A 57,671-nucleotide genomic window follows, 5' to 3' on the forward strand; every position below is an offset into this window, starting at 1 on the left:
GGCGTTCCCCGGTTGATCACGGCATAGATCAGCGCCGGAACGACCATGCCTCCCACCGCCGCGGCCACGGGCAGGGCAGCCTGCCGCACGCTGGCCAGCTGCCCGGCGATGATCTCCCGTTTGATCTCCAGTCCCACCACGAAGAAGAAGACCGCCATCAGTCCGTCGTTGATCCACTCCTCCACCGTGTGCGAAAGGGCGAAGCCGTCGAACCCCACGGTCAGCCTCGACGACAGCACGTGGTGGTAGGCCTCCCTCGTGGCATCGAGATTGGCCAGCACCAGCGCCACCGCGGCAAAGATCACCAACACCACGCCGCCGGCCCAGAGACTGCTCATGAAATAGTCCCTGCGTCTGTTCCACAGATAAAAAGCGCGCCTGCGGCGGAAACTCACCTCTCTTGCCATATCACACGTTATTTCGGATTGCTCTTCAGCGTAAAGTTACAGAGTTTGTACAGGACGCGGGCCCCCACGTTGGCATCCCATTCGTTCTCGTGGTCGGCGGCGGGAGCCACCTCGCACAGATCGAACCCGACGATCCGGCGTCCGGAAGCGACCACGGCATCCAGCAGGAAGACCGCCTCGTGGAACGACAGCCCCCCGGCCACGGGCGTCCCCGTGTGCGGACAGAGTTCGGGCGAAAGGCCGTCTATGTCGAAACTGACATAGACCTTCGCCGGCAGGCTCTCCGCGATCCGGGCGCACTGTTCCCGCCAGGTCATCCCGCCGAAACGGTTCCGGGCCAGCAGGTAGTCGTCGAACGACACCACGCGGGAATCGCTCCCGGCCAGCGCCTCTTCCCCGTCGCAGAAGTCCCGCACGGCCACCTGCACCAGCCGCTCCACTCCGGGCACCTCTTTCAGCACGTTGTACATGATCGAGGCATGGGAATAGTCGAACCCTTCGTACCCGGCCCGCAGGTCGCGGTGCGCATCCACGTGCAGAACGCCCAGCGCCCCCTCCCGTTCGGCCAGCGCCCGCACGAAGCCCAGCGGCGTACTGTGGTCTCCTCCCACGAGCCCGACCAGGCGGCCCCGGTCGAGCCACGAGGAGGCTTCTCCGTAGACCCGGTCGTTCAGCCAGCGCGACCCCTCGTTGATCCGGGCGATCTTCCGTTTCACATATTCATCGCCCGTCGAACCGCCCGATTCCAGATGCGACATCACCTTCTGGGCGTCGCCGCGCAGGAAAATGCTCCGCTCCTGGATCGAGTAGTCGATCCCCACGGTCCCGATCCCCTCCCTCCATCCGCCGGGATGGAAGCCGTCGTAGAGATCGAGCTGCGAGGAGGCGCCGATGATCGCATCGGGCCCGAAAGCCGCCCCGCCCCCGTAGGATGCCGTCACGTCCCACGGCACGGAGAGCAGCACCAGCCGCGACTCCTCCGCCGTGCAGGGCAGACCGAAGTAGTTTCCATTGTCGAGTCCCGTTCCGTCGGGATCAAAATCTTTCATCTCCATAAAAGAGCTCTGCATAAAATATACCTCTTCGCCCGCAAAAGTAATAAAAATACGATTCCGACGCAGCCCGTATCCGATACGGCGTTCCGGAACCGCCCACTCTGAAACCGTTCATTTAACTTCACCGAATACCTGGAAGGCCCCACGCCACAATACGGATCGGAAAAAATTTACGACAATAAAGATTCACAATACCGTTTTTTTTCGTAATATTGTCTTATTCCGTAGCGCCAACGACGTCCAAACACACCGATTTACAATCCATACCAAACCCCAATAGCGATCACCGCGATAAACCGACCTGAAACACATGAAAGGAAATCTTATCGGCCTGGATATAGGAGGCACGAAATGCGCTGTCATATACGGCCAGTTCAACGGTCAGGATATGAAATTAGTGGACAAAACGATCTTTGCCACGACCCATGTCAACGAAACCATCGAAAACCTGATGCGAGAGACCGAAGCGCTGATGCAAAGACACGACCTGGATAAAACGAACGTCCGGGCAATCGGAATCAGTTGCGGAGGACCTCTGGACAGTAAAAACGGAGTGGTAATGTCTCCCCCCAACCTGCCCGGCTGGGACAACATTCCCATTACCCGGTTAGTGGAGGAACGCCTCGGTATCCCCTGTGCGATTCAGAACGACGCCAACGCCTGTGCCCTGGCCGAATGGAAATTCGGCGCAGGTCATAACTGCCGCAACATGATTTTCCTCACCTACGGTACCGGATTGGGGGCAGGACTTATCATAGACGGGAAACTATACACCGGGACCAACGACAATGCGGGTGAGGCGGGACACATCAGACTGGCTGAATTCGGCCCGGTCGGATACGGAAAGTCTGGATCGTTCGAAGGTTTTTGCAGCGGAGGAGGCATCGCGCAATTGGCCCGCGACTACGTATCGGAAAGATATCAGATGGGGCAAAAAGTCCCATGGTGTCCGTCGGACGACATTCCTCGTCTGACAGCGAAAAAGGTAGCGGAAGCAGCGGCGGAAGGCCACGAACTGGCACTGAAAATTTACAGGACTTCTGCCCGTTTCATGGGAAAAGGGCTCTCCATTCTGATCGACTTGTTAAATCCCGAAATCATCGTACTGGGAAGCATATACAGCCGGAATGAAACGATGCTCAAACCGTTTATCGAAGAAGTCATCCGGGAAGAGGCGCTGCCGTTAGCCGCAAATGTCTGTTCGATCAAAGCCGCCGAACTGGGAGAGAACGTAGGCGACTATGCGGCGCTTTCGGTCGCTTTCAATTCTCTGCACAATTAAACCTCCGGCAACAACCAGGACAGTTTCAGACAATTATAAATAAAAACTATAATTCCAGAAAAAACTATAAGAAATATCACAATACAACGCCTTCCGGAAACGTTTTATAGGCGAATCTTTAATATAGTTGCGACAACATAGGTTAAAGATTTTTTAGTTTTTTTCATAATCAATACATTAAGTTGGGTGCTTCCGCCGCGGGTTTTCCGCGGCGGAAGTTTTTTTGTGGTACGGAATCTGTTTTTAATCGCTATCTTTGAGCGTATGAAAATCGTAGCGGATCGGGACATACCCTTCCTGAGGGGGATTCTGGAACCTTATGCGGATGTGGTCTACCTGCCGGGAGCGGCCATCTCCGCCCGGGATGCAGCCGATGCCGACGCGCTGATCGTCCGGACACGGACACGGTGCGACCGGACGCTGCTGGAGGGTTCGCGGGTGCGCTTCATCGGCACGGCCACCATCGGGTTCGACCACATCGACCGGACCTACTGCGACGCGCACGGCATCGCCGTGGAAACGGCCGCCGGATGCAATGCCCGCGGCGTACTCCAGTGGGTCGCCGCCGTCCTGGCCTTCGCCGCCCGGCGGGAGGGCTGGTCCCCGGAGGAGAAGACGCTGGGCGTCGTGGGAGTCGGCCATGTCGGATCGCTCGTGGCCGGATACGCCCGCAGATGGGGGTTCCGCGTATTGTGCTGCGATCCGCCCCGGCAGCGGGAAGCATCCTCCGGAGACACCGGATACGCCCCGGGCGATCCGCTCTCCCCGGCCGGTTTCGTCCCGGCGGAACGGATCGCGGAGGAAGCCGACATCGTCACGTTCCACGTCCCGCTGACCCGCACGGGAGCGGACACCACGTTCCACATGGCCGACAGCGGATTTCTCGCCCGGATGAAGAGCGGGGCCCTGCTCCTCAACTCCTCGCGGGGCGAGGTCGTGGACGGGGAAGCCCTGCGGGAGGCCCTGATCCGGGACGAGGGACTCCCGGCCGAGGAACGGCTCCGCTGCGCGATCGACACCTGGGAACACGAACCGGCCATCGACCGCGCCCTGCTCCGCCGGGCCCTGCTGGCCACGCCCCACATCGCCGGTTACTCGCGGCAGGGGAAGGCCAACGCCGCCTCGATGATCGTCCGCGCCCTCGCCCGCCGCTACGGATTTCCGCTCTCCGACTGGTATCCTTCGGCCGAAGTCACGCCCTGCGCCGCCCGTCCCATCGGCTGGGAGGAGCTACTCGGCACGATCGGGGACCGTTTCGACATCGGGGCCCAGAGCCGGGCCCTGAAAAGCGCCCCGCAGGAGTTCGAGGCGATGCGCGACCACTATCGCTACCGCGAAGAATATTTTTAGGGAATAACTCCTATCTTTGCGGCAGTCAACACTCAAGATTCCGATATGTACCGACACATTCTACGACCGATTCTTTTTCTGATCTCCCCGGAACGCATCCACCGCATCATCGTGGCGATGCTGAGACTGTGCCACTACCTTCCCGGCAGCCGGGCCCTGCTGCGGGCCTGCTTCGCCTGCCGCCACCCGTCGCTGGAGCGGGAAGTGTTCGGCATGAGGTTTCCCAACCCCGTGGGGCTGGCTGCCGGATTCGACAAGAACGGCGAAGTCTACCGCGAAATCTCAGCGCTGGGTTTCGGATTCGTGGAGGTGGGCACCGTCACCCCCAAGCCCCAGCCGGGCAATCCGCGGCCCCGCCTCTTCCGTCTGCCGGAAGACCGGGCGCTCATCAACCGCATGGGTTTCAACAACCACGGCATGGAGAACATGGTGCGCAACCTGCGCAACCGAAGGCCCGGCCTCATCATCGGCGGCAACCTGGGAAAAAATACGCTGACCCCCAATGAGGAGGCCGCCGCCGACTATCTGAAGCTCTTCCGCAGCCTCTATCAGTACGTGGACTACTTCGTAGTAAACGTCAGCTGCCCGAACATCGCCAAACTGGGTTCGCTGCAGGACAAGGAACACCTGCGGGAGATACTCGACGGACTGCTGGAGTTCCGGCGGGGCCAGAACCAGTACCGGCCGATCCTGCTCAAGATTTCGCCCGACCTGACCACCCCGCAGCTCGACGATGCGATCGGCGTGCTGGTCGAAACGGGCCTCGACGGCATCGTGGCGACCAATACCACCACCTCGCGCGAGGGGCTCTCGACCGATCTCAAAACCGTGGCCGCAATCGGCAACGGAGGACTGAGCGGAGCACCGCTCACCGAACGGGCGCTGGAGATGGTGCGCTACATCCACACCAGGACCGAAGGCCGCTACCCGATCATCGGCGTGGGCGGCATCATGACGCCCGAGGACGCCCGACGCATGCTGGAGGCGGGAGCGAGCCTCGTGGAGGTCTACACGGGATTCATCTACAACGGCCCCGGTTTCGTGAAAAAAATATGCAAACACCTGAAAGCCTCTTCCGGAACGCAGGGAAACCGTAATGTAAAGTAAACACGGCAGGATATGAAAGCGGAAATCATCACCATCGGCGACGAAATCCTGATCGGACAGATCGTCGACACCAATTCGGCCTGGATCTCCGGGCGGCTCAACGAGGCGGGCATCACGGTCGGCAGCAAGATTTCGATCGCGGACGACCGTGGGCAGATCACCGCCACGATCGACGAAGCGCTCCGGAACAACGACCTGGTGATCGTGACGGGCGGTCTCGGCCCCACCAAGGACGACATCACGAAAAAGACGCTGGCCGACTACTTCGGCAGCCGGCTGGTGCGGCACGAACCCACCTACGAATTCATCCGTGCCCTGATGGCCAAACGGGGCATCGGGTTCAACGAACTGAACCGGGCCCAGGCGATGGTCCCCGAGTGTTGCACCGTGCTGATGAACCGCAACGGCACGGCTCCCGGCATGTGGTTCGAACGGGAGGGCAGGATACTGGTCTCCCTGCCGGGCGTACCGTTCGAGATGATGCCCCTGATCGACGACGAAGTGCTGCCCCGCATCCGGAAACACTTCGCGCTGAAATCGGTCGTCCACAAGACGGCCATCACGTTCGGACTGGCCGAATCGGCCCTGGCGTTGAAAATCGCCCCGTGGGAAGATTCGCTCCCCACGTTCCTGAAACTGGCCTATCTGCCCAACCCCTCGCAGATCAGACTGAGGCTCTCGGCCTACGACGTGGACCGCGACATGGCCCGCGAGGAGATCGACCGCCAGTTCGCCCGGCTCGAGAAACTGATTCCGGCCTATGTGATCGGTTACGGCGATGCCACCGTAGCCTCGGCCACGGCCGGGCTGCTCGTCCGCCGGGGCGTGACGCTCGCCGTCGCCGAATCGTGCACGGGCGGAGCACTGAGCGGCGCGTTCACGGCCATGCCCGGTGCATCGTCCTATTTCGCGGGAAGCGTGGTGGCGTACAGCAACTCCGTCAAGGAACGGGTGCTGGGCGTAGACCCGGCCGACCTGGAGCGCTACGGAGCCGTCAGCCGGCAGGTGGCCGAACAGATGGCCGCCGGCGTACGCCGGATCACGGGGGCCGACTACGCCGTCTCCACCACGGGGATCGCAGGTCCCACGGGGGGCAGCGAGGAGAAACCGGTCGGCACGGTCTGGATCGGCATCGCCACGCCGCAAGGCGTTTCGGCCCGGAAGATGGTCTTCGGGCATCTGCGCCAACAGAACATCGAACGGGCCGCGGCCAACGCAATCAACCTGCTGCGGCTCACGCTCACGGGCGACGAAAACACACCGGTACAACAAGGTCTGCTGTAATCCCGGAAAGGGGCTCCGGCAACTCTGCGAACGGGGATAGCACACCTCCGCCGCCTCCTGCAGCCGGAGCGTGTCCGCTCCAGGCACAATAACAGGAACAAATCGCCGAACCTGCCTATTTTCCGGAAAACGGAATCCGAAAACCATATAATATGGGACGCGGACTTGCCGTTTGCCAAAAAAGATGTATATTTGCACTCCCTTAGGGAATAAATAACTAAGAACAGACACAATGAGAATTTGCGAAATCACTGGAAAAACGGCTGTCGTGGGCAATAACGTGGCCCACTCGAACACCCGTACCAAGCGTCGCTTCAATCCCAATTTGAAGACCAAACGCTTCTGGCTGGAGGAGGAAGGCAGATGGATCACCCTCAAGGTATCGGCTGCCGGAATCAAAACCATCAACAAAAAAGGGCTGAGCGCCGCTCTGAAAGACGCTGCCGCCGCCCGGAAACTTTATTAAACCACAGGAGGTAAACAATGGCAAAAAAAGGAAACCGCGTTCAGGTGATTCTTGAGTGCACCGAACAACGCGAGAGTGGTCTGCCCGGCATGTCGCGGTACATCACCACCAAAAACAAGAAGAACACTCCCGACCGCATGGAGCGCCGGAAGTACAATCCCATCCTCAAGAAAGTAACCCTACACCGGGAAATTAAATAGTAAGTGAACCATGGCAAAGAAAGTAGTAGCAACGCTGAAAACGGGTTCGGGCAAGAACTTTACCAAGTGCATTAAGATGGTTAAATCCGACAAGACCGGCGCTTACGCCTTCAAGACGGAAGTCGTACCCAACGACCAGATCAAAGAGTTCTTTGAGAAGAAATAAGGGTAACCACTCTTAATACAAAGGGCGCTCCGGAAAACGGGAGCGCCCTTTGTGTTTCCGCACCTTTCCGCGACGGGAACGGCCCGCCCTTCCGGACAGCGGAGGAAGAGGCTCCGCCCGGAAAGGCGAATGTGTGAAAAAGCAAAATTATTTATTACTTTTGCGAGAACCGAATCAAGCGAGAGACATGGGACTGTTCGATATTTTCAAAAAGAAGAAGGAAGAAGAGCGGCAGTCGGCGCCGGAAGCCGCCTCCGCCCGGAACAACGACCTCACCGCAGGGCTGGAAAAGACCAAGGAGGGCCTGTTCGGCAAACTGGCCCGCGCCGTGGCGGGCAAATCGAAGGTGGACGACGAGGTGCTCGACCAGCTGGAGGAGGTGCTCATCACCTCCGACGTGGGTGTGGAGACTACCGTGAAGATCATCCGCCGGATCGAGGAGCGCGTGGCACGTGACAAGTACATGAACTCTTCCGAGTTGCAATCCATCCTGCGCGAGGAGATCACCGCCCTGTTGCAGGAACGGGACGGCGAAGCGGAAGATTTCGGACTGGAGGTGCGCGAAGGCACGCCTTTTGTCGTGATGGTCGTCGGGGTGAACGGAGCCGGCAAGACCACCACCATCGGCAAGCTGGCCGCCCAGCTGAAGAAGGCCGGGAAGAAGGTGTGGATCGGGGCGGCCGACACGTTCCGGGCCGCCGCCATCGACCAGCTCCAGGTGTGGGCCGACCGCGCCGGAGCGACCATGATCCGGCAGGAGATGGGTTCCGATCCGGCCTCGGTGGCGTTCGACACGCTCAAATCGGCCGTAGCCAACCACGCCGACGTGGTGCTGATCGACACGGCCGGACGGCTCCACAACAAAATCGGACTGATGAACGAACTGACCAAGATACGCAACGTCATGGCCAAAGTGATTCCCGACGCACCCCACGAAGTGCTACTGGTATTGGACGGAAGCACAGGGCAGAACGCCTTCGAGCAGGCCCGGCAGTTTACGCAGGCCACGCAGGTCACCTCGCTGGCCATCACGAAACTCGACGGAACGGCCAAGGGGGGCGTCGTGATCGGAATCAGCGACCAGTTCCGGATTCCGGTACGCTATATCGGCGTAGGCGAGGGGATCGACCAGTTGCAGCTGTTCGACCGCCGTTCGTTCGTCGATGCGCTGTTCGGTTAGACGTTATTCCGGCAGACCCTGCCGACCCGGAAGAGAAAAGACTCCCGACGACATTACACCAATTCGACATAGAAGCATGAAACGGATCATCCCGGCCCTCCTTTTCGTCGGCCTCCTTACCGGCTGCGGTTCCGGCAACAGGACATCGCAGACCGCGGCAGAAACCGCAGACACCACATTCACGGTCGGCAGCGACCGGGACAGGCACGGCTGCATCGGTTCGGCCGGATACACATGGTCGGAAGTGCGCCAGGAGTGTATCCGGCCGTTCGAGGCCGGCGTGCGCATGCTTTCGGCCACCGATCCGGAAGCCACGCTCTGCGCCTACCTCGTCTTCAGCGCCGACTCCGCGCAGGCCGAACTTTTCCTGCCCGACAGGGAAACGACCGAAGTGCTCGACCGCAGGAACCTGCCTGCAGGAGGACACGCCTGGAACGTCGAGGACGACGACACGTTCAACGTCCGCCGGACCGCAGACCGCTGGATCATCGAACGGCGCGGAACGACACTCTACCGGCAGGAGTAAGCCGGGGCGCCGCCGGCTGTTCCCGTCTGCACGCCCGCACTCTGTCCGGCCGCAGGAAGAACCGGGAAACGGAACAGCCCGCCGTCGTGCGAAAAACGCCGGCAGGGACCGATCTTCAATGAAATTACCCCGCCGCAGACATCTGCGACGGGGTAATTTCCGTATACGGAAGCCGACATGCGGTCTCCGTCCCGCGACCGTACGGTCCTATTTGCCGGCCAGCGGCGAGGGGGTCGTGTAAACCCGGGCGGCCAGGTCCTTGTCGATCATGTAGAGACCCATCTTGCTGTCGCCGACCATCTTCAGCTGGTCGATGATGTCCTGGGCATTCTCCTCCTCTTCCACCTGCTCGTCGATGAACCATACGAGCATGTTCGACGTAGCCAGGTCCTTCTCGGCCTCGGCCACACGGCAGAGATTCTCGATCATGGCCGTCACCTTGCGCTCGTGAGCCAGCGTGTCCTCGAAAGAGGCCAGCGGCGAAGCCCACTCGGTATCGACGGCAGCGATCGGAGCCAGCTCCACGCGTCCGCCGCGCGAAAGCACGTAGTTCATGAAAATACGGGCATGGTCCTGCTCCTCCTGGAACTGGATATAGTACCAGTTGGCCACGCCCTTGTAACCTTTGGCCGAAGCGTCCATCGACATCGAAAGATAGAGATAGGCCGACCAGAGCTCGGCATTGATCTGCGCATTCAGCGCCTTTTCCACATTAGGATTCAACATAACAACAGACATTTAAAATTCGACATTTTTTCTGCAACACAAAGGTATGAAATATTTCGGTCGTTTATCATCTTTATTTTTCATACTTTTGCCCGGAAAGAGAATTTTCACGTTCGGCATGAAAAAGAAAAAGATCAATATCGTCACGCTCGGCTGTTCGAAAAACCTGGTCGACTCCGAACAGATCATGACCCGGATGGCCGCCGCCGGCTACGAACCGGTCTTCGACTCCGACTCCACGGATGCCCGCACGGTGGTCGTCAACACCTGCGGCTTCATCGGCGACGCAAAAGAGGAGTCGATCGAAACGATCCTGCGGTTCGCACAGGCCAGGAGCGAAGGGCTCATCGACAGGCTCTACGTGATCGGATGCCTGAGCGAACGCTACCGCGACGAACTGCGGACCGAGATTCCCGAAGTGGACGAATACTTCGGCGCCCGCGACCTGGCCGAAATCGTCCGGGGACTGGGCGCCCAGTGGCGCGACGAGATGCCCGGCGGACGGATCATCTCCACTCCGTCCCATTATGCCTACCTGAAAATAGCCGAAGGGTGCAACTGGGGCTGCGGATACTGCGCCATTCCCCTGATCCGGGGGCGCCACGTCTCCGTTCCGATGGAACGACTGCTCGACGAGGCCCGCAAGCTGGCCGAGGGGGGCGTTCGCGAACTGATGGTCATCGCCCAGGACACCACCTATTACGGGCTCGACCTCTACGGCCGCCGACGGCTGGGCGAACTGCTCCGCGCCCTCTGCCGCATCGACGACATCGAATGGATTCGGCTCCACTACGCCTATCCAGCCCATTTCCCCGAAGAGGTCATCGAGGCAATGGCCGAAGAGCCGAAAATCTGCAAGTACCTCGACATCCCCCTGCAACACATATCCGACAGCCAGCTCCGCGCCATGCGGCGCGGAATCACCCGGGAGGAGACCCTCGCGCTCGTCCGGCACCTGCGTGAAGCGGTTCCCGGCATCGCCCTGCGCACGACCCTGCTGGTGGGATACCCCGGAGAGAGCGAGGCCGATTTCGCCGAACTGGAGGAGTTCGTGCGCCGCACGCGGTTCGAACGGCTGGGCGTTTTCCCCTACTCCGAGGAGGAGGGGACCTACTCCGCCACACAGCTCTCCGACAACGTGCCCGAAGAGGTGAAACGGATGCGGGCGGAACGGATCATGGAGATTCAGAACAACATTTCGAGGGAGGAGAACGTTAAAAGGGTGGGACAGCGCCTCCGTGTGATCGTCGACCGCAGGGAAGGCGAATGGTGGGTGGCCCGCAGCCAGTACGACTCGCCGGAAGTGGACGAGGAGATACTGATTCCGGCCGACCGGGAACTCGAGACGGGCAGGTTCTACGAGGTTCGCGTCACAGGTGCGGAGGATTACGATCTCTATGCGGAATTATTTTGAAATTTCGCGGATTTTGATTATTTTTGAAGTGTTAACGTGAACCGCGTGCATAATGGCTGAGTCACCTGTTATTATCGAGACGATCCGGGAGAAGATCGAACGCATCATCGCCGAGAACCGGCGGCTGCGCGAAGAGTCCCGGAATCTCGTCCGGCAGAGGGACAAGCTCAAGGCCGGAAACCGGGAACTCACCGCACGGATCGCCGAACTCGAACGGCGCATTTCCGTGCTGGAGTTGAGCAAAGGCATGGCAGGCGGCAGCGACGACGCGAAGCTGGCCAAGGCGAGGGTCAACCGTCTGATGCGGGAGGTGGACCGTTGCATTGCCCTGCTGAACCGGGAGTGAGCGAAGTATGGAACAGAAGTTGAACATAAAACTGACGATCGCAGGCAAAAGCTATCCGCTGAAGATCGACCGCGAGAAAGAGGCAGTGTACCGCCGGGCGGAAAAAGAGGTCAACGCACTGGTTTCCATGTATAAAACGAGTTTCCGGGCCGAACCCGAGGACTATCTGGCCATGGCGGCGCTGGGTCTGGCGGTGAACAACGTGGAGATGGAGCTCAGCCGCAGTCTGGGAGAGGATATCGACAGACTGGTGGAGTTGGACAAGGAGTTGGATCAATATATAAACAACGAACTGTAACAGACGTTCTTTACATACGAACAGGAATATGCCCGCATAGATTCCTTTTAGCTTTGCGAAACTCAACACTTTAAAAATTGGGGTTCGACTCGGTCGGTCAAAAGCAGGCCTTAACCCTTCGGGGTGCACCCTCTTCACAATGGTGCCGTTGGACGTTTGCGACCGGATGCCGGAGGCCCCACAAATGACGATCGGGAGATTCGTCAAACAAGAAAAGGAAACTTTATGCGGGCTTTTTTCATATAACCCCGATAACACTATTAATCCAAATATTAATCACTTCAGTTCTTTAATTTATTAATAACACTCAAATGGGTACGATAACAATAGTCATAGTGGCCGTTATCACCTGTGCGATCACCGGAGTGGCATCCTATCTCATCATACGCAAGACGACCGATCAACGCAGACGGACGATCCTGAAGGAAGCCGAAGCCGACGCAGAGATGATCAAGAAGGAAAAAATCCTTCAGGCCAAGGAGAAGTTCATCCAGCTCAAAGCCGAACACGACCGGGCTGTGAACGAACGAAATACGAAGCTCAACCAGCGTGAGCAGGGGATCAAGCAGATGGAGAGCAACCTCCAGCAGCAGCAGTCCGAGCTCGAACGCAAGAACAAGGAGGCCGCCCAGGTGCGCGAGCAGATGGAGTCGCACATCCAGGCACTCGACCGCCGCAAGGAAGAGCTCGACAAGCTGATCCGCGAACAGAACTCCCGCCTGGAACAGATCGGGGGCATGAGCAGCGAGGAGGCCAAGAACATTCTGATCGAGAACATGAAGGCGGAGGCCAAGGCCGATGCCGCCACCTACATCAACGAGACGATCGAAGAGGCCAAGATGAGCGCCAACAAGGAGGCCAAGCGCATCGTGGTGCAGACCATCCAGCGGGTTGCCACCGAAACCGCCATCGAGAACTCCGTCACGGTGTTCAATATCGAAAGCGACGAAGTGAAGGGACGCATCATCGGGCGCGAGGGACGCAACATCCGGGCACTGGAGGCGGCCACGGGAATCGAGATCATCGTGGACGACACGCCGGAGGCGATCATCCTCTCGGGCTTCGACCCCGTCCGCCGCGAAATCGCCCGTCTCGCCCTGCACCAGTTGGTCACCGACGGACGCATCCACCCGGCCCGCATCGAAGAGGTGGTCGCCAAAGTGCAGAAACAGATCGAGGAGGAGATCGTGGAAGTGGGTAAACGCACCACGATCGACCTGGGCATCCACGGACTGCATCCCGAGCTGATCCGTCTGATCGGAAAGATGAAATACCGTTCGTCCTACGGGCAGAACCTGTTGCAGCACTCCCGCGAGACGGCCAACCTCTGCGGCATCATGGCCGCAGAACTGGGCCTGAATCCCAAGACGGCTCGCCGGGCCGGACTGTTGCACGACATCGGCAAGGTGCCCGACGATGAACCGGAACTCCCGCACGCTATCATCGGCATGAAGCTCGCCGAGAAATACAAGGAAAAAGCGGAGGTCTGCAACGCCATCGGCGCCCACCACGACGAAATGGAAATGACCTCGCTGATCGCCCCGATCGTCCAGGTATGCGACGCCATTTCCGGCGCCCGTCCCGGTGCGCGGCGCGAAGTGGTCGAATCCTATATCAAACGGCTCAAGGAGATGGAAGACATCGCCATGTCCTATCCCGGCGTGATGAAGACCTATGCCATCCAGGCCGGCCGCGAACTGCGCGTGATCGTCGGCAGCGAAAAGATATCCGATCAGGATGCCGACCAGCTCTCGCACGACATCGCCAAGAAGATCCAGGACGAAATGACCTATCCCGGACAGGTAAAGATCACCGTCATCCGGGAGACCCGTTCGGTAAGCTACGCGAAATAGCTTCGGCACGGCTATTTCACCCACAACCATGGGATACCCTACTTCCCGGGTGATCTCGACACAAAACAGGGTGTCTGCAAGTTGAGCAGACACCCTGTTTTGTGTCGAGCGCCGTACCGTAGGAAAAAATTCGGCAGGTATTCTAACCCCTCCAAATACAATTAGACCTTTATCTAAAATAATACAATACCCATTTATAACATAATGTAAGCCGACGTTTTATACGCTTCGTCAAGGTCGCTCCGCCAACCACTCCGCTAACAGAAGACTCCATCGTTCCGTTCAGACTTCCCTGTTCCGCAACAGGCGGGAAGGTCCAATATAAACGGAACAACCCGTCATTTTGTAATCGGTTCAAAAATATATCGAAAGAAGTGTCGCACTTATGCACTGAAACGAAGTTCAGAATCGTCCGAGCCGCTGCCTGATTGATCACATAGGCTCCCGTACATTGGACATAATCCGCCGTATAAGTAACAACGCCCGGTTTTCTCCTACTTCTGGGTATGAGCCGCAGACAGGAAGCCTCTAATCCGACATAAAACGGCTCTTTATCTGTCGCCCTCTCCCGAAGCACTCCGGCCATTACCTCCCCGAATCGCTTGGTAAAGGAGATATCATCTTCCAACACCAAGGCCATATCGATATTTTCCTCAACGATTTTCCGATAAATCAACAGATGTTTCAAGGCACAGGAGGTCGCAGGAATAGGGGCATATAAATCTTTTGAAAAATAATGATCCAATATCCGACCATCAATATCCTCCACATCGCCGTCCAACATCAGTTCATATTCGATGTTCAACCCGACAAGCATACGATGGACGCGGGTCAGTCTATCTTCATAGCCTCTTTTTACATGGAGAACAAACGTTTTTACCATTTCGACAACCTCGACCATCCGACCCCCGATGGCGATTAATCAGAAAAAGAAAGTGTGGAGTCGTAGTCTATCTGAACGGAGGCTCTGGTAAGCCCAAACACAAATAAACAATACCCCACACTTAACTGTATATATCAAAATGACATACACACATCAAGTGATAAGTGAGATTGTTATCCTTGTGTTTTTGAAATTTACCAGATTTATGAAGTAAAGGTGTGGAATGAAACAAGAGCCAAACAAGTGCAAATAAATACACTAATTTACAGTGTATTATATGGAGTTTGATGTTTTCTGTTGTTTTCATTCTTTTCAGTTGATTGGTTCTTTTTCGGTACATTTTTGTTTCTTGTTTGTTTCTTGATTCGCGGGATTCTTTCTAACTTTACGGCAGAATAACAGGAATAAAGGAGGAACCATGCCGCGTATAAAGAAACCTTCGAAAGTCAAGGAGCCGATTCGACTTCGGATGAAGGAACTGGCTAACGGAAACAAGAGCCTGTATCTGGACATTTACCGCAACGGTAAACGATCGTATGAGTATTTGAAGCTCTATATTATCCCTGAAATCGACCATAATGCCCGTAGACAGAATCAAGCGACAATGGCTGCCGCCAATGCCATCAAATCGAAGCGTATCATCCAACTTACCAATGGCGAGGCCGGAATCGAACACAGGGAAAAGGTTCCTCTTTTAGACTGGATGGAGGCCTACAAAGAGAATCAGGCGAAGCGTGGTAAAAAGGACGGGAACCAAATCATGGTAACTATCCGCATACTGAAAGATTTTGCGGGTGAAAGCATGACAATGGATCAGGTCGACAAGGCATTCTGCCAAGAGTATATCGACTATCTGCTGACGGAGTATCGTCCCAAAGGAAAACGGGTGTCTAACTTTACGCTTCACACTTATTACCGTATTCTGAACGGAGCTTTGAATGCCGCCGTTCGTGCGGACATTATCAAGTCCAACCCATTTACAAAGATCAACAACTCGGATAAGATACGCTTGCCGGAGAGCAAACGCTCGTATATGACCATCGAGGAGGTTCGGGCATTGATTGCTACTCCGATGAAGAATGAGGCCGTAAAACAGGCTTATTTGTTCTCCTGCTTCTGTGGATTGCGAATAAGCGATATTATCAGCCTGAAGTGGAAAGATGTATTCGTCGATAGGGGACAGTATCGTTTGGCAGTCTCCATGCAGAAAACCAAAGAGCCGATTTATCTGCCGCTTTCGCCAGAAGCGATAAAGTGGATGCCGGAACGAGGAGACAAGACCTCGGAAGATCACGTCTTCGACTTGCCGAGCCCAACGACGATAAACCTGCTGCTCAAACCTTGGGCAAGAGCGGCAGGCATAGACAAGCGTTTTTCATTCCACACGGCCCGGCACACGTTTGCGACGATGATGCTGACGCTTGGCGCCGACCTATATACAACCTCGAAACTGCTTGGTCATGCCGACGTGAAGATGACACAGGTGTACGCCAAAATCATCAATCAGAAAAAGGACGATGCGGTCAATCTGGTAAACGGATTGTTCGACTGAATCACGAGCGGTTCTTTACACCGGCGCGGGCATATATATTTTAGTTTACTTTAATATCTATATATAGGGGAGAAAAACTAAAGTAAACCGTTTTCGTGCAAACAACTGAAAGAAAATCGGCGGTGAAAATTTGAGCCAAATACGGGCTTTTGCCGCCTTGTATAAAAGGGAACAAGTGGTTGCCCTCCGGCCAATGAAAAATATCTCTGAATAAGCTGTGGGAAAATGTTGCCTGACTCGGATATAATGGGTTCAGTTTCTTCTTTCTTTTCCCCTTTTATTGCTTAACAGATGTGCGTGTCGCCGGAGAAACTCCGATGGCAATTCTGTGTCTAATTATACCAACCTGTTTGCCACTAATAATCAGTCCTGCATTGGACAACGAGACTGCCTCTGCTTGCAGATTGTGTGGCAGCCCTCCAGCCGCTCGGCGGCTGGAGGGGTATTAGGCTACCCCGAAAGAAATCTTGTAGCACACGGGCAAGCCTGGAGACAATCTGCTTTGGCAGAAGTATGGTTCAAAAAAGAGTGCGGGCATTTGTCATAAATCCACTGAATCTATTCACAAATATCGTGAGAGAAGATCATTGCAAATGTTAAAATACTTTCTTCGAATTACATTGATTGAATAATTTTCAATATCTTTGTTTGCAATCCCAGTTTGTAACAGGAATGAAAGAGATTAACCGATTGAGAATTATTCTTGCGGAAAAGAATAAAACAGGGAAATGGCTGGCGGAACAGTTGGGCAAAGACCCTTCGACCATATCGAAGTGGTGTTCCAACTCGTCGCAACCGCAACTGGATACGGTGATTCGTATTGCAGAGTTGCTGGAAGTGGATATTAAGGAATTGATAAACAGATAATATATGGCAAGAGAACAGGAGCGTGCGGAACTTCACCGCACAATCTGGCAGATAGCTAACGACTTGCGGGGAAGTGTCGATGGGTGGGATTTCAAAAATTATGTCTTGGGAATGTTGTTTTACCGCTTCATCTCCGAGAATATTACCGCTTTTATCAATGCGGAAGAGCACCGGGCCGGGAACGAGGACTTTGATTATGCCGAATGTTCGGACGAGCAGGCCGAGTTCGGACGTGAAGTGACCGTGCAGGAGCGGGGTTTCTACATCCTTCCGTCGCAGCTCTTCGGCAATGTGCGCAAACGTGCCGCGGCAGACCCCAATCTGAACGAAACGCTGAATAATATTTTCCATGCCATCGAAAATTCGGCCAAGGGTGCAGCGAGCGAGGATGACATGAAGGGCCTGTTTGCTGACATCGATGTAAACAGCAACAAACTCGGAGCGACAGTGCAGAAACGCAATGAGACGTTGGTGAAGATTCTCGATAAGATCGGCGATATGAAACTCGGCAATCTGGCCGATAACCAAATCGACACCTTCGGCGACGCCTACGAGTTTCTGATGACGATGTATGCCAGCAATGCGGGAAAATCGGGCGGCGAGTTCTTCACGCCGCAGGAGGTCTCCGAGCTTCTTGCCCGTATTACGCTCGTCGGGAAAAAACAGGTGAACAAAGTGTACGATCCGGCCTGCGGCAGCGGTTCGCTGTTGTTAAAATTCGCCAAAGTGCTCGGCAAGGAGAATGTGCGTCAGGGATTCTATGGGCAGGAGATCAATATTACCACCTACAATCTTTGCCGCATCAACATGTTCCTGCACGATATCAACTACGAAAAGTTCGATATTGCACTGGGCGATACGCTGCTTGCCCCGAAACATTGGGACGATGAACCGTTCGAGTGCATCGTCTCCAATCCTCCTTACTCGATCAAATGGGTCGGGGATGAAAATCCGTTGCTGATTAACGACCCGCGGTTCTCGCCTGCGGGTATTCTGGCTCCCAAGAGCAAAGCCGACCTTGCTTTTACGATGCACATGCTTTCGTGGCTGGCTACCAACGGCACGGCGGCCATCGTCGAGTTCCCCGGTGTACTCTACCGAGGCGGAGCTGAACAGAAAATCCGCAAATACCTGATCGACAACAACTACATCGACACCGTCATTCAGTTGCCGGCCAATCTTTTCTTTGGCGTCGGCATTGCTACCTGCATCATCGTGCTGAAGAAGAGCAAAAAGGACAATGCAACGCTATTTATAGATGCCTCGGGCGAGTTTATCCACGAAGGTAACAAAAACAAACTTTCCGACGCCAATATCGCACGGATTCTCGAAGCATTCGTCGCACGCAAGGATGATGCGCATTTTGCCCGTCTGGTCGGAAACGAGAAGATCTCCGGGAATGATTACAACATCTCGGTTTCGTCATACGTCGAACAGCCCGATACGCGCGAAGAGGTGGATATAGAGGCGCTGAACCTGCGTATTGCAGAGATTGTCGCACGTCAAAACGTGCTGCGCACGGCTATCGACGCGATTGTGTCCACATTGTAAAACGGAATGAATATGAGCAATAAAGAGATAACGATTCGCAGTTCGGCCGCCGAATACCTGACCTTCGTAGCGGCTACGGGTGAAAATCCCTCCCGCGTGGAACTCCGGTATGAGGATGAAAACATTTGGCTGACCCAACGAATGATGGCGGAGCTGTATGGGGTGGATGTACGCACCATCAACGAGCATATCCGGAAAATTTACGACGACAACGAATTGTCCGAGCCGGCAACTGTCCGGAATTTCCGGATAGTTCAAACCGAAGGCAGTCGTGAGGTCTGCCGCGAAGTGAAACATTATAGTCTCCAGATGATTATCTCCGTGGGCTTCAAGGTCAATAACGAGCGTGCCGTACAGTTCCGCAAGTGGGCAAATGCGGTTGTCAAGGACTACACCATACAGGGATGGGTGATGGACGACGAGCGGCTGAAACGGGGCGGTACGGTGCTTACGAAAGACTATTTCGAGAAGCAGTTGGAGCGCATCCGAGAGATTCGTCTGTCGGAACGTCGTTTTTACCAGAAGATTACGGACATTTACGCTACGGCCATCGATTACGATCCGACGGCAAAGGCCACCCAGCGCTTTTTCGCTGCGGTGCAGAACAAGATGCATTACAGCGTGCATGGGCACACGGCGGCGGAGTTGATCTATCAGCGTGCCGATGCCGACAAGGAGCACATGGGACTGACGACATGGGAGGGTGCGCCGACGGGCAAAATTCACAAATACGACGTGACGGTTGCCAAAAACTACCTTACGGAGGAGGAGTTGCAAACGCTTGGCCGCATTGTTTCTGCCTACCTCGATCTGGCGGAGATACAGGCCATGCGCCATATCCCCATGACGATGGAGGACTGGGAGAAACGGTTGAACGGCTTTTTGTCGCTGATGGATCGGGAGGTGCTTGCCAATGCCGGCCGCATCTCGGCGGAACTGGCCAAAGCCCATGCCGAGAGTGAATGGGAGAAATATCGCATTGTTCAGGATCGTCTCTATACGAGCGATTTCGACCGCTTCGTGCAACTGGAGGAGCGTGCAGCCGACAAGGAGAAAGGAGGTGAGCAATGAACCGTATCGAGGAGATGATTCGGGAGTTGTGCCCCAATGGGGTAGAATATAAAGCATTGGGAGAGATAGGATACTTCTATGGAGGACTAACTGGAAAGGGGAAAGACGATTTTAAAAATGGTAATGCTAAATTCATTACTTACATGAATGTGTACTCCAATCCTGCGCTGGACATGAATATTACTGATTTTGTCCGAATCATAGATGATGAAAAACAGAATAAAGTTCGATATTGTGATATTCTTTTTACCGGCTCTTCTGAAACGCCAGATGAGTGTGGTATGTCTTCCGTAGTTACAGAACATATCGAAGAAAATTTATATCTAAATAGTTTTTGTTTTGGATATAGATTAAATCAGCCGTCTTTGTTTAATCCTCATTTTTTGAAACATTTATTTAGAAGTTATGAACTTCGCCGACAGATTGCTTTGACTGCAAGTGGAGTTACCAGATTTAATGTGTCGAAAAAGAGATTTGCTAAAATATTGATCCCTGTACCTCCTCTTGCGATTCAGAATGAAATCGTAAATATCCTTGATAAGTTTACGGAACTGGAGGCGGAACTGGAGGCGGAACTGGAGGCACGACGGAAGCAGTATGAATACTATCGCAATAAGTTGTTGAATTTCAATGGATTTACCCTCCCCCAGAAAATTGAGGTGAAATGGCTGACAATGAGTGAAGTATTTGAAATTAAAAATGGATATACACCTTCCAAGGCAAAGCCAGAATATTGGACAAATGGTACGATTCCCTGGTTTCGCATGGAAGATATACGTACAAATGGACGAATATTGGAAGATTCGATACAACATATCACACCCGAAGCTGTAAAGGGCGGTCGATTGTTCCCTGCTAACTCGATTATTTTAGCGACGACGGCGACAATCGGTGAACACGCTTTGATAATTGCTGATTCGCTGGCAAATCAGCGATTTACGAATTTGTCAATTCGTAAATCGCTTGCCGATGAATTGGATATGAAGTTTTTCTTTTATTATATGTTCATTGTCGATGAATGGTGTAAAAACAATACGAATACATCCGGGTTTGAATCGGTCGATATGGTTAAATTCAAAAAGCTACAGATTCCCATTCCTCCAATGAAAGAACAGCAACGTATCGTTGCCATTCTCGATAAATTCGAGACATTGGTAAACGATATTTCGGAAGGACTGCCCGCCGAAATTGCCGCCCGCCGGCAGCAATATGAGTATTATAGAGACAGACTACTGACTTTTCCAAAACATATAAACTATGATGAATAATGAGAAAATAAAGGGGGTAATTTATATTTTAACCAATCCTTCATTTCCTGATTTTGTTAAGATAGGTTATGCACATAATATCGAAAAGCGACTTAAGCAGCTGAATCGAAGTGAAACAATCCCTTTTGCATTCAGGGTGTATGCCGTATACCACGTGAATGGTGAACTAACTGATAAGGAACTGCATAAACTTATCGACAAACTCAATCCAGATCTTCGCACTATCGAGAACTTTGATGGAAAAGAAAGAGTGAAAGAGTTTTATGCAATGTCCGTCGAGGATGCCTATAGCTTATTGGAATCGATTGCTAAAATTAGCGGAACGTTGGATCGGCTACAGCGGCTAACGCCTGAAGGTCATGAAATTCTGGATGAACAAATAGCAAATGAAGTGCGGGAAACCGCAAAGCGTGGCCCATTCCGTTTCAGCGCTTTTGATATTCCGGTAGGGAGTGAACTTTCATTTATCGAAAATCCTCAAATAAAAGCAATAGTTGTGGATGATCGTCATATTGAATACAATGGAGAAACTACCTCACTTTCTGCTTTGGCCCGCAAACTCAAACAATTTGATCACCCAGTGCAGGGGCCATTGTGGTTCAGCTATAAAGGAGAAAAACTCGCTGATTTAAGAGACAGAATAGAATGCCATCATAAGTCCAAGTAGGTTTAATAAGTAAAATTATTATGAACAAGTACAACCTTGTTGCTGAAAATCCCGAAAGTACAGTCGTCAGTGACTACCGGGCAGAATACCGCACGGAAAAAGAGTACCAGTCGGAGGCCGATCTCGAACGGGCATTTATCAAGCTGCTGACCGAACAGGCATACGATTACCTGCCGATTCATACCGAAACGGAGTTGATTGCCAACCTGCGCCGTCAGTTGGAGAAACTCAATCACTATACGTTTACGGATGCCGAGTGGTCGCGTTTCTTTACGGGTTGTCTTGCCAACAAGAACAGTGGAATTGTAGAGAAGACCGCCATCATTCAGGAAGACCATGTGCAGTTGCTGACGCGCGACGACGGAACAGTCAAGAATATCTACCTGCTCGACAAGGTCAATATCCACAACAATTCGCTCCAGGTCATCAACCAATACGAAGTCGATGGCGGGATACGCTCCAACCGTTACGATGTTACCGTATTGGTGAACGGCCTGCCGTTGGTGCACATCGAACTGAAACGCCGCGGCGTCGACATCAAGGAGGCTTTCAACCAGATCGACCGCTACCAGCGGGAGAGTTTCTGGGCCGGCAGCGGATTGTTCGAGTATGTCCAGATATTCGTCATATCGAACGGAACCTATACCAAGTATTACAGCAATACCACGCGCCAAAGCCATATCAAGGAGGCCGCCTCCGGCGGAATCCGCTCCAAAAGTCGGCAAACGAGCAACAGCTTTGAGTTCACCTCGTGGTGGGCAGATGCCAACAACCGGCCGATTACCGACCTGATGGGTTTCGGCCGCACATTCTTTGCCAAGCATACGTTGCTCAATCTGCTGACCCGGTACTGCGTATTTACCTCCGACCGGATGCTGCTCGTCATGCGTCCCTATCAGGTTGTAGCGACGGAACGCATCTTGAATAAAATCAACGTGGCCAACAGTTACAAACGCTACGGTACGGTAGAAGGCGGCGGGTATGTTTGGCATACGACGGGCAGCGGCAAAACCCTTACTTCGTTCAAAACGGCACAGTTGGCGAGCAAACTGCCTTACATCGACAAGGTGCTGTTTGTGGTCGACCGCAAGGACCTCGACTACCAGACGATGCGCGAGTATGACAAGTTTGAGCGAGGGGCAGCCAACAGCAATACGAGTACGGCGATTCTGAAACGTCAGTTGGAAGACCCGGCGGCGAAGATCATCATCACGACCATTCAGAAACTTTCGGTCTTTATCGGCCGTCATGCGGAACATCCGGTCTTCCAGCAAAAAATCGTCATCATTTTCGATGAGTGCCACCGTTCGCAGTTCGGCGACATGCATACGGCCATCATCCGAAAATTCAAACGTTATTTCCTGTTCGGGTTCACGGGTACGCCGATATTCGCCAAAAATGCCGTAGGCGGAGGAAAGCCCAACTTGCGGACAACGGCACAGGCTTTCGGAGACCAGTTGCATACCTACACGATTGTCAATGCCATCAATGACAAGAACGTATTGCCGTTCCGCATCGAGTACGTCCGTACCGTCAAGGAGAAAGAGGAGATTGAGAATTCGATGGTCTGGGACATTGCCCGTGAAGAGGCATTGGCCGACAAACGGCGTATTGCCAATATCGTTGCCTACATTCTCCAACATTTCAATCAAAAGACGAAACGCACGGCAAAATCTTATGAATTCCATGCTGTGACAAACATCGGCGAGGTGGCTTCAGCCGGTCGTCGCAATAAGGTCGAAGAGGTAAAACAACGAACACGTCTGACGGGCTTCAATTCAATTTTCGCTGTCTCTTCCATTGATACGGCCAAGATGTACTATGCCGAGTTCAAACGTCAGATGGCGGAGCTGCCGAGTGACCGGCGGCTGAAAGTGGCGACGATATACAGTTTTGGCGTCAATGAGGATTCGGACGATTTTATCATGGATGAGAATCCCGAAGATACGAGTGGCTTGGATCAGAGTTCCCGCGATTTTCTCGAAAGCGCTATTGAGGATTACAATGCGATGTTTGCTACATCATACGATACGTCGAGCGATAAATTCCAGAATTATTACAAGGACGTATCCCTGCGGATGAAGAATCGGGAACTGGATTTGCTGATTGTCGTCAATATGTTCCTGACGGGTTTTGATGCAACGACACTCAATACGTTGTGGGTCGACAAGAATCTGCGGATGCACGGGCTGTTGCAGGCCTATTCGCGTACAAACCGTATTCTGAACTCGATCAAGACTTTTGGCAATATTGTATGTTTCCGCAATCTCGAAAAGGCTACCAACGAGAGTATTGCGCTATTTGGAGATAAGGAGGCCGCGGGCATCGTGTTGCTCAAAACCTTCGATGAATATTATAACGGTTATACGCAGAATGATAAGGAAGTTCGCGGTTATGCGGATTTAGTCAGCGAACTGCAGATGAAGTATCCAGCCGGAGAGCAGATTGTCGGAGAACAGAACAAAAAGAGTTTTGTGCGATTATATGGGGCAATTCTGAAACTGCGGAATATTCTCTCGACATTTGATGCTTTTGCTGGACGTGAAATATTGACCGAACGCGATGTGCAGGATTATCACAGTGCATACATTGACCTGTACAATGAGTTCCGACCTCAGAAGCATGAAGCGGAGCAAATCAACGAGGATTTGGTTTTCGAGATGGAACTAATCAAGCAGATAGAGGTCAATATCGACTATATTCTGTCGTTGATTCGCAAGTACCACGAAGAGCACTTGCAGGATAAGGAGATTATTGTAACGATTCGTAGGGCGATCGACTCAAGTGTTGACCTGCGCAACAAAAAGGAGCTGATAGAACGGTTTATCGAATCTCTGACGCCGGAATCAGAGGTGGATGAGGACTGGCTGGCTTATGTTGAAGAGCAGCGTCGTGCCGAGTTGGATCGGATTATCGTTGATGAGAACCTAAACAGTGAAGAGGCTTACAAGTTTATGGATAACGCCTTCCGCGACGGGTTTGTACAGACGACAGGGACAGCGATAACAAAGGTTCTGCCACCTGTATCCCGTTTCACCCCTACGGGTGACCGAACAAAGAAACGCGAAACCGTCATTGAGAAACTGACTGCGTTTTTCAATCGGTTTTGGGATATAATGTCATTAAAAACAGAATAATAATAAAGATATGGGACTTTTTTCAGAAAGATATGGTTACACCAAACCCTCCGATGTAATCATTAGAGAACGGATTACTCCGGAAATACAAAATGCAATTTGTTCATGTTATGATAAATTACACAAATTCTTTATGAATTCGGGATCGTACATGCATGTGGACGAGGCATATCTGGAGATGGAAAAGTATTTGTGGACTTATTTTTTGAATAACAGGGAGGGAAGTTTTTCTGATGGACGTCATTATCATATTGTTGCAACTGATTTTATAGAAAATAAAAATAATTCCTGGTATCGAAAATTAGATATAGTCGAATGTACGATTAAATATCTTGCAGAAGTCGACGCAATACATAATAATTGGAGAGCGCCTGTTAGTCAGGCATTTATTCGTCAACTCAATTTCGAGTTTGAACGCTTGAATTTCGCCTATCGTGTTGTTGGACAGGAGATTGTTGAGATGACGTCACAAAGTGAGATTACAGCGATAGAGGAAGCCTTAGCAAATAGTTCTCATAATATCAAGATGCACCTTAGCAGAGCTTTGGAATTATTTGCACAACGTCCGGATGGAGACTATCGTAATTCAATTAAGGAGTCAATATCTGCAGTAGAAGCATTTTGTAGAGAAAAGACAGGAGAAAATACATTAGGCAAGGCATTGAATCGAATGGAAGCCAATGGAATTGTTTTTCCCCAATTGTTGAAGGTCGCTTTTGATAAATTATATGCATATACAAACCAACCGGATACCGGTATCCGGCATGCTTTGATGGATAATGAAGGGGCATACACTCCAGCATCAGAGGAAGCGTTATTTATGCTTGTTTCGTGCTCTGCTTTTTTAAATTATCTATGTAAAAAAATCAATTGATATGGATATATTTAAATGGGAACTACTTATAGCATGTTTCCTTTTAGGAGCCTGTACAGCAAGTTTTGTATTGTTCTTATTTTGTGATATCAATGTCTACCGAAAAAATAATTTGACTACTATGATAAACAGAATTTTAATGTGGATACCTCGATTATGGTATCCTTTGATTCTGATTCTTTCTACCGTTTATGTCTGCTGTAATTTTTCGGACTGTCTTAATTTTCAATTTTTCTCTGATTTTCAGGGTGATAATCTAATATTTATTGTTTGTTTGTTATTGTGGATTTTGCCATTATTTGATAAGTTCGAAATATTTGGCGCCAATTTTAAATTGCGATGGCAGAATGAGGTATCGCAGAAGGCTGCGGATGAAGCAATTAGGATGCAAGGTGCAAATGGCGCAGAACAATTAGAAAACATGATTAATGAACAGGAGGGCAAAGGACATGTGGAATAATAAGCCAATACAGCAAGTTATCGACCAAGGGTTAAGATTGTTACAAAGCAATCAAGTGACAGATTCTACATATCAAATCTGGGTCGAATATTCAAAGTCCATGTTGAATATTGCAACAAATAATCCGACAATATATTCCAATTATTTATCGGTTATTTTGGCCGCTTCTAATCCCAGTATGCAACCCAGTCAGCGGTTAAGTATGTGTTTACAATATTTAATAAATATTCAACCAATCATATAATGCTATAAAATGCAGGGGGCTTAAAATACTGATAGCAGCGAAAAGAAAAAATACAAACTTTACTTTATGCCCATCTTATATATATTCATTAAAGTAAAGTCAAACAAAGGGAAAACAGATGGCTGCGCCAAAACTTATTGGTTACAGCCATTTTCTTTTGGCTGCATTGTTGAACAAGCTGAATAAATTCAGTTTACTTTAGTCTATTAGCTCTATATATAAGCTAAACGAAAGTGGTAGTGTTTCAAACAGTGTGTCTGGGTTAAGTCCTCAGACCTCTTAGTTTTGCAAATATATCAATTTATTCGTTACCTCATCGGCAGGCATGCCTGCCGATGAGTGTTTTTTATTCGTCCGGGAACAGGACCTTGTCTAGGTCAATTCTCGGCACCTGCCTCAGGTAGGACTTCTTGTCCATGGCTGTCTTCCCCATAAGCAGGATGACAGACTCTTCGTTAGGCATCGCACCGCGCATTCTCGTGACCCTCCGGAAGTCCTTCTGCAGCCGCTCTATCCAGTTCGTGGTGTATATCATCGACTGGATGCGATGGTCGTAGTTCAGATAAGTGAAGTACGCCTTGTAGGAGGCGTCCTCGCCGCGCCTTTTTATGCCCCTGTAGTGCTTGCCCCATTTGGAACAGAACTGCTGCCATTCGCCCCATGCCTGCTCTACGGTGTAGTTCCTGTCGCCTGTACGGAACACCTGCCGCAGGTCTTCCGCCACTTCGCCCTTGTCCCCGTTGCGCACATCGCTTATGATGTTGCTTTTCAGATGGGTGGTGCATCTTTGCAGCTTAGTGCCGGGGAACACCTCGCTGATGACATCCTCCAGGCCCTTGAGACCGTCCGCACAGACAAGGCCTATCTTCCCGACACCACGCTCATAAAGGTCGTTCAGCATCTCGCCCCAGCCCAGGGCACTCTCCGTAGGCTTGTTGAAGATTCCAAGCACTTCCCTTGTCTTGTCCTCCCTCACCGCCAGGACTACGTAGAATGCCTCAGTGTCCACGCTCCGCTTCCTGTGGATCTTGATGTGCACGCAGTCGATGAACACCACCGGATAATAACTCTCCAACGACCGCTCCAGCCATTCAGTCACATCCTTGCGCAGATACTCAAGCATCCTCGATATGCTCGCCTTGCTGTAGTGCTCACCGTAGATGTCGTTGAAAACTTCCCCGACCTGCTCCTGCGTCAGACCCTTGGTGTATAATGTGCCCGCAAGCCGCTCGCACTCCTCCTCCTGATCTCGCAGTATGGCCAATATGCGGGGATGGAAGTTGCCGTATCTGTCACGCGGTATACGGAAGGTTAATGTTCGTCCGTGACCGTAGGTCCTGCCGGGACGGTAACCGTTGCACTTGTTCCCTGAAAGACCCTCCTCGCGCAGATACTCCCTGCGCTCTGAAACCATCAGGCTCTCTAGCATTATCTCCATCAGGTCCTGTAAGCCGTTTTCTTTCTCCGTATGCTTGCATATTAGCTCGGAAAGTTGTTCCTTTGTGAACTCCATAAAGTCTACTCCTTTTTTAGTTTTTGTTTCTTTTTGCTTTTACAAATCTAAAAAATCTGTAGACTTTTTTTTATCCCTCTATCTCAGACACACTTTTTGGAACAGTATCACGAAAGTAAACTATATTTAGATAGGCATATTTGCTTGACAGTATGCCTATGGCTATTACGGTAAAAGCGGTTTTGGTTGCCAATAAAAGGGAAGCACAGGCTGAAGAGGGATCGGGAGTTTTTCTTTTTTGGCTGCAAGTATGTTTATCAATAAATGTCTCTTGGAGTAGAGAGAATAACTGCTCACAGTAAAGCATGGACTCCTTGTGCAAATAAGTGAAGGGAATGAAACCTAATGAAAATGGGAAAGGCTTGAATTTGCTTTAATTGATTGTTTTGTTTCTGTGTTGTTTCTTAATCAGAGGGTTGGAAATATTAGAATACTGATTATAAATAAATTGTATGTGTAAAACCCTTGTTAATTGCAAATTTACCAGATTCCGTTCAAGGATAATACAAACACTTTCATCAATACATGTCCGTCGGCATGCCGACCCGACAAAAGTAAGAAAATGTTCGATCAATTCACACTCCGGGGTATTGTTTCTGCAAATTTCACACTTTATTTATTGAAAATCAAGACCAGCAGCAGGAACCGCTCCTTTTCCTATATCAACATCGCCGATGAATAAAATCATCATCGGCGACGTTATGTTTTCCATTCGGTCTTGCGCAAGATAACAGCTGCGAATCTATGCAGAACGACTGCCAGGAACAAGATTCCTTCCAAAAATCTCCGATCAGCCCGGAACAATCGCTCTCGCTCCGATTATTCCGATCGGTAACCTACATCTTCCAACAGGGGAGTACTGCCGGCGGCAGCCACAGCCAGTCGGTCGCAACGTTCGTTTTCAGGAATTTCGGCATGACCCTTCACCCAAACGAACCGGACCTGATGTCTGCGGTAGACAGAGAGGAAACGGCGCCACAGGTCGGGGTTTTTCTTTCCGGCAAACCCTTTTTTCTCCCAGCCGAACACCCAGCCTTTGCTCACGGCATCGACCACATATTTCGAATCGGAATAGACCGTCACCTCACACGGTACTTTCAGCGCCTCCAATCCCACGATCACGGCCGTGAGTTCCATGCGGTTGTTGGTCGTCAGCCGGTAGCCTGCACTGATCTCCCGACGGTGAGGCGGGGCGAGCAGCACCACGCCGTATCCGCCCGGCCCGGGATTTCCCAGCGCCGAACCGTCGGTGTACATCGTCACTTTCACTCGTTGTTCTGCCATATCGGCAAAGATACCCAAATATTTCCGCAAAAAAATTCCTTCCCGCCTTTGCGAAAAGGAATTTTATGATGCAGGTCTCACCGACCTCCTGCGGAATCCGTTTCCGTCCGAGGGGTCAGCGCCGTTCGTTCTCCTTCACCTCGATGCACAAAGTGGCGTGGGGAACGATCTTGAGCCGCTCTTTCGGGATCAGTTTGCCCGTTTCGCGGCAGATGCCGTACGTCTTGTTCTCAATGCGGACCAGAGCCGCCTCCAGATGCTGGATGAATTTCAGCTGACGCTGCGCCAGCCGGCCCGACTCCTCCTTGGAAAGGGTTGCGGCACCCTCCTCCAACACTTTGAACGTGGGAGAAGTGTCTTCCGTATCGTTGTCCGCCGTGTGCGTGATGGTTGAGCGCAGAAGATCGTAATCCGCCTTAGCCTTCTCCAGCTTGTCCAGAATGATCGCCTTGAATTCGGCCAAATCCTCGTCCGAATACCGTGTTTTCTCAACTTCTGCCATAACTGTACCTATTAATGATTTCGGTTAAATGTACAAAACTTTTGCATAATCAACAACACAAACACCATTTTTATTGTGTCTGCCGGCCGGACTTCCGGCTAACCGCCACAAAAAGAGCCGCCCGGACGACCTGAAAAACACGGGGGACCACACTCCTGCGCCCCGGCCTACTCCACCCGGGTCACCCCGATACGGATCGGCTCCTCGTCGATTTCCGTCCCGCTCACGAACGCCCCTTCGGCCGCCGGAGCCAGCCGGACCTCCAGGGCCAGCGTCTGCGAAGCAATATAATCCGCAAAGTCCGCCACGGCACCCTTCACCAGCGGCTTCTCCTCGATCACGACCTTCACCCGGTCGGTCACTTCGAAACCGCTCTCCTTCCGGATGTTCTGAATGCGGTTGATCAACTCGCGTGCCACACCTTCCCGCTTCAGCTCCTCGGTCACCGTGATGTCGAGCGCCACGGTCAGCCGCCCTTCGGTGGCCACCAGCCATCCCGGCATATCCTCCGACGTGATCTCGAAATCGGACAGCGTCACGGGCAGTTCCGCACCGTCCACCGACAGGGTCATACCGCCTTGGCGCTCCAGTTCGGCGATCTGTTCCTGCGTAAAGGAGGCCACGAGAGCCGAAATCTGCTTCATCTGCTTGCCGCAGCGGGGACCGAGCGTCTTGAAATTGGGTTTGATCCGTTTGGTTATCAGTCCAGTAGTCTGCTCGATCAGTTCGACCTCCTTCACGTTCACCTCGTTCATCACCAACTGGCGCACCGCTTCGATGTGGCGGCGCATGGCGGGGTCGAGCAACGGAACGACGATTTTCGTCAACGGCTGACGCACCTTGATGTTCACCTTGCGGCGCAGGGCCAGCACCATCGAGGAGATCTGCTGGGCGACCGCCATCGTCTCTTCCAGATCACGGTCGATCAGCGAAGCGTCCGCCGCGGGGAACGCGGCCAGATGAACCGACTCTTCGCCGTGCCGTCCGCTCAGGGCATTCAGATCGGTGAAGATACGGTCGCTGATGAACGGCGCGAACGGGGCGCTCAGCAGGGAAACGGTCTCCAGACAGGTATAGAGCGTCTGGTAAGCCGCCAGCTTATCACGGGTCATCTCTCCGCCCCAGAAACGCTTGCGGTTCAGCCGCACGTACCAGTTGGAGAGGTTCTCGTTCACGAAATCCTGGATCATGCGGGCAGCCGGCGTGGGGTCGTACGCCTCCAGCGACGCGGTCACGTCCTTCACCAGCGTATTGAGCAGCGAAATGATCCAGCGGTCGATCTCCGGGCGTTCGGCCACGGGAACCTCCTCTTCGCGTCCGGTGAACCCGTCCACGTTGGCGTAGAGCGCGAAGAAACTGTACGTATTGTAAAGCGTGCCGAAGAACTTGCGGCGCACTTCGTCCACTCCGTCCACGTCGAATTTCAGGTTATCCCACGGCTGTGAATTGGAGATCATGTACCACCGCACGGCATCGGGTCCGTACTTGTCCATCACCTCGAACGGATCGACGGCATTGCCCAGCCGCTTGCTCATCTTGTTGCCGTTCTTGTCGAGCACCAGACCGTTGGAGATGATATTCCTGAAGGCCACGCTGTCGAACAGCATGGTGGCCAGCGCGTGCAGCGTGAAGAACCAACCGCGGGTCTGGTCCACCCCCTCGGCGATGAAATCAGCCGGATAGACCTTGCGGAACGCCTCGCCGCCGATCTCGAACGGATAATGGGCCTGCGCATAAGGCATCGCCCCGCTGTCGAACCACACGTCGATCAGGTCGCTCTCGCGCACCATCCGCCGGCCTTTGTCCGAGACGAGCACGATATTGTCCACATAGGGACGGTGCAGGTCGAATTTGGCGTAATTCTCCTTCGAGTAGTCGCCGGGAACGAAATCCGCCAGCGGATTGCTCTCCATAAACCCCGCAGCCACCGACTTGTCGATCTCGGCCTTGAGCTCCTCCACCGACCCGATGCACTTGAGTTCGGCGTGGTCCTCCGTGGCCCACACCGGCAGCGGCGTACCCCAGAAGCGGGAACGCGACAGGTTCCAGTCCACCAGCCCCTCGAGCCACTTGCCGAAACGGCCCGATCCGGTCGATTCGGGTTTCCAGTTGATCGTCCGGTTCAGTTCGATCAGCCTCTCCTTCATGGCCGTCGTGCGGATGAACCACGAATCGAGCGGATAATAGAGCACCGGCTTGTCCGTCCGCCAGCAATGGGGATAGGAGTGGGTGTGTTTTTCGATCTTGAAGGCCTGATTGGTCGCCTTGAGCATCACGGCGATGTCGACATCGAGCGTCGGATCGTCGGGCCCCAGCTTTTCGTCGTAGGCATTTTTCACGTAACGCCCCGCATACTCGCCGTAGGCGGCAGCGTCCACGTTGTCCTCCACGAACCCGGGATCGAGGTCCTCCAGCAGAAAAAATTTGCCCGTGCGGTCCACCACCGGCTGGCCCTTACCCGCGCGGTCGATCATCAGCAGGGGAGCGATGCCCGCCGCCTTGGCCACCCGGTCGTCGTCGGCACCGAACGTAGGGGCGATGTGCACGATACCCGTACCGTCGCTCGTGGTGACGTAGTCACCGCCGATCACACGGAAGGCGTCGCCCATCGGCTTCACCCAGGGAATGAGCTGCTCGTAGCGGATGCCGATGAACTCGCTGCCCTTATACTCGCCGCACACGGTGAAAGTACCCTCCTGTTTCTTTCCGAAATAGCTGCCCAGCAAATCCTTGGCCAGCACGACCGTCTGAGGCGTCTGCGTGTAGGGATTCACGCACTTTACCCTCACGTAGTCGATCTCCGGCCCCACGGCCAAGGCCGTGTTCGAGGGAAGCGTCCAGGGAGTGGTGGTCCATGCCAGGAAATAGAGGTCGCCCTGCACGTCGTCGAAGAGCTTCTCGCTCCGCTCGTCGCGCACGATCCGGAACTGGGCCGTACAGGTCGTGTCCTTCACGTCGCGGTAACACCCGGGCTGGTTCAGCTCGTGGTTGCTCAATCCCGTTCCGGCGGCCGGCGAGTAGGGCTGGATCGTATATCCCTTATACAGCAATCCCTTCCCGAATAGCTCCTTGAGCATCCACCAGAGGGTTTCGATGTACTTGTTGTCGTAAGTGATGTAGGGGTCGTCCATGTTGACCCAGTAACCCATCTGGCGGGTCAGCTTCTCCCACACGTCCGTGAACTCCATTACGGCCCGGCGGCAGGTATCGTTGTATTCCTCGATCGAAATCTTCGTCCCGATGTCCTCCTTCGTGATGCCGAGCTTCTTCTCCACGCCCAGCTCCACGGGCAGGCCGTGGGTATCCCATCCTGCCTTGCGGTGCACCAGATAACCCTGCTGGGTCTTGTAACGGCAGATGATGTCCTTGATCGTGCGGGCCATCACATGGTGGATGCCCGGCAGACCGTTGGCCGACGGAGGCCCTTCGTAAAAGACGAACGTGGGATGTCCCTCGCGCGTGGTGATACTCTTGTGGAACGTGTCCTGTTTGTCCCATTCCGCCAGCACTTCGGAGGCGGTGGCGGGCAGGTCGAGACCCTTGTATTCCCGGAATTTCGAACGGCTCATAATATCTCTAAATGCGTTTTACTCTTAGCAAAACGCAAAAATAGACATTTTCCGCCAGATTATCAACGCGCGGAGGGGGAAACCGCAAAATATGGCTTCGCGACGCAGCCTTTCCCCCGGCGGCCGTCAGCGGTTGTGCAGGGTCGGGGCCGCCGCATTGCTGCGGTAGGAGCGGATCACGAACCAGACACCGAGAAAAATCACGGCGGCGGCCAGCACGCTGTCCCAGCGCGGCCGGTCCATACCCATGGCCACGGCCACCGCGGTAGCCACCACCGGCTGCAAATAAGTATAGATGCTGCTCACGGTAGGTGAAACGTGTTTCAGGCTGTACGCCAGCAGGTAGTTGGGAACGAACGTAGGGACAATCAGCACGAAGATCCAGGCCAGCAACGGGCCCGTGGCCATGGCGGAATAGTCGGTATGGATCACCGCCCCGAACCCGAAAGGCAGGATCATCACGGCGGCCGAACAATAGAGCCAGCGCAGCACCGTGATCGTCCTGTATTTGGAGATCAGCCGCTTGAACCACACCATATAGAGAGCCGTGGTGAGGGCGCAGAGAAACACGAGGATGTTCCCCGTCAGGTCCGATGCCGCATGGGAAGGGGAAGCCCCGGACAGGATCACGAGAAGTGCCCCGCCCATGCCCAGAATGATCCCCACCAGTTTCATCGGAGTGAACCGGTCGATCCCCATCGCCACGGAGACGATCAGCACGAGGACCGGTCCCACCGTGTCGATGATCGACCCGTCGATCGGGCTGGTCCTCGCCATTCCGTTCATCAGGAACAGCTTGTGAAGCACGCCCATAAGCAGGCCCGCCCCCAGGAAACGGAAGATGTCGCGGCGCTCCACCCTCTCTGGCGGCATGAAGGGAAGCGTGGCGAGCGACAGCAGGGCGGCCACCGCGAGCACGGAGGTGCTGAGCGCCAGGGGCGAGATGTCGCGGGGCAGGATCAACCGGTAGAACGGATAGTCCATGGCCCAGATCACGTTGCAGACCAGCAGGCCGATATGGGGAAGATACTTGGGGTTCACGGGCGGGCATTTATTCCGGAAGGAGCATAAATTTCGTACCAGCCGCATATCTGCCGGGAGGAAAATCCGGTTCACTCCCCGGGTCCGGCTGCAGGCCGTCCCGCCTGCCACGCCTCGGCCCGCGCCCTCATCCGGGCGGCCCGTCCCGCGGGATCGGGATGCGTGGCGAACATGGAACCCAGCCCCGAACCGCCCTCCCCGGACCGGGCCGGAGCGAGCGCCGCCAGTTTTTCCAGGGTTTCGGCCAGCGCGAAAGGACTTTCGCCCGCTTCGACGAGCCGTCCGAAGGCGAAATCGTCCGCCTCCCGTTCCTGGTCGCGGGAAAACCGGGCCCCGGCCAGCGAAAGGGCCAGCCCGCCCAGCGCCGAAGCGGACAGGGAACCCAGCACGCCCCCCGCGGCACTCACGGCATGGCGGGCCGCCGAGGCCATATAGGCATTGCTCATGGCCCGCAGCGAATCCCGGCGCACGATATGCCCCATCTCATGGGCGATCACCGCCCGGAGTTCCGCATCGCTCATCCGTTCCATCAGTCCGGCGAACAACCGGATACTGCCGTCGGCACAGGCGAAGGCATTCACTTCGGCGGCGGGATAGACTCCCAGGTCGAACCGCTCCGGATCGGCGAATCCCTGCCCCACCTTCCGCAGGCGGCACACGAGCGGATGATCCTCCGGCAGTTTTCCGCAACGGCGGTCGGCCCACCCGACATACTCGCGGGCCATACGCACCACTTCGTCGTCGGTCAGCGCCGAGGCCCGCACCAGATCGGTCACGGCCCGCACGGCCGGAGGCCCGGCGTTCACCCGCCACCCCATGCGCACCAACAGATAGATGCCCAACGCGATCAGGAACAGTTTCAGCATGACATTTTAACGCTCGGAGGCAATAAAGATAACGGAAAAATTCCTAACTTCGCACCAAATAAAAAAATCCGTCATGAAAAACACCCCCTTCACACACCATCACATCGAGGCCGGGGCCCGTATGGCCGAATTCGCAGGCTACAACATGCCGATCGAGTTCACGGGCATCAACAGCGAACACGCCGCCGTACGCGAAGGCGCCGGGGTCTTCGACGTGAGCCACATGGGCGAAATATGGGTCAAGGGCCCCCGCGCGTTCGATTTCCTGCAACACGTGACCACCAACGACGTGGGCGCCCTCTACGACGGCCGCATCCAGTATTCGGCCCTGCCCAACGGCCGGGGCGGCATCGTGGACGACATTCTGGTCTACCGGATCGACGCGCAGACCTACCTGCTGGTGGTCAACGCCGCCAACATCGAAAAGGACTGGAACCACCTCTGCGCCGAAGGAAAGGCATTCGGCCTCACGCCCGGCAAGGAGCTCTACAATGCCTCGGACGAGATCGCCCAGCTGGCCGTACAGGGTCCGCTGGCCATGAAGATCGTACAGAAAATGTGCAAGGTGCCGGTCGAAGAGCTGAAATATTACACGTTCATCAAAACCGAAATCGCCGGTATTCCCGACGCCATCCTCTCCGCCACGGGCTACACCGGTGCCGGCGGCTGCGAAATCTACGTGGCCAACGAAGATGCGGAAAAACTGTGGAAAGCGCTCTGGAAGGCGGGCGAAGAGTACGGACTGCGCAACATCGGACTGGGTGCCCGCGACACGCTGCGTCTGGAAATGGGTTTCTGCCTCTACGGCAACGATATCGACGACACCACCTCCCCCATCGAAGCCGGTCTGGGCTGGATCACGAAGATGGTCGACGGAAAGGATTTCATCGACCGACCGCTGATGGAGCGTCAGAAAGCCGAAGGGGTCGGCCGCAAACTGACGGGCTTCGAACTGACCGAACGGGGCATCCCGCGCCACGGGTACAAGCTGGTGAACTCCGCCGGCGAAGAGATCGGCCACGTCACGTCGGGCACCATGTCCCCCACCCTGAAAGTGGGCATCGGCATGGGCTACGTAAAACCGGAGTATGCCGCTCCGGGCACGGAGATCGCCGTCGTCATCCGCGAACGGCCGATCGGCGCCCGTATAGTGAAAACGCCCTTCCTGAAAAAATAATCCGTTCCGGGGGGGGTGCCGAACGCACCCCCCCCGATTTTTCATGCTTCTATCCAAACCCTTGTTGCTTATGAAACATCTTTCACTCCGTTTTCTATACATGCTGTTACTGGCAGGGGGCCTCTCGGGATGCGTCAAGCACGAATACGACCTCGGGGAGGTCGATACGGACAACGTGACCGTAGGCGGCGAACTCGTCATGCCGCTGGGAACGGTGCGCTTCGACTTCCGGTCGCTCCTGCCCCAGGCGGGCACCCTGCAGATCGCCCTGCCGGGCACCTTCCCGACCCAGTCGCTCGGCATCGGCTCCGGATTCGACACGGGCATCCTCGACAAACTGGACGAGACCACACCGATAACCGTCACCACGGTCGTCACCAACTGCGTTTCGGAACCCCTGCTGATCACCGTCGGCTTCTCGGACGGTAACGGCGATCCGGTCGTCCTGTGCGACGAAGCGACGGTCAAAAGCGCAACCGAAGGCACCACGACCGTCACATCCACCCTCACGATGGAGGAGTTCCGCCGCGTGGCCGGGGCTACCCGGATCGACTTCGGTTTCTCGACCGTGGACAAGCAACCCAAAAACGACGTCACCGTCACGGACGACGCCACGCTCCTCTTCGTGTTCAGCGTCCGGAAATCGGGAGGCATCAAACTGTAAACGGAAACGACGATGAAAAAGATATTCCATCTCGCCGCACTGCTCGCCGGAGCGTGCCTCCTCACGACACGGGTTCCGGCCCAGCAGCTGCGCACGGCCTACTTCATGGACAAGGCGCCGGTGCGAACCTACCTCAATCCCGCCCTGCGTCCCGAACGCGGCTATATCAACATTCCCGCGCTGGGACATACGCAGGTGGAGTTCATGTCCAACAGCCTTTCGCTGGACAACATCCTCTACCCCTCCCCGAGCGGTTCGGGACTGGTCACCTTCCTCGATTCGCGGATCGACGCGGACCGGCTGCTCCGCGACCTGAAGGAGCGCAACAACCTGGGAGCCGATCTCCGCATCGGTGTGCTGGGCGTAGGGTTCTACACCGGGGATGCCTTCTGGAGCGTCGATCTCTCCGCCCGGGTCAGCACGGGCGTCACGCTGCCCGAAGGGCTGTTCGAATTCGCCAAGCGCGGATCGGGCTACGACGGGCGCATTTACGATCTGAAGGAGATGCAGGTGGACGCCAACAGCTTCGCCGAACTGGCGATCGGATATTCGAGACCGGTCAACGACCGGCTGACCGTCGGGGGTAAAGTGAAAATTCTCGCCGGCCTGGTCAACGCCCGCATGAAATTCGACAAAATGCGCATCCAGATGTCGCAGGAACGCTGGGAAGTGGAAGCCGAAGGCCGTTTCGATATGAACGCGAACGGTCTGACGATCCCCGACAAAACCGACGAAGAGGACGGTTCGCCCTACCTCGATATGAACGACATCGACCTCTCGCCCACCGGACCCTGCGGCTACGGCGGCGCCATCGACCTGGGCGTCAGCTACAAGCTGCTGGACAACCTGACCCTTTCGGGGGCCCTGATCGACCTGGGCTTCATAGACTGGAGCGCACGCAATGCAGTCTCGGGACGTTCGGCCGACCGCTACTCGTTCACAGGTTTCGAGCTGGAAGGCGAAGGGGAGACGAACACGGGCGACTTCGACAAGCTGGCCCGGTTCCGCCGCGTGGAATCGCGGAACCACACGACCCGTCTCACCACCACCCTCAACCTCGCGGGGGAGTACACGATTCTCAACGACAAGATCGGGTTCGGCCTGCTCTCCTCCACGCAGTTCCTCACCACCTCCACCTTCACGGAACTGACCCTGTCGGCCAACTTCCGCCCAATCGACTGGTTTTCGGCCAGCGTGAGCTATTCGTTTATCCACAGTAAGTTCGACACGTTCGGAATCGCACTGAACTTCAGCCCCTCGTGGATCAACTTCTTCGTGGGCACGGACTACATGTTCACCAGGATCACCCCCCAGTGGGTACCCGTCAGCCAACGCAGCGCCAACCTCTTCCTGGGACTGAGCATCCCCCTGAAAAGAGGGAAGAACTGACAGATGGGGATATTCGACGAAGAAAGCGGGCCGAAAGGCCCGCTTTCTTCGTTTTTCCGGAGTATCTCCGGCTATGCCCGCTTCCTCAGCCGGCCGATCCATCGGATCAGCTCGCCGCCGATCATGATCAGCGACGTAGCGCCGATCACCACCAGCCAGTCGTTCAGCGACAGGGGTACCGTGCGGAACACGCCGTCTCCGAAGCTCACGATCAGAACCTGCCCCACCAGAATGGCGAACAGGATAAAGAAAAATCCGCGGCACCGCGACAGGTCGCCGAAGACGGAATGGCTCGTCTCGAAAGCCTTCGCGTTGAACAGGTTCCAGAACTGAAGCATCACGAAGACGGTGAAGAAGACCGACAGTTTGTACACCGCCCCGTAGTTGGCCGGATCGCTCACCGCACCGCGGATCGTGATCGCGTCGCCCCAATGGATCAGCATACTGAGCAGTACGACCACGAAGACCATACCCGTGGTCAGAATCGAGGTGAACATCGCCCGGTTGATGATGAAATCGCTGTTCCGGCGCGGCTTCTCCCGCATCACCTCCGGATTGGGCGGCAGCGAGGCGAGCGCCATTGCGGCGAAAGTGTCCATAATCAGGTTGACCCACAGGATCTGCGTCACCGTCAGCGGCAGTTCGCTGCCGAAAATCGAGCCGAAGAAGACCACCACCAGCGCGGCGAAGTTGATCGTGAGCTGGAACAGCACGAACCGCTGGATATTGCGGTAGAGCGAACGCCCCCACATCACCGCCGTGGCGATGCTGGCGAACGAATCGTCGAGCAGGGTGATGTCGCTGGCCTCTTTCGCCACCGAAGTACCCGAGCCCATCGAGAGCCCCACCTGCGCGAAATTGAGCGCCGGGGCATCGTTGGTCCCGTCGCCCGTGACAGCCACCACTTCGCCCTTCTGCTGCAGAAGTTTCACTAACCGCTGCTTGTCGAGCGGCCGGGCCCGCGACATCACTTTCAGATCGCCCACCCGCTCCAGCAGCTCCTCATCGCTCAGCGCGGCGAACTCCACGCCCGTGATGGCGTTCCGGTCGGTATCGGTGTCGTTCCACAGGCCGATCTGCCGGGCGATTTCACGGGCCGTGGCCGGCGTGTCGCCCGTCACGATCTTGATCCGGATACCGGCGCTCAGGCAACTGGCCACCGCAGCCGGCACATCGGGACGCACCGGATCGGAAATGGCCGCCACGGCCACGAACCGCAGCCGGCCTTCGGCGATGGCCTCCTCGCAGGTCGCCCGGTCGCTCTGCGCCACGGCAAAACCCAGCGTACGCATCGCCTTGTTCTGGAACTCACGCAGCCGTCCGTTCACCTCCCCGTCCAGTCCGTCCTGTCCGCACATGCTCCGCACGATCTCGGGAGCGCCCTTCACATAAAGCGTCCGGCGGCCCGTGACGGCCGATTCGACCAGCGTGGCCATATATTTGCGCTCGGTGGTGAATGTCATCTGGTCCACGACCTTCGCCCCCTCGCGCAGCGGCGCGTAATCCGTTCCCCGGTCCCGCATCCAGAGCAGAAGAGCTCCCTCCGTGGGATTGCCGATCACCTTGCCCGACTGATCGAGAAAAGCGGTCGAATTGGCGCTCATCGCCTCGCAGAGCTCCCCGTCGGGAATTTCCCCGTAGCGGACGATCTCGGCCACCCGCATCTGGTTCTGGGTCAGCGTGCCCGTCTTGTCCGTACAGATCACTGTCACGGCTCCCATCGTCTCGCAGGCGTGCATCTTGCGCACGAGGTTATTGGTCTTGAGCATCCGGCGCATGCTCATGGCCAGACTGAGCGTAATGCTCATCGGGAGCCCCTCGGGAATCGCCATCACCATGATAGCCACCGACACCATGAAATATTGCAGCAACCGGCTCAGGATATGCACCCAATCGCCGCCACGCAAGTCGCCGCCCCACCAGAGGCCCTTGGCCACCAGAATGGCGAAAACGAGGAAAGCCAGCGCCGTGCCGATCTTGCCGATCAGCCCCGACAGCCGTTCGAGTTGCTTGTTGAGCGGCGTCTTCTCGTCGCTCTCCACCGTGGCCTGCTGGGCCACCTTGCCGAACTCCGTGGCATCGCCCACAGCCTGCACGACCATGATCCCGTGGCCTTCGACCACCGTGGTGCCCCGCAGGGCATGGTTCGACGGATAGGTGGCATCCTCCTTGAAGTGGGCCGGATCGGTCGTTTTGGCGATGATCGGCTCCCCCGTGAGGGTTGATTCGTTGACCTTGAGCGACACGGCCTCCAGCAGTTCGCCGTCAGCCGGAATCTCCTCGCCGCTGTCCAACAGCACGATGTCGCCCACGACCACCTCCCGTTTGGGTATCTCCATGACGCATCCCTCGCGCCGCACCTTCACGGGCGTATCGTCGTTCACCGTGTTGAGCACGTCGAACCGCCGTTTGGCATCGTACTCGAACCAGAAGGCCACGCCCGTCGCCAGAAAGATGGCGCAGAAGATCCCGATCGTCTCGGCGAACTCCCCGTCGATGAAGGCCACCACCAGAGAAAGCAATGCCGCCACCAGCAGCACCTTGATGATCGGGTCGTCGAACTTTCCGATAAAGAGCTTCCACACCGACTCCTTTTTGGCGGGAGTGATTACGTTCTCGCCGTAACGTTCCCGGCTCCGGAGCACCTCCTGCGGGGTCAGTCCCTGCAAATTCCTCTCTGTCATATCCGTATCTAATGGTTTATAATGGTTTCGCGTTTGGTGGCATCGAGCCGCACGGCCACGAAGAGCAGCACCGTGAAAGCGATCAGCGAAGAGCCTCCGTAGCTGAAAAAGGGCAGCGGAATCCCGATCACGGGCATCAGGCCGATGGTCATGCCGATATTGATCAGCACATGGAAGAAGAAGATCGCCGCCACGCTGTAACAGTAGATCCGTCCGAAAGGTTCCTGCTGGCGTTCTCCCATCTTCATCAGCCTCAGGATGAGCAGGCAGAAGAGCGCCGCCACCGCCGCACTGCCCACGAACCCCCACTCCTCGCCCACCGTGCAGAAGATAAAGTCCGTACTCTGTTCGGGCACGAAATTGTACTTGGTCTGGGTCCCGTTCAGGAAACCTTTTCCGAAAAAGCCTCCCGACCCGATGGCGATCTTCGACTGGTTCACGTTGTACCCCCACCCCTTCAAATCCGATTCCAATCCCAGCAGATCGAGAATCCGCTTCTGCTGGTGGACTTGCAGCACGTTGTCGAAAACATAGTCCACCGTGAGCGTGAAGAACAGCGAACCGCAGAAAAGTCCTACGTACATCCACACGTTGCGCAGCCGGTTGCGGTAAGCGTAGGCGGCCACGAAAAGGAGCGACACCCCGACCGACACCAGGACCGCCGCATTGACCGAGAGATGGCTCTCCAGCAGCAGATTGCCTCCGAAATAGAGCAGGATGGCGCCCAGGGCCACTCCGGCCAGATAGATCAGTTTCAGACGCCAGCGTCCGTTGGCGATCCCCTCGCCGGTCACGCAGACGAGGATCAGGACGATCAGAAGCGTCTCCGGCGTGAGCAGGAACGAAAAGACGAAAAGCAGCACCAGCATGATGGCGGCCACGTAAACCCACCCGTTGAATCCCTCCCGGTAGAGCACGAAGAGGAACGCCCCATAGACGAGCGCCGATCCGGTGTCGTTCTGGAGCATGATGATCCCCACGGGCAGGGCCAGGATCAGCCCGACCTGCAACAGGCAGCTCAGTTTATGGATCGAGAAACTGTACGTACTCATGTACCGGGCCAGTGCCAGCGCCGTGGTGAACTTCACCAGCTCGGTGGGCTGCAGGGCCACGGGACCGATCACGATCCACGAACGGGCCCCGTTCACCTCCTTGCCCACGAAAAGCACTCCGATAAGGATGAGGATCGTAATCCAGTAAAGGGGATAGGCCAGCATGTGCCAGTATTTGTCGTCCACCAGCAGGATCACCACTGCGAGCATGAAGGAGACCCCGATCCAGACCATCTGCATGCCGTAGCGCTGTCCGAGGTCGAAAATCCCCGCGTGCGACTCGTCGTAAACGGCGGCGTAAATATTGAGCCAGCCCAGGAAGACCAGCACCGCATAGACGAGGATCGTCACCCAGTCCACTCCGCTCACCAGCGTGCTGTTACGGTTACTTACCATAGGCCGGATAGTAGATTTGCATATTTTTCACGTAATCGACCAGGGCCGGCCGCGTGATCGTATCGGTGAGGTACTGTTCCACGATCAGGCTGGCGATCGGCGCGGCGATCGTGGCCCCGAAACGTCCGTTTTCGACATAGACCGACACGGCGATCTTCGGGTTCTCGCGCGGAGCGAAACAGAGGAACGTGGAGTGGTCGGCCCCGTGCGGATTCTGGGCCGTGCCCGTCTTGCCGCAGATGTCGAGCCCCTCGACCTGTGCGATGCGGCCCGAACCGCCGTCCCGGTTGACGGCCCGCCACATTCCCTCGACCACCGGGTCGAAATATTTCGGGTCGACCATCGTGGTGTGGCGTTCGTAGAACCGCCGGTCGATCGAATCCCGGTCGTGAATCCGTTTGACCACGTGAGGCGTATAGTAATACCCCCGGTTGGCCACCGTGGCGGCCAGGTTGGCCATCTGCAGGGGGGTACAGCCCAGTTCGCCCTGTCCGATGGAGAGAGAAATGGTGGTCAGCGAGTTCCAGCTGCCCCGGTAACGTTTGTTGTAGAACTCCGAAGTGGGAACATAGCCGTTCAGCTCGCCCGCGAAATCGGAATGCAGGCTTCTCCCGTACCCGAAACTGCGGACATACTCGGCCCACACGTCGAACCCTTTCTTGACGCTGCCGTATTTCCGGTTGTCCACGATATTCCGGAACACGAAACAGAAATAGGCGTTGCAGGAGGTCTGCACCGCCTCGACCATGTTCAGCGGCGAGCCGTGGGCATGGCACTTCACGCCCCGGCCCACGGTATACCCCATGTGGCACGGATACAGCTGCTCGGGACGCAACACCCCTTCCTGCATGCCGATCAGCCCGTTCACCAGCTTGAACGTGGAGCCGGGAGGATATTTGGCCATCACCGCCCGGTTGAAGAGCGGGTGCCGCTTGTTGTTGAGCAGTTTCATGTAGTTGTTGCCCCGGTCGCGGCCGATCAGCTCGTCCGGATCATAGGTGGGACTGCTGGCCATGATCAGAATCTCCCCGGTCGAGGGTTCGATCGCCACGATGCTGCCTACTTTTCCCTCCATCAGCTCCTCGCCCAGCGCCTGGAGCCGGGCGTCGATCGAACAGGTGATGGCCGTACCGGGCGTGGCCAGCGTATCATACATCCCGTCGCGGTACGATCCCTTCGAGATGCCGAACACGTCCACCATGTTGACCTTCACACCCTTCTGCCCCCGGAGCACCTCCTCGTAGGCCAGTTCGATTCCGCTCATGCCGATATAGTCGCCGCTGCGGTAGTAGCCCGCCGTGTCCCGCTCCAGAATGCGGTCGGTCACCTCGCCCACGTAACCGAGCAGGTTGCCGGCTATTTTTCTCGGATAGGAACGCACCGTACGGTACACCGTATAGAAACCCGGGAACGTCCGCTCTTCGAGCCGGAGCTTCACCTCCTTGGGCAGTTGTTTGAAGAGCACCGAAGGCCGGCGGCGGGAGAAATTGGAGGCCTTGCGCAGCTCCTTGCGGATCTGGGGAACGGTCGCCCCGATGATATTGCCCAGCAGGACGGTGTCGAACGGTTTCACGTCGCGCGGCACCACCATCAGGTCGTAGGCCTCCCGGCTCTGCACGAGAAACTCGCCGTTGCGGTCGTACACCTCCCCCCGCGGCGGATACTGCACTTCGTAACGCAGCACGTTGTTGGCCGCGTCCTCCTTGTAGGTCCCGTCCACCACCTGAATGTAGAACAGCCGCACGAGGATCACGACAAACGTCCCGACCACCACTCCCGACAATATTCTCCTGCGCTCCATCCCCGGCCTCAATTCTTAGCGGTTCCCTTTATAACGAACAGAAACTGAAAAAAGTATATCAGCAGGGCGGTCACCAGCGTACTGAGCACGATCCGCACCAGCGTCAGGTAGTAATAACTCCACGTCAGCGATTCGAACGTGAAGAAGATGAAACATTGCAGCAGGATGAGGACCAGCAGGTAGCGCAGATACTTCTTGCGGCCCAGCCGCCCAATGCAGGGCACGCCTCCGCCCATCACATCCTCCTTGCCCGCCGTGAGCGTCAGGACGGACGGACGCAGGAAAGCCGTGGCCAGCGTGGCGATCGTATTGATTCCCGCCGTACCCATAATCATGTCCATCACGCCCCCCAGCAGGAAGCCCAGCAGCAACAGTGCAGCCCGGTTGATCTCCATCGGCAGCATCACGACGAAGGCGATGTAAACCAACGGATTGACATACACGCTAAGGTTCAGGTTGTTGAACAGGAAAATCTGCAACAACACGACGATCACGAAAAGCAGGGTATATTCCAAAAAGCGGTACATATTCGCAGTTTCTCCGTGTCAATATCCGGCCGACCGGGCCTCCTGTTCCAGGGCCGTCCGTTCGGCGCCATCCATATATTTCACCAGCAGCACGTCGGTCAGCGCGGGAATACGGGCGGCCAGACGCACCTTCACGTCGTAGAAGGTGGCATTGTTGAGCGTCCACTCCTCCACGGTGCCGATCATCATGTCGGGCGGAAAGATCGAAGAGTAGTCCGTCGTCACGATGGTGTCCCCCCGCGAGAGCTCGGCGTATTTGGGGATTTCGGTGAGGATCACATACTGGTGGTCGAGACCGTCCCAGTAGATCGACCCGAAATAGTTTTCCCCCTTGATTTTTCCGCTGGTACGGAAATTCCGGTTGAGCACCGACATGCAGACCGCGAACCGGTCGCTGCACGACAGCACATAACCCACCATGCACCCCTCGGGCGAGAGCACCGCCATGTCGGCCTCCACCCCGTCGCGCAGCCCCTTGTTCAAGGTGAGATAGTTCTCCTGCCGGGTGATCGAGTTGTTGACCACACGGGCCGAGGCGTACAGATAAGCGTTCAACTCCCCTTCGGGCGTCTTTCTCACCAGCGCCGAATCGGGGCCCTCGTAGGCAGCCAGCCGGTTGCGCAACTCCGTCACCTCGTCCAGCAGAAGACGGTTGTCCCGTTTCAGCGTGAAATAGTGGTTGACGTCGGAGAAAAAGCCGTACACGCCTCCCACGACGCCGTTCGAGGCCGTGAGCAGTTTCGCCTTGGTGTAACTCGTGCTGTTCGCATAGTAATGCAAAGCCAAAAACTCAAGAACGATGAAGAGCAGCAGCACGTAGATCTTCTTGAGGAACAGCACCAGTTTAATCATCTCCGACCAATCTCTTATGAACCGATCAAAGAGTATCCCGCTTTCGCCGGATACTCTTTTCTCCTTTGTATTCCGCGGTTTTCCCGCCTCCGGGTCTCCCTCCCGATCACTTCATCAGGAACGAGAACTTGTTGATATTCTTCAGCGCGATACCGGTTCCGCGAGCCACGGCCCTCAGCGGGTCCTCGGCGATCACGAACGGAATGTTCGTCTTTTCGCTCAGCCGCTTGTCGAGCCCCTTGAGCAGGGCACCGCCGCCGGCCAGGTAAACGCCCTTGCGCACGATGTCGGTATAGAGTTCCGGAGGAACCATCTCCAGCACCTTCATCACGGTGGCGTCGATCTTCACCAGCGACTTTTCGAGCGCGTAGGCCACTTCGCTGTACGAGAGGCTCAGCGTCGAAGGCAGGGAGGTGAGAATGTTGGGACCCGTCACCTGGAAATCCTCCGGTTCGTCCTCCAGTTCCGACACGGCGGCACCCACGGCGATCTTGATGTCCTCGGCCGTCCGCTCGCCGATGCGGATGTTGTGCTGCTGGCGGACATAGCTCTGGATGTCTTCGGTAAAGACGTCGCCCGCCACGTTGATGCTCTCGCTGCACACGATACCGCCCAGCGAGATGCAGGCGATCTCGGTCGTACCGCCGCCGATGTCGATGATCATGTGGCCTTCGGGCGCCTCCACGTCGAGGCCGGCACCCAGGGCGGCGGCCATCGGCTCGTAGATCATGTACACCTCCCGGCCTCCGGCGTGCTCGGCCGAATCGCGCACCGCCCGGATCTCCACGTTGGTCGAGCCCGACGGAATGCAGATCACCATCTTGAGCGAAGGACTGAACAGATGGCCCGAGGTCTTCACCTTCTTGATCATGCCGCGCAGCATCAGCTCCGTGGCGTTGAAGTCGGCGATCACGCCGTCCTTGAGCGGGCGGATCGTCTTGATATTCTGGTGGGTCTTGCCGTGCATCTGGCGGGCCTGGTTACCGATCGCCACCAGCTTGCCGCTGTGGAAGTCGAGGGCCACGATCGAAGGTTCGTCCACCACGATCTTCCCGTTATGGATAATGATCGTATTGGCCGTCCCCAGGTCGATCGCCAGTTCCTGTGTCAATGAAAAAAGTCCCATTTTCGTCTCTTATCGCAATGTAATCCTAATGCTTGAAATGGCGCATGCCCGTGAAGACCATCGTCATGCCGTGGGCGTCGCAATACTCGATGCTCTCGTTGTCGCGCACCGAACCACCCGGCTGGATCACGGCGTCGATTCCCTCGGCGTGCGCGATCTCCACACAGTCGGCGAAGGGGAAGAAGGCATCCGACGCCATCACGGCACCCTTCAGGTCGAAGCCGAACCCCTTGGCCTTCTCGATGGCCTGCTTCAGCGCATCCACCCGAGAGGTCTGGCCCACGCCGCTGGCCAGAATCGTGTTGTCCTTGGCCAACACGATGGCGTTGCTCTTGGAGTGTTTCACCAGGATATTGGCGAAAATCATATCTTTCATCTGCGCCTCGGTAGGCACCGCCCTGGTCACGGTCTTCATCTCCGTATCGCGTCCGCCCACCTTCAGGTCGCGGTCCTGCACGGCCACGCCGTTGAGCATGCTGCGGAACTGCTTCGGACAGCGGGTCGTGTCCTTCATCCGCAGGATGATGCGGTTCTTCTTGGTCTCCAGAATCTCCAGCACGCCGTCGGCATAGCCCGGAGCGATCACCACCTCGGCGAAGAGCTTGGTCACCTCCTCGGCCGTGGCCTTGTCCATCTCGCGGTTACAGATCAGCACGCCGCCGAACGCCGATACGGGATCGGCCGCCAGCGCCGCCTTGTAGGCCTCCGCCAGCGTGGAACGCGTGGCGATACCGCAAGCGTTGTTGTGCTTCAGAATGGCGAAGGTCGGCTCCGAGAACTCCTCGATCAGATTCACTGCGGCGTCGATGTCCAGCATGTTGTTATAGGAGATCTCCTTGCCGTGCAGCTTTTCGAACATGGCATCCAGATCGCCGTAGAAGACGGCCGCCTGGTGGGGATTCTCCCCGTAACGCAGCGTCACGCCCTCCTTGTGGCTCGCCTTGAAGGCGGGAATGTTCTCCGTCCGGTTGAAATAGCGGAAAATGGCCGTATCGTAGTGCGAGCTTACGTTGAAGGCATGGGCGGCGAAACGGCGGCGCTGCTCCAGCGTGGTGGCGCACTCCTGCTTTTCGAGCAGTTCGTACAGTTCGGCATACTGGTCGACCGAACCCACGATCACCACATCCTTGTAGTTCTTCGCGGCAGCCCGGATCAGGGAGATGCCGCCGATGTCGATCTTCTCGATGATGGCCTGGTCGTCGGCACCCGAAGCCACCGTCTGCTCGAAGGGATAGAGATCGACGATCACCAGGTCGATCTCCGGAATTTCGTACTGGGCGAGCTGCTCCCGGTCGCCCTCGTTGTCACGGCGGGCCAGGATACCTCCGAACACTTTGGGATGCAGGGTCTTGACCCGTCCGCCCAGAATCGAGGGATACCCCGTCAGGCCCTCCACGGAACGGGCCCCGACGCCCAGCCCCTCGATAAACTTCAGGGTTCCTCCCGTAGAGTATATCTCAACGCCGCAAGCGGCCAGTTTGCGGACGATTTCATCCAGTCCATCTTTGTAATAAACAGATATTAACGCACTCTTGATCTTTTTCACGCCGATTCGGTTTTTATGCATGTTACACGATTGGGCAAAGATAAAAAAAAGCGTACACTCCACCCAATATTTAGCAAAAATTGTGTAGGTTTGTGAACCAATTCAAACCGAACCGATGGGATACACGATAGACAGGGACGCCCGCTGCGCCGTGATCGGATATGGCAGCTGGGCCACAGCCCTGGTAAAGATCATTCTCGAAAACGAAACCTCCGTGGGATGGTACATCCGCAACCGCGACGTACTGGAGCACGTGAAGCGATACAAGACCAATCCGCGCTACCTGCGCGACGTCCATTTCTACACCAACAACCTCAAGATGTCGGACGACCTGGACGCCGTGGTGCGCGAGGCGGAGGTCATCGTGCTGGCCGTTCCCTCGGCTTTTCTGAAAGTGACGCTGGAGCCTCTCACCGAACCGCTGAAGGACAAGTTCATCATTTCGGCCATCAAGGGGATCATCCCCGGCGACTACCTCACCGTAGCCGAGTACATGAACCGCACCTACGGCATTCCCTTCGACCAGATCGGGATCGTCACCGGGCCCTGCCACGCCGAGGAAGTGGCGCTCGAAAGGCTCTCCTATCTGACGATGGTCTGCAAGGAGATCGGGAACGCCCGCACCCTCAGCGAAAAACTCCGGACCAGCTACATCAACGTCAGCTGCTCGACCGACATCTACGGCACGGAGTATGCGGCCGTCATCAAGAACATCTACGCCGTGGCGGTGGGAATCGCCGTGGGGCTGGGATACGGCGACAACTTCCTGGCCGTGCTGATCTCGAATGCGGCCATGGAGATGGGCCGTTTCCTCGAAGGGACCTATCCCGCCCCGCGGGACATCAACGCCTCGGCCTATCTGGGCGACCTGCTGGTGACCTCCTACTCCCAGTTCAGCCGCAACCGCACCTTCGGACTGATGATCGGGAAAGGCTATTCGGTCAAGACGGCCCAGATCGAGATGAGCATGGTGGCCGAAGGGTACTACGCCTCGGAGTGTATCCACCAGATCAACAAACGGTTCGGGATCGACATGCCCATCGCCGAGACCGTACACCGGATCGTCTACGAAAACGCCCTGCCGGCCGATGCCATGCGCCGTCTGACCAAGAAATTAGTTTAACACACAGAGATACGATTATGAAAACACTCAAGATCGACACATCGAAAGTCTCCGGGGCCGTCACCCCCGCCGAAATCGCCGCACTGAAAGGAGCCGCCGAAGAGGCGAACGCCCTGCTGTACAGCAAGAAGGGGGCCGGAAGCGACTTCCTGGGCTGGGTGAACCTGCCCTCTTCGATCGACGCCGCCCAACTGGCCGACATCGAAGCGACCGCCCGTTCGCTCCGCGCCAAGGCGGAGGTCATCGTGGTGATCGGCATCGGAGGCTCCTACCTCGGGGCCAAAGCCGTGCTGGAAGCCATGAGCGACAGCTTCTCGCTGCTGCGGCGCAGGAAAGGCGAGCCGGTCGTGGTTTTCGCCGGCCAGAACATCAGCGAGGACTACATCTCCGAGCTGCTCGGGGCCGTGAAAGAGTTCTCGATCGCAGCCATCGTCATTTCCAAATCGGGAACCACGACCGAGCCGGCCATTGCTTTCCGCATCCTCAAATCGGAGATCGAAGCCCGTTACGGCAAGGCCGAAGCCGCCACGCGCATCGTAGCGGTGACCGACCGTGCCCGCGGCGCGCTGAAAAAACTGGCCACGGACGAGGGTTACAAAACCTACGTCATTCCGGACGACGTGGGCGGACGTTTCTCGGTGCTGACTCCCGTGGGACTGCTGCCGCTGGCCGCCGCCGGAGTGGACATCGCGGCGCTGGTAGCCGGAGCGCAGGAGATGGAGAGGGCCACCGGCACGGACGTCCCGTTCGAGGAGAACCCCTCGGCACAGTATGCCGCCGTACGCAACGCACTCTACCGCAAGGGATTCAAGATCGAAATCCTCGCCAGCTTCGAGCCCAAGCTGCAATACGTAGCCGAGTGGTGGAAACAGCTCTACGGCGAAAGCGAAGGCAAGGAGCACAAGGGCATCTTCCCGGCCAGCGTGACGCTCACGGCCGACCTGCACTCCATGGGCCAATACATCCAGCAGGGCGAGCGGATACTGTTCGAGACGGTCATCGGCGTGGGACAGCCCGCCCACACCTTCACGATCGAAGCCGACAGGGAGAATCTGGACGGTCTCAATTTCCTGGCCGGCAAACGGATCAGCGAAGTGAACCGAATGGCCGAACTGGGCACCATGCTGGCCCACGTGGACGGCGGCGTGCCCAATATCCGGGTGGAAATCCCGAAGATCGACGCCCGTTCGATCGGCGCCCTGCTCTACTTCTTCGAGAAGGCCTGCGGCATCAGCGGCTACATGCTGGGCGTGAATCCGTTCGATCAGCCGGGCGTGGAAGCCTACAAGAAAAACATGTTCGCCCTGCTCGACAAACCCGGCTACGAAGCCGAAGGGGCTGCGATCCGGGCCAAACTGAAATAACCCCGTCCGACAGGAACCAAGGGCCGGCCTCTCGAAAGGGCCGGCCCTGTTTTTTCCGGGTCCGGCCAACCATCGGACAACCGGCCGTTTCCGGCTGCCCGGGGACCGCTTCCGTTCTCCTTCCGCCTGCCCTGCCACGCCCGCACGGTCCGCTTCGATCCCTCCGGCAAAAAAAGCGTGTGCGGACCGAAGTTCCGCACACGCTTTCATTCGTCGGATTTCATGAGAGCGAACGGACTGTCACAGCCCGCCGCCACTCCACTCTTTCCCGCCTACTTTTCCTGTTTGAGCGCCGCATGGGCGGCAGCCAGGCGTGCGATGGGCACGCGGAAAGGCGAGCAGGAGACGTAGTTCAGACCGGCATAGTGGCAGAACTCCACGCTGGAAGGCTCGCCGCCGTGCTCGCCGCAGATACCGCACTTGAGGGCGGGACGGGTGCTGCGGCCCTTGAAGACGGCCTCGCGCACCAACTGCCCCACGCCGTTGCGGTCGAGAATCTGGAACGGGTCGTTCTTCAGGATACCCTTCTCCAGGTAGACGGGCAGGAACTTGCCGATATCGTCGCGCGAGAAACCGAGGGTCATCTGCGTCAAGTCGTTCGTACCGAACGAGAAGAATTCGGCCACCTCGGCGATCTGGTTGGCGGTGACGGCGGCACGCGGCACCTCGATCATCGTGCCCACCAGATACTCGATCCGGTCGTTGCGCTCGGTGAACACCTGCTCGGCCACGCTGTCGATGATATTCTTCTGATAGCGGAGCTCCTTGTGGTTGCCCACCAGCGGCACCATGATCTCCACGTGCACCGGAATCCCCCGCTTCTTCACGTTCATGGCAGCCTCGATGATGGCACGGGCCTGCATCTCCGTAATTTCGGGATAGGTATTGCCCAGACGGCAGCCGCGGTGACCCAGCATCGGATTCACCTCGTGCAGGGCCTCCACCTTGGCCTTGATCTTTTCGTAGGGCACACCCATCTCCTGCGCCAGCTCCCTCTGCTCCTTCTCGAACTGGGGAACGAACTCGTGCAGGGGCGGATCGAGCAGGCGGACAGTCACGGGCAGACCGTTCATCACCTCGAACAGACCCTCGAAGTCACCGCGCTGGATCGGCAGCAGCTTGGCCAGCGCCACGCGGCGTCCGGCTTCGTCGTCGGCCAGAATCATCTCGCGCACGGCCTTGATCCGGTCGCCCTCGAAGAACATGTGCTCCGTGCGGCAGAGACCGATGCCCTCGGCACCGAACCCGAAAGCCACCTTCGCATCGGCGGGCGTGTCGGCATTGGCACGCACTTTCAGATGGGCGAATTTGGAAGTGAGGTCCATCAGTTTGGCGAAATCTCCGCTCAGTTCGGCGGCACGCGTGGCCACCTGGCCGAGGTACACCTCGCCGGTGGAGCCGTTCAGCGAAATCCAGTCGCCCTCCTTCACGGTGACGCCGCCCACGCTCAGCGTACGGGCCTTGTAGTCGATCACCAGTTCGCCGGCACCCGACACGCAGCACTTGCCCATACCGCGGGCCACAACGGCCGCATGGGAGGTCATGCCGCCGCGGGCGGTGAGAATGCCCTCGGCCACATGCATACCCTTCAGGTCCTCGGGCGAAGTCTCGATCCGCACGAGCACCACCTTCTTGCCGTCGGCAGCCCACTTCTCGGCGTCTTCGGCGAAGAAGACCACGCTGCCGGCAGCGGCGCCCGGCGAAGCGGGCAGCCCCTTGGCGATCACCTTGGCGCTCTTCATGGCAGTCTTGTCGAAAACAGGGTGCAGCAGCTCGTCCAGCTTCTCGGGCTCACAGCGCATCACGGCCGTCTTCTCGTCGATCAGCTTTTCGTCCAGCATGTCCATGGCGATCTTGACCATGGCGGCGCCGGTACGCTTGCCGTTGCGGGTCTGGAGCATCCAGAGCTTGCCGTCCTGGATGGTGAACTCCATGTCCTGCATGTCGGTGAAATACCTCTCCAGATTGTGCTGTATCTCGTCCAGTTCCTTGTACACCTCGGGCATCACCTCCTCCAGCGAAGGATATTTCGTCCTGCGCTCCTCCTCGGAGATGTTCTGCGCCTTGGCCCAGCGTTTCGACCCTTCGAGGGTGATCTGCTGCGGCGTCCGGATACCGGCCACCACATCCTCGCCCTGGGCATTGACCAGATACTCGCCGTTGAAGATGTTCTCCCCCGTGGCGGCATCGCGCGAGAAGGCCACGCCCGTGGCGGAGTTCTCACCCATGTTGCCGAACACCATGGCCTGCACGGTGACGGCCGTACCCCACTCGGCGGGAATGTTGTTGAGCTTGCGGTACAGGATGGCACGTTCGTTCATCCAGCTCTGGAAGACGGCGCATACGGCACCCCACAGCTGGTCCCACGGATTGGCCGGGAAATCCTCACCGGTCTGCTTCTTCACGGCGGCCTTGAAACGCTTCACGAGCTCCTTCAGATCGTCGGTCGTCAGGTCCGTGTCGTTCTTCACGCCGCGCTCGGCCTTCACCTGGTCGATGATCTCCTCGAAGGGATCGTGGTCCTCCTTGCTGGCGGGCTTCATGCCCAGCACCACGTCGCCGTACATCTGCACGAAACGGCGGTAGGAGTCCCACGCGAAACGGGGATTGCCCGTCCGTTTGGAGACGGCCTCCACGGCCTGGTCGTTCATGCCGAGGTTCAGGATCGTATCCATCATGCCGGGCATCGAGGCGCGCGCACCCGAACGCACCGAAACCAGCAGAGGATTGGTCTCGCTGCCGAAACCGGTGCCGGTCAGTTTCTCGATCTGTTTCACGGCATCCTCCACGGCGGGACGGATCAGCTCCACGACCTTCTCCTTTCCGTGCTCGTAATACTCGGTGCAGACCTCCGTGGTGATGGTGAAACCGGGAGGCACGGGAATGCCGATCAGATTCATCTCGGCCAGATTGGCCCCCTTGCCGCCCAGCAGCTCTCTCATTTTTCCGTTCCCCTCGGCCTTTTTGTTGCCGAAGGTATAGACTCTTTTTACGTTTGGCATATTGATTTATCGGTTAATTTAATTAGGTACTGTATTTTCAGATTGTCCAAGATACGGGAATTTTTGTAATTATCAAAAAATTAACGTGTCAACTCGACAAAAACGGGCAAATGATCGCTGAATCCGCCCGTGTAGGCTCCGGAGGAAAAGGTCCGCAGCGGATATCCACGGCGCCCGGCGTCTCCCGGGGAAAGCATCCATTCCCGGACGAAGATGCCCGCCCGGTCGTAGCGCCACCCGTCGCCGGAGAGGAACCCGTTGTCCAGAAAGAAATTGTCGTACAGGTTCCAGCGGTCGCGGTAGACATAGGAGCCGTATCCGCGCCGGAACATCGGATAGAGCGGACCGAACAGGAAGACGCTCCCGTCCGCCACCCGGCGGCCCGTGCGGAATGCCCGGCGCATGGCCCGGTCGGTGGGATTTGCATTGAAATCGCCCGCCACGACCATTCTCGCCCGGGGATCGGCCCGGTGCAGCGAATCGACGAAACGGTAAAGCCTCGCCAGCGAAGCGACCCTCCGCCCGTAAACGTTGAACTGCGACGGAAGATGGCATATCACCAGATCGACCCGCTCGCCGAGCAGTTCGCCCCGCACATAGAGAAACTCGCGGCCCGAGGCCGAAGGCACCTGCCGCACCCGTTCCGGAATGAACTTGTCGCCCTTGTAGAGCAACGCCACGTCCATGCCGCGATAATCGCCCGTAGTACGGTGGATATAGTTGTAGTCGGTGCGCAGGGTCATCACCAGCTCCCGCACGGCCCGCTCGCTCTCGACCTCCGCCAGACCGATCACGTCGGGCGCCATGGCGTCGATCACCCGGGCCAGGTTGCGCAGTTTCGCGCCGTAACGCTCCCCGCCCCAGCCCATCCGGCCCCCGGGCGTATAGTCGCGGTCATCATAGAAGGCCGAAGGCACCGTATCGTACAGGTTCTCGACATTATAAAACGCCAGCGACACGCGTTCCTGAGCCGCGGAGGGCAAAGAAGCGGCAAGCCCCGACACCCAGAACAGCGCGGCCAGCAACCAGACTTTCATATCCGAACGCATATCCATGATTCAATCGGTTCCTCCTTATCGACGGCGACGGAACTATCCGCAGCGCGAAAAAACGTCCGGCACGCAGGCTACCGGTCGATCACGCCGGAGCCCACCAGTTCCTCGCCGTCGTACCATGCGGCGAACTGTCCGGCCGTCACGCCCCGTTGGGGCCGGTCGAACACGAGATAGCCGCCCCGCTCCGTCACATAGAGCCGCCCCGCCTGCAAGGGCTGGCGATACCGGATGCGCAGGCTGTACGGGCGACATTCGCCCGCCTCCATCCGCAGGTCGGGCCGAATCCAGTGCATCACCTGAGGCAGGATGCGCAGCCCTCTCCGGAACAGACCCGGATGCTCCTGCCCCTGTCCCACGTAGATGATGTTGCGCTCCACGTCGGTGGCGATCACGAAGAGCGGCTCGGGACGCCCCCCCACATTGAGCCCTTTGCGCTGGCCGATCGTATAGAAATGGGCGCCGTTGTGCTCGCCCGCCTTCCGGCCGTCGGACGGTTCGTATTCGTACGGGGCCGCCAGCGCATCGAGTCCCTCCTGTGTATCCGGACCCATGCCGCACAGGGCTTCCGCACGGGCATAGCCGGGCCAGTCGGCCGGAATCTCCACGATGTCGCCCCGGCAAGCCTTCAGTTTCTGCTGCAGGAAAACGGGCAGGTCCACCTTACCCACGAAACAGATGCCCTGGGAATCTTTCCTCCGGGCCGTGGCCAGGCCCTGTTCTTCGGCGATGCGGCGCACCTCGGGCTTCACCATCTCCCCGATCGGGAACATGGCCCGGGAGAGCTGTTCCTGGGACAGCTGGCAAAGGAAATAGCTCTGGTCCTTGTTGGGGTCGCTGCCGGCCAGCAGCCGGTACACCCTCCTTCCGTCCGCCTCCGTTTCGGCCCGGCGGCAGTAATGCCCCGTCGCCACATAGTCGGCCCCCAGTTTCAGCGCCTCCTTCAGAAAGACGTCGAACTTGATCTCCCGGTTGCAGAGCACATCGGGATTGGGCGTGCGGCCCCGCTCATATTCGGAGAACATATAATCGACCACCCGGCGGCGATACTCCCCGCTCAGATCGACCACATGCAGCGGAATGTCCAGCCGGCGGGCCACCAGTTCGGCGAACACGCGGTCGTCGTGCCACGGACAGTCGCCCGCCAGCGTACCCGTCGTATCGTGCCAGTTAATCATGAAAAGACCCACCACGTCGTAGCCCTGCTCCCGGAGCAGCCAGGCCGCGACGCTCGAATCGACACCCCCGGAGAGGCCTATGACCACACGCTCTTTCGCCATACCGAACCAGATTTTCGTCCCTTGATAAAACACAATATGCCGCCGACGTCCCTCCGGGAAGCCTGCGGCACGGATCGTTCCCTCCCGGTCCTATTCCGTATAGAGTTCCAACAACCCCTCGGGCAGCGAGAAAACCACCACCCGCCGGGTCAGGTCGAAACTCGCTATAAAATCGTCCACGGCAGGCACCAACACCTCCCTGCCCTGCAACCCGATCCTGAAAAGAGGGTTTTCGCCCTCCTCGAACCCTTCGATCTCGCCCTCCACTCCGTCGGTCAGCCGGGCCCGGAAACCGACCAGATCCTCCATATAGATCTCGTCGTCCTCGGCCTCCCCGTCGGGAACCCGCTCCCGCAACAGGAGCTCGAGCCCTACGAGCTCGCCCGCCCGCACTTCATTGTCGAGATCGGCGAACGAAAGGAGCGCACCGGAGCGGCCCCTGCGTTCGAAATGTTCCATAAAAAGAGGAACCGCCAGCGAGTCGATCCTCACGAACAGCGGTTCCTCTATCTTGAAATCGGCGGGAAACGAATCGTACAGATTTACCAGAAGTTCGCCCTTGCGGCCGAACAACTTCGAGACCCGTCCCACCGGAAGCATGCCCATCTCCGCCGGAGATTAAGCCTCTTCCTGAGCGATCTTGGTTTCGGGAGCCTCTTCGGCCACACCCTCGGTTGCGGCGGCTTCGGCCTCCTCGGCAGCCTGTTCGGCAGCCAGTTTGGCGGCCTCTTCGGCAGCGGCGGCCTTCTTGGCGGCCAGCGCTTTGGCCCGCTCCTCGTTCACCTTGGCCTCTTCGGCCAGACGGGCCTTCTCGGCAGCGGTCTTGTCGGCGCCCAGCTTGTTGGCTTTGGCTTCGATCTTGGCTGCTTTCTGCTCCATCCACTTGGCGAAACGGCTCTCGGCCTCCTCTGCGGAGAACGCGCCCTTGGCCACACCGCCCAGCAGGTGTTTCTTATACATCACCCCCTTGTACGACAGAATGGCTCTGCAGGTATCGGTGGGTTGTGCGCCTTTTTGCAACCAATCCAGAGCTCTATCGAAGCTCAGATCGATCGTAGCAGGATTCGTGTTCGGATTGTAGACTCCGATCTTCTCGATAAACTTACCATCACGTGGCGCCCTGCCATCTGCGACGACGATATGATAGAAGGCGAAACCCTTCTTACCGTGACGCGACAATCTGATTTTTACAGGCATTGTACTTGAATTTTTATGTTTTTACCGTCCCGTTCACGGGGAACGGGGCTGCAAATATAAGGCATTATTCCCGAAAAACCAAGACATCCGGGCTTTTTTGGCTCTGCCGCGGCGGACGGAACCCCTTACAGCTGCTTCACCGCCCCTTCAGGAGCCCTCACCACCTGCTTCACGCCCTCCAGTTCGTTGTCGCGCAACAGGATCGAGGAGGAGTCACCCGTCGCCTCGAGGAAGAGGGCCGGCGCCCCCGTCTGCTGGCGGAACCCGGAAATGCGTATCCGCCGGCCGTCGACGATACGCACCATAGGCATCTTCTCGGCTGGTTTCTCACCCTGGAAGTTGTTCAGCCACACATTCTCCACGTCGTCCATGATGATGGCCGGGCGCTTGTCCGGCTCCTGCGTGAAGAGCTGGATGTTCTCCATCGTGA

The 57,671-nt window shown here is 56.5% G+C and carries 50 protein-coding genes (2 of these 50 running past the window's edge); 27 read left to right on the forward strand and 23 right to left on the reverse strand.

Annotated features, from left to right (window positions below):
* Positions 1–407: the 5' end (the start) of a Na+/H+ antiporter NhaA gene (nhaA, locus tag INF32_RS07890; protein ID WP_226387798.1), read on the reverse strand. It extends 967 nt beyond the left edge of the window; 407 of the gene's 1,374 nt are visible here — the first part of the coding sequence; the start codon lies at positions 405–407; its stop codon lies off the left edge, out of view.
* A gap of 8 nt (positions 408–415) precedes the next feature.
* The gene (locus INF32_RS07895; RefSeq protein ID WP_226388129.1) at positions 416–1,462 is read right to left on the reverse strand and encodes an agmatinase family protein; all 1,047 of its coding nucleotides are present in this window, start codon (positions 1,460–1,462) and stop codon (positions 416–418) included.
* A gap of 310 nt (positions 1,463–1,772) precedes the next feature.
* Between INF32_RS07895 and INF32_RS07900 the strand changes: the two genes are divergently transcribed.
* From INF32_RS07900 to INF32_RS07940, 9 genes are all read left to right on the forward strand, one after another.
* A complete protein-coding gene (locus INF32_RS07900) occupies positions 1,773–2,744 on the forward strand; it encodes an ROK family protein (RefSeq protein WP_226387799.1) in 972 nt (323 codons plus the stop codon).
* A gap of 264 nt (positions 2,745–3,008) precedes the next feature.
* Positions 3,009–4,094: a 4-phosphoerythronate dehydrogenase gene (locus tag INF32_RS07905; protein WP_226387800.1), complete on the forward strand. Its 1,086-nt coding sequence runs from the start codon at positions 3,009–3,011 to the stop codon at positions 4,092–4,094.
* 45 nt (positions 4,095–4,139) lie between these two features.
* Positions 4,140–5,201 carry a quinone-dependent dihydroorotate dehydrogenase gene (locus tag INF32_RS07910; RefSeq protein ID WP_226387801.1) on the forward strand — a complete coding sequence of 354 codons (1,062 nt, stop codon included), beginning with the start codon at positions 4,140–4,142 and terminating at the stop codon, positions 5,199–5,201.
* Between the two features lie 12 nt (positions 5,202–5,213).
* Positions 5,214–6,485: a competence/damage-inducible protein A gene (locus INF32_RS07915; RefSeq protein WP_226387802.1), complete on the forward strand. Its 1,272-nt coding sequence runs from the start codon at positions 5,214–5,216 to the stop codon at positions 6,483–6,485.
* A 232-nt stretch (positions 6,486–6,717) separates the two neighbouring features.
* Entirely contained in the window at positions 6,718–6,951 is a 234-nt protein-coding gene (gene rpmB / locus INF32_RS07920; RefSeq protein ID WP_226387803.1) for a 50S ribosomal protein L28, read from the forward strand.
* A gap of 17 nt (positions 6,952–6,968) precedes the next feature.
* Entirely contained in the window at positions 6,969–7,151 is a 183-nt protein-coding gene (rpmG, locus tag INF32_RS07925) for a 50S ribosomal protein L33 (protein WP_226387804.1), read from the forward strand.
* 10 nt (positions 7,152–7,161) lie between these two features.
* The gene (locus INF32_RS07930; protein WP_226387805.1) at positions 7,162–7,317 is read left to right on the forward strand and encodes a DUF4295 domain-containing protein; all 156 of its coding nucleotides are present in this window, start codon (positions 7,162–7,164) and stop codon (positions 7,315–7,317) included.
* Positions 7,318–7,504: 187 nt separating this feature from the next.
* Positions 7,505–8,497 carry a signal recognition particle-docking protein FtsY gene (gene ftsY, locus INF32_RS07935; protein ID WP_226387806.1) on the forward strand — a complete coding sequence of 331 codons (993 nt, stop codon included), beginning with the start codon at positions 7,505–7,507 and terminating at the stop codon, positions 8,495–8,497.
* Positions 8,498–8,573: 76 nt separating this feature from the next.
* Positions 8,574–9,023 carry a hypothetical protein gene (locus INF32_RS07940; protein ID WP_226387807.1) on the forward strand — a complete coding sequence of 150 codons (450 nt, stop codon included), beginning with the start codon at positions 8,574–8,576 and terminating at the stop codon, positions 9,021–9,023.
* A 207-nt stretch (positions 9,024–9,230) separates the two neighbouring features.
* Here the strand turns inward: INF32_RS07940 and INF32_RS07945 are convergent, their stop codons facing one another.
* Complete coding sequence (locus tag INF32_RS07945) at positions 9,231–9,749, reverse strand: ferritin (protein ID WP_226387808.1); 519 nt, start codon at positions 9,747–9,749, stop codon at positions 9,231–9,233.
* A 118-nt stretch (positions 9,750–9,867) separates the two neighbouring features.
* Here INF32_RS07945 and rimO point away from each other — a divergent pair, with 118 nt between their 5' ends.
* From rimO to rny, 4 genes are all read left to right on the forward strand, one after another.
* Positions 9,868–11,163, forward strand: coding sequence for a 30S ribosomal protein S12 methylthiotransferase RimO (gene rimO, locus INF32_RS07950; RefSeq protein ID WP_226387809.1), 1,296 nt, complete (start codon positions 9,868–9,870; stop codon positions 11,161–11,163).
* 52 nt (positions 11,164–11,215) lie between these two features.
* Complete coding sequence (locus tag INF32_RS07955; protein WP_226387810.1) at positions 11,216–11,509, forward strand: hypothetical protein; 294 nt, start codon at positions 11,216–11,218, stop codon at positions 11,507–11,509.
* A 7-nt stretch (positions 11,510–11,516) separates the two neighbouring features.
* Positions 11,517–11,807 carry a cell division protein ZapA gene (locus INF32_RS07960; protein WP_226387811.1) on the forward strand — a complete coding sequence of 97 codons (291 nt, stop codon included), beginning with the start codon at positions 11,517–11,519 and terminating at the stop codon, positions 11,805–11,807.
* A 311-nt stretch (positions 11,808–12,118) separates the two neighbouring features.
* Positions 12,119–13,660: a ribonuclease Y gene (rny, locus tag INF32_RS07965; protein WP_226387812.1), complete on the forward strand. Its 1,542-nt coding sequence runs from the start codon at positions 12,119–12,121 to the stop codon at positions 13,658–13,660.
* Positions 13,661–13,829: 169 nt separating this feature from the next.
* Here the strand turns inward: rny and INF32_RS07970 are convergent, their stop codons facing one another.
* Positions 13,830–14,561 carry a glycosyltransferase family 25 protein gene (locus INF32_RS07970; protein ID WP_226387813.1) on the reverse strand — a complete coding sequence of 244 codons (732 nt, stop codon included), beginning with the start codon at positions 14,559–14,561 and terminating at the stop codon, positions 13,830–13,832.
* A 400-nt stretch (positions 14,562–14,961) separates the two neighbouring features.
* Here INF32_RS07970 and INF32_RS07975 point away from each other — a divergent pair, with 400 nt between their 5' ends.
* From INF32_RS07975 to INF32_RS08015, 9 genes are all read left to right on the forward strand, one after another.
* On the forward strand, positions 14,962–16,095 hold the full coding sequence (locus INF32_RS07975; RefSeq protein ID WP_226387814.1) for a site-specific integrase: 1,134 nt from the start codon (positions 14,962–14,964) through the stop codon (positions 16,093–16,095).
* A 672-nt stretch (positions 16,096–16,767) separates the two neighbouring features.
* Positions 16,768–16,962, forward strand: a complete 195-nt coding sequence (locus tag INF32_RS07980; protein ID WP_178566296.1) for a helix-turn-helix transcriptional regulator — start codon at positions 16,768–16,770, stop codon at positions 16,960–16,962.
* A gap of 3 nt (positions 16,963–16,965) precedes the next feature.
* A complete protein-coding gene (locus INF32_RS07985) occupies positions 16,966–18,513 on the forward strand; it encodes a type I restriction-modification system subunit M (protein WP_226387815.1) in 1,548 nt (515 codons plus the stop codon).
* A 12-nt stretch (positions 18,514–18,525) separates the two neighbouring features.
* Positions 18,526–19,584 (forward strand): virulence RhuM family protein, encoded by a 1,059-nt coding sequence (locus INF32_RS07990; protein WP_226387816.1) that lies wholly within the window; start codon positions 18,526–18,528, stop codon positions 19,582–19,584.
* Positions 19,581–20,852: a restriction endonuclease subunit S gene (locus tag INF32_RS07995; protein ID WP_226387817.1), complete on the forward strand. Its 1,272-nt coding sequence runs from the start codon at positions 19,581–19,583 to the stop codon at positions 20,850–20,852. The genes INF32_RS07990 and INF32_RS07995 overlap by 4 nt, the downstream gene beginning before the upstream one ends.
* A complete protein-coding gene (locus INF32_RS08000; RefSeq protein WP_226387818.1) occupies positions 20,842–21,519 on the forward strand; it encodes a GIY-YIG nuclease family protein in 678 nt (225 codons plus the stop codon). The genes INF32_RS07995 and INF32_RS08000 overlap by 11 nt, the downstream gene beginning before the upstream one ends.
* Before the next feature lie 20 nt (positions 21,520–21,539).
* Entirely contained in the window at positions 21,540–24,656 is a 3,117-nt protein-coding gene (locus INF32_RS08005; RefSeq protein ID WP_226387819.1) for a type I restriction endonuclease subunit R, read from the forward strand.
* Between the two features lie 10 nt (positions 24,657–24,666).
* Positions 24,667–25,530, forward strand: coding sequence for an AbiJ-NTD4 domain-containing protein (locus INF32_RS08010; RefSeq protein ID WP_195498311.1), 864 nt, complete (start codon positions 24,667–24,669; stop codon positions 25,528–25,530).
* A 1-nt stretch (position 25,531) separates the two neighbouring features.
* Entirely contained in the window at positions 25,532–25,990 is a 459-nt protein-coding gene (locus tag INF32_RS08015; protein WP_195498312.1) for a hypothetical protein, read from the forward strand.
* A 590-nt stretch (positions 25,991–26,580) separates the two neighbouring features.
* Here the strand turns inward: INF32_RS08015 and INF32_RS08020 are convergent.
* From INF32_RS08020 to INF32_RS08045, 6 genes are all read right to left on the reverse strand, one after another.
* The gene (locus tag INF32_RS08020; protein ID WP_226387820.1) at positions 26,581–27,747 is read right to left on the reverse strand and encodes an IS256 family transposase; all 1,167 of its coding nucleotides are present in this window, start codon (positions 27,745–27,747) and stop codon (positions 26,581–26,583) included.
* An 819-nt stretch (positions 27,748–28,566) separates the two neighbouring features.
* The gene (rnhA, locus tag INF32_RS08025; protein WP_226387821.1) at positions 28,567–29,031 is read right to left on the reverse strand and encodes a ribonuclease HI; all 465 of its coding nucleotides are present in this window, start codon (positions 29,029–29,031) and stop codon (positions 28,567–28,569) included.
* A 115-nt stretch (positions 29,032–29,146) separates the two neighbouring features.
* The gene (locus INF32_RS08030) at positions 29,147–29,533 is read right to left on the reverse strand and encodes a TraR/DksA family transcriptional regulator (protein WP_226387822.1); all 387 of its coding nucleotides are present in this window, start codon (positions 29,531–29,533) and stop codon (positions 29,147–29,149) included.
* A gap of 167 nt (positions 29,534–29,700) precedes the next feature.
* The gene (gene ileS / locus INF32_RS08035) at positions 29,701–33,102 is read right to left on the reverse strand and encodes an isoleucine--tRNA ligase (protein WP_226387823.1); all 3,402 of its coding nucleotides are present in this window, start codon (positions 33,100–33,102) and stop codon (positions 29,701–29,703) included.
* A gap of 126 nt (positions 33,103–33,228) precedes the next feature.
* A complete protein-coding gene (locus INF32_RS08040; protein WP_226387824.1) occupies positions 33,229–34,143 on the reverse strand; it encodes a DMT family transporter in 915 nt (304 codons plus the stop codon).
* Positions 34,144–34,214: 71 nt separating this feature from the next.
* Entirely contained in the window at positions 34,215–35,009 is a 795-nt protein-coding gene (locus INF32_RS08045; protein WP_226387825.1) for a M48 family metalloprotease, read from the reverse strand.
* A gap of 73 nt (positions 35,010–35,082) precedes the next feature.
* On the opposite strand from INF32_RS08045, the gene gcvT reads away from it, so the two are divergent.
* The 3 genes from gcvT (at position 35,083) to INF32_RS08060 (ending at position 38,239) form a co-directional block, all read left to right on the forward strand.
* Positions 35,083–36,186, forward strand: a complete 1,104-nt coding sequence (gene gcvT, locus INF32_RS08050) for a glycine cleavage system aminomethyltransferase GcvT (RefSeq protein WP_226387826.1) — start codon at positions 35,083–35,085, stop codon at positions 36,184–36,186.
* A 70-nt stretch (positions 36,187–36,256) separates the two neighbouring features.
* Positions 36,257–36,850, forward strand: a complete 594-nt coding sequence (locus INF32_RS08055; RefSeq protein ID WP_226387827.1) for a hypothetical protein — start codon at positions 36,257–36,259, stop codon at positions 36,848–36,850.
* A 12-nt stretch (positions 36,851–36,862) separates the two neighbouring features.
* Entirely contained in the window at positions 36,863–38,239 is a 1,377-nt protein-coding gene (locus INF32_RS08060; protein WP_226387828.1) for a DUF5723 family protein, read from the forward strand.
* A gap of 71 nt (positions 38,240–38,310) precedes the next feature.
* Here INF32_RS08060 and INF32_RS08065 read toward each other — a convergent pair whose 3' ends face one another.
* The 7 genes from INF32_RS08065 to purH all read right to left on the reverse strand — a co-directional run bounded on the left by INF32_RS08065 (position 38,311) and on the right by purH (position 48,223).
* Positions 38,311–40,923 (reverse strand): calcium-translocating P-type ATPase, PMCA-type, encoded by a 2,613-nt coding sequence (locus INF32_RS08065; RefSeq protein WP_226387829.1) that lies wholly within the window; start codon positions 40,921–40,923, stop codon positions 38,311–38,313.
* An 8-nt stretch (positions 40,924–40,931) separates the two neighbouring features.
* Positions 40,932–42,371, reverse strand: coding sequence for a rod shape-determining protein RodA (rodA, locus tag INF32_RS08070; protein WP_226387830.1), 1,440 nt, complete (start codon positions 42,369–42,371; stop codon positions 40,932–40,934).
* The gene (gene mrdA / locus INF32_RS08075; RefSeq protein WP_226387831.1) at positions 42,361–44,172 is read right to left on the reverse strand and encodes a penicillin-binding protein 2; all 1,812 of its coding nucleotides are present in this window, start codon (positions 44,170–44,172) and stop codon (positions 42,361–42,363) included. Before mrdA ends, rodA begins: the two co-directional genes overlap by 11 nt.
* An 8-nt stretch (positions 44,173–44,180) precedes the next feature.
* On the reverse strand, positions 44,181–44,699 hold the full coding sequence (locus INF32_RS08080) for a rod shape-determining protein MreD (RefSeq protein WP_226387832.1): 519 nt from the start codon (positions 44,697–44,699) through the stop codon (positions 44,181–44,183).
* Between the two features lie 18 nt (positions 44,700–44,717).
* Positions 44,718–45,551: a rod shape-determining protein MreC gene (gene mreC, locus INF32_RS08085; protein WP_226387833.1), complete on the reverse strand. Its 834-nt coding sequence runs from the start codon at positions 45,549–45,551 to the stop codon at positions 44,718–44,720.
* Between the two features lie 106 nt (positions 45,552–45,657).
* Positions 45,658–46,677 carry a rod shape-determining protein gene (locus INF32_RS08090; RefSeq protein ID WP_226387834.1) on the reverse strand — a complete coding sequence of 340 codons (1,020 nt, stop codon included), beginning with the start codon at positions 46,675–46,677 and terminating at the stop codon, positions 45,658–45,660.
* 25 nt (positions 46,678–46,702) lie between these two features.
* On the reverse strand, positions 46,703–48,223 hold the full coding sequence (gene purH / locus INF32_RS08095; RefSeq protein ID WP_394368322.1) for a bifunctional phosphoribosylaminoimidazolecarboxamide formyltransferase/IMP cyclohydrolase: 1,521 nt from the start codon (positions 48,221–48,223) through the stop codon (positions 46,703–46,705).
* Positions 48,224–48,338: 115 nt separating this feature from the next.
* On the opposite strand from purH, the gene INF32_RS08100 reads away from it, so the two are divergent.
* Both INF32_RS08100 and INF32_RS08105 read left to right on the forward strand, forming a co-directional pair.
* Entirely contained in the window at positions 48,339–49,346 is a 1,008-nt protein-coding gene (locus INF32_RS08100; protein WP_226387836.1) for an NAD(P)H-dependent glycerol-3-phosphate dehydrogenase, read from the forward strand.
* A 17-nt stretch (positions 49,347–49,363) separates the two neighbouring features.
* Positions 49,364–50,710: a glucose-6-phosphate isomerase gene (locus INF32_RS08105; RefSeq protein WP_226387837.1), complete on the forward strand. Its 1,347-nt coding sequence runs from the start codon at positions 49,364–49,366 to the stop codon at positions 50,708–50,710.
* A gap of 272 nt (positions 50,711–50,982) precedes the next feature.
* On the opposite strand, the gene ppdK is transcribed toward INF32_RS08105, so the two are convergent.
* The 6 genes from ppdK to INF32_RS08135 form a co-directional block, all read right to left on the reverse strand.
* The gene (gene ppdK / locus INF32_RS08110) at positions 50,983–53,712 is read right to left on the reverse strand and encodes a pyruvate, phosphate dikinase (RefSeq protein WP_226387838.1); all 2,730 of its coding nucleotides are present in this window, start codon (positions 53,710–53,712) and stop codon (positions 50,983–50,985) included.
* Between the two features lie 80 nt (positions 53,713–53,792).
* Positions 53,793–54,749, reverse strand: coding sequence for an endonuclease/exonuclease/phosphatase family protein (locus tag INF32_RS08115; RefSeq protein WP_226387839.1), 957 nt, complete (start codon positions 54,747–54,749; stop codon positions 53,793–53,795).
* 89 nt (positions 54,750–54,838) lie between these two features.
* Positions 54,839–56,044: a tRNA 2-thiouridine(34) synthase MnmA gene (mnmA, locus tag INF32_RS08120; RefSeq protein ID WP_226387840.1), complete on the reverse strand. Its 1,206-nt coding sequence runs from the start codon at positions 56,042–56,044 to the stop codon at positions 54,839–54,841.
* Between the two features lie 90 nt (positions 56,045–56,134).
* Complete coding sequence (locus INF32_RS08125) at positions 56,135–56,650, reverse strand: ribosome maturation factor RimM (RefSeq protein WP_226387841.1); 516 nt, start codon at positions 56,648–56,650, stop codon at positions 56,135–56,137.
* A 12-nt stretch (positions 56,651–56,662) separates the two neighbouring features.
* A complete protein-coding gene (locus INF32_RS08130; protein WP_226387842.1) occupies positions 56,663–57,241 on the reverse strand; it encodes a 30S ribosomal protein S16 in 579 nt (192 codons plus the stop codon).
* Positions 57,242–57,366: 125 nt separating this feature from the next.
* Positions 57,367–57,671, reverse strand: the final stretch of a protein-coding gene (locus INF32_RS08135; protein WP_226387843.1) for a glycoside hydrolase family 28 protein. It continues 1,252 nt past the right edge of the window; the window shows 305 of its 1,557 coding nt (coding positions 1,253–1,557); its start codon lies off the right edge, out of view; it ends in the stop codon at positions 57,367–57,369.

The sequence above is a fragment of the Gallalistipes aquisgranensis genome, assembly GCF_014982715.1.
Lineage (GTDB): Bacteria > Bacteroidota > Bacteroidia > Bacteroidales > Rikenellaceae > Gallalistipes > Gallalistipes aquisgranensis.

Excerpts from the sequence above, each read along its gene's own strand:
- INF32_RS07930 (WP_226387805.1), top strand. The coding sequence starts at position 7,162 with ATGGCAAAGAAAGTAGTAGCAACGCTGAAAACGGGTTCGGGCAAGAAC.
- INF32_RS07990 (WP_226387816.1), top strand. The coding sequence starts at position 18,526 with ATGAGCAATAAAGAGATAACGATTCGCAGTTCGGCCGCCGAATACCTG.
- INF32_RS08105 (WP_226387837.1), top strand. The coding sequence starts at position 49,364 with ATGAAAACACTCAAGATCGACACATCGAAAGTCTCCGGGGCCGTCACC.
- INF32_RS08090 (WP_226387834.1), bottom strand. The coding sequence starts at position 46,677 with ATGGGACTTTTTTCATTGACACAGGAACTGGCGATCGACCTGGGGACG.
- INF32_RS08015 (WP_195498312.1), top strand. The coding sequence starts at position 25,532 with ATGGATATATTTAAATGGGAACTACTTATAGCATGTTTCCTTTTAGGA.
- INF32_RS07895 (WP_226388129.1), bottom strand. The coding sequence starts at position 1,462 with ATGGAGATGAAAGATTTTGATCCCGACGGAACGGGACTCGACAATGGA.
- rpmG (WP_226387804.1), top strand. The coding sequence starts at position 6,969 with ATGGCAAAAAAAGGAAACCGCGTTCAGGTGATTCTTGAGTGCACCGAA.
- INF32_RS08065 (WP_226387829.1), bottom strand. The coding sequence starts at position 40,923 with ATGACAGAGAGGAATTTGCAGGGACTGACCCCGCAGGAGGTGCTCCGG.
- INF32_RS07900 (WP_226387799.1), top strand. The coding sequence starts at position 1,773 with ATGAAAGGAAATCTTATCGGCCTGGATATAGGAGGCACGAAATGCGCT.
- INF32_RS07915 (WP_226387802.1), top strand. The coding sequence starts at position 5,214 with ATGAAAGCGGAAATCATCACCATCGGCGACGAAATCCTGATCGGACAG.
- INF32_RS07910 (WP_226387801.1), top strand. The coding sequence starts at position 4,140 with ATGTACCGACACATTCTACGACCGATTCTTTTTCTGATCTCCCCGGAA.
- mnmA (WP_226387840.1), bottom strand. The coding sequence starts at position 56,044 with ATGGCGAAAGAGCGTGTGGTCATAGGCCTCTCCGGGGGTGTCGATTCG.
- rpmB (WP_226387803.1), top strand. The coding sequence starts at position 6,718 with ATGAGAATTTGCGAAATCACTGGAAAAACGGCTGTCGTGGGCAATAAC.
- INF32_RS08115 (WP_226387839.1), bottom strand. The coding sequence starts at position 54,749 with ATGAAAGTCTGGTTGCTGGCCGCGCTGTTCTGGGTGTCGGGGCTTGCC.
- INF32_RS07975 (WP_226387814.1), top strand. The coding sequence starts at position 14,962 with ATGCCGCGTATAAAGAAACCTTCGAAAGTCAAGGAGCCGATTCGACTT.
- INF32_RS08055 (WP_226387827.1), top strand. The coding sequence starts at position 36,257 with ATGAAACATCTTTCACTCCGTTTTCTATACATGCTGTTACTGGCAGGG.
- INF32_RS07905 (WP_226387800.1), top strand. The coding sequence starts at position 3,009 with ATGAAAATCGTAGCGGATCGGGACATACCCTTCCTGAGGGGGATTCTG.
- ftsY (WP_226387806.1), top strand. The coding sequence starts at position 7,505 with ATGGGACTGTTCGATATTTTCAAAAAGAAGAAGGAAGAAGAGCGGCAG.
- INF32_RS08080 (WP_226387832.1), bottom strand. The coding sequence starts at position 44,699 with ATGTACCGCTTTTTGGAATATACCCTGCTTTTCGTGATCGTCGTGTTG.
- INF32_RS08100 (WP_226387836.1), top strand. The coding sequence starts at position 48,339 with ATGGGATACACGATAGACAGGGACGCCCGCTGCGCCGTGATCGGATAT.
- rny (WP_226387812.1), top strand. The coding sequence starts at position 12,119 with ATGGGTACGATAACAATAGTCATAGTGGCCGTTATCACCTGTGCGATC.
- INF32_RS07995 (WP_226387817.1), top strand. The coding sequence starts at position 19,581 with ATGAACCGTATCGAGGAGATGATTCGGGAGTTGTGCCCCAATGGGGTA.
- rimO (WP_226387809.1), top strand. The coding sequence starts at position 9,868 with ATGAAAAAGAAAAAGATCAATATCGTCACGCTCGGCTGTTCGAAAAAC.
- INF32_RS07980 (WP_178566296.1), top strand. The coding sequence starts at position 16,768 with ATGAAAGAGATTAACCGATTGAGAATTATTCTTGCGGAAAAGAATAAA.
- INF32_RS07970 (WP_226387813.1), bottom strand. The coding sequence starts at position 14,561 with ATGGTCGAGGTTGTCGAAATGGTAAAAACGTTTGTTCTCCATGTAAAA.
- INF32_RS08005 (WP_226387819.1), top strand. The coding sequence starts at position 21,540 with ATGAACAAGTACAACCTTGTTGCTGAAAATCCCGAAAGTACAGTCGTC.
- mreC (WP_226387833.1), bottom strand. The coding sequence starts at position 45,551 with ATGATTAAACTGGTGCTGTTCCTCAAGAAGATCTACGTGCTGCTGCTC.
- INF32_RS07960 (WP_226387811.1), top strand. The coding sequence starts at position 11,517 with ATGGAACAGAAGTTGAACATAAAACTGACGATCGCAGGCAAAAGCTAT.
- INF32_RS07945 (WP_226387808.1), bottom strand. The coding sequence starts at position 9,749 with ATGTTGAATCCTAATGTGGAAAAGGCGCTGAATGCGCAGATCAATGCC.
- rodA (WP_226387830.1), bottom strand. The coding sequence starts at position 42,371 with ATGGTAAGTAACCGTAACAGCACGCTGGTGAGCGGAGTGGACTGGGTG.
- ppdK (WP_226387838.1), bottom strand. The coding sequence starts at position 53,712 with ATGCCAAACGTAAAAAGAGTCTATACCTTCGGCAACAAAAAGGCCGAG.
- gcvT (WP_226387826.1), top strand. The coding sequence starts at position 35,083 with ATGAAAAACACCCCCTTCACACACCATCACATCGAGGCCGGGGCCCGT.
- INF32_RS08000 (WP_226387818.1), top strand. The coding sequence starts at position 20,842 with ATGATGAATAATGAGAAAATAAAGGGGGTAATTTATATTTTAACCAAT.
- INF32_RS08060 (WP_226387828.1), top strand. The coding sequence starts at position 36,863 with ATGAAAAAGATATTCCATCTCGCCGCACTGCTCGCCGGAGCGTGCCTC.
- INF32_RS08030 (WP_226387822.1), bottom strand. The coding sequence starts at position 29,533 with ATGGCAGAAGTTGAGAAAACACGGTATTCGGACGAGGATTTGGCCGAA.
- INF32_RS08130 (WP_226387842.1), bottom strand. The coding sequence starts at position 57,241 with ATGCCTGTAAAAATCAGATTGTCGCGTCACGGTAAGAAGGGTTTCGCC.
- INF32_RS07985 (WP_226387815.1), top strand. The coding sequence starts at position 16,966 with ATGGCAAGAGAACAGGAGCGTGCGGAACTTCACCGCACAATCTGGCAG.
- INF32_RS07940 (WP_226387807.1), top strand. The coding sequence starts at position 8,574 with ATGAAACGGATCATCCCGGCCCTCCTTTTCGTCGGCCTCCTTACCGGC.
- ileS (WP_226387823.1), bottom strand. The coding sequence starts at position 33,102 with ATGAGCCGTTCGAAATTCCGGGAATACAAGGGTCTCGACCTGCCCGCC.
- INF32_RS08045 (WP_226387825.1), bottom strand. The coding sequence starts at position 35,009 with ATGCTGAAACTGTTCCTGATCGCGTTGGGCATCTATCTGTTGGTGCGC.
- INF32_RS07955 (WP_226387810.1), top strand. The coding sequence starts at position 11,216 with ATGGCTGAGTCACCTGTTATTATCGAGACGATCCGGGAGAAGATCGAA.
- INF32_RS08020 (WP_226387820.1), bottom strand. The coding sequence starts at position 27,747 with ATGGAGTTCACAAAGGAACAACTTTCCGAGCTAATATGCAAGCATACG.
- INF32_RS08010 (WP_195498311.1), top strand. The coding sequence starts at position 24,667 with ATGGGACTTTTTTCAGAAAGATATGGTTACACCAAACCCTCCGATGTA.
- mrdA (WP_226387831.1), bottom strand. The coding sequence starts at position 44,172 with ATGGAGCGCAGGAGAATATTGTCGGGAGTGGTGGTCGGGACGTTTGTC.
- INF32_RS08125 (WP_226387841.1), bottom strand. The coding sequence starts at position 56,650 with ATGGGCATGCTTCCGGTGGGACGGGTCTCGAAGTTGTTCGGCCGCAAG.
- rnhA (WP_226387821.1), bottom strand. The coding sequence starts at position 29,031 with ATGGCAGAACAACGAGTGAAAGTGACGATGTACACCGACGGTTCGGCG.